The sequence below is a fragment of the Nonomuraea sp. NPDC003754 genome (genome assembly GCF_053605785.1).
On the sequence record NZ_JBSGJX010000007.1, the window covers coordinates 225,899 to 281,597 of the forward strand.

The 55,699-nt window shown below is 71.7% G+C and carries 56 protein-coding genes and 1 pseudogene (2 of these 57 cut by a window edge); 26 read left to right on the forward strand and 31 right to left on the reverse strand.

Annotated elements, in window-relative coordinates; all coding sequences use genetic code 11:
* Positions 1-404: the 5' portion of a hypothetical protein gene (locus tag ACWEVS_RS11900; protein WP_449916930.1), read on the reverse strand. The gene continues 619 nt to the left of window position 1, outside the view; 404 of the gene's 1,023 nt are visible here — the first part of the coding sequence; it begins with the start codon at positions 402-404; the stop codon falls past the left edge of the window.
* A gap of 55 nt (positions 405-459) precedes the next feature.
* Positions 460-1,359 (reverse strand): DMT family transporter, encoded by a 900-nt coding sequence (locus ACWEVS_RS11905; protein ID WP_354906712.1) that lies wholly within the window; start codon positions 1,357-1,359, stop codon positions 460-462.
* Between the two features lie 22 nt (positions 1,360-1,381).
* On the opposite strand from ACWEVS_RS11905, the gene ACWEVS_RS11910 reads away from it, so the two are divergent.
* The 6 genes from ACWEVS_RS11910 (at position 1,382) to ACWEVS_RS11935 (ending at position 8,578) form a co-directional block, all read left to right on the forward strand.
* Positions 1,382-2,779 carry an aminotransferase-like domain-containing protein gene (locus ACWEVS_RS11910; RefSeq protein WP_452551263.1) on the forward strand — a complete coding sequence of 466 codons (1,398 nt, stop codon included), beginning with the start codon at positions 1,382-1,384 and terminating at the stop codon, positions 2,777-2,779.
* A 153-nt stretch (positions 2,780-2,932) separates the two neighbouring features.
* Positions 2,933-3,541 carry a GNAT family N-acetyltransferase gene (locus ACWEVS_RS11915; RefSeq protein ID WP_354906714.1) on the forward strand — a complete coding sequence of 203 codons (609 nt, stop codon included), beginning with the start codon at positions 2,933-2,935 and terminating at the stop codon, positions 3,539-3,541.
* Positions 3,541-4,416 carry a 1,4-dihydroxy-2-naphthoate polyprenyltransferase gene (locus ACWEVS_RS11920; RefSeq protein ID WP_452551265.1) on the forward strand — a complete coding sequence of 292 codons (876 nt, stop codon included), beginning with the start codon at positions 3,541-3,543 and terminating at the stop codon, positions 4,414-4,416. The genes ACWEVS_RS11915 and ACWEVS_RS11920 overlap by 1 nt, the downstream gene beginning before the upstream one ends.
* Positions 4,417-4,522: 106 nt before the next feature.
* Positions 4,523-5,872 carry a purine-cytosine permease family protein gene (locus ACWEVS_RS11925; RefSeq protein ID WP_452551266.1) on the forward strand — a complete coding sequence of 450 codons (1,350 nt, stop codon included), beginning with the start codon at positions 4,523-4,525 and terminating at the stop codon, positions 5,870-5,872.
* Positions 5,865-7,589, forward strand: a complete 1,725-nt coding sequence (locus ACWEVS_RS11930) for an adenine deaminase (RefSeq protein WP_452551267.1) — start codon at positions 5,865-5,867, stop codon at positions 7,587-7,589. The genes ACWEVS_RS11925 and ACWEVS_RS11930 overlap by 8 nt, the downstream gene beginning before the upstream one ends.
* Positions 7,586-8,578, forward strand: a complete 993-nt coding sequence (locus ACWEVS_RS11935; RefSeq protein WP_452551269.1) for an adenosine deaminase — start codon at positions 7,586-7,588, stop codon at positions 8,576-8,578. The genes ACWEVS_RS11930 and ACWEVS_RS11935 overlap by 4 nt, the downstream gene beginning before the upstream one ends.
* A 118-nt stretch (positions 8,579-8,696) precedes the next feature.
* Here the strand turns inward: ACWEVS_RS11935 and ACWEVS_RS11940 are convergent, their stop codons facing one another.
* Entirely contained in the window at positions 8,697-9,791 is a 1,095-nt protein-coding gene (locus ACWEVS_RS11940) for a sensor histidine kinase (RefSeq protein WP_452551271.1), read from the reverse strand.
* Positions 9,792-9,828: 37 nt separating this feature from the next.
* On the opposite strand from ACWEVS_RS11940, the gene ACWEVS_RS11945 reads away from it, so the two are divergent.
* A complete protein-coding gene (locus ACWEVS_RS11945) occupies positions 9,829-10,482 on the forward strand; it encodes a response regulator (protein WP_452551273.1) in 654 nt (217 codons plus the stop codon).
* Positions 10,483-10,686: 204 nt separating this feature from the next.
* Positions 10,687-11,682, forward strand: coding sequence for a glycerophosphodiester phosphodiesterase family protein (locus ACWEVS_RS11950; protein ID WP_452551275.1), 996 nt, complete (start codon positions 10,687-10,689; stop codon positions 11,680-11,682).
* Between the two features lie 70 nt (positions 11,683-11,752).
* Here ACWEVS_RS11950 and ACWEVS_RS11955 read toward each other — a convergent pair whose 3' ends face one another.
* Positions 11,753-12,232 (reverse strand): GNAT family N-acetyltransferase, encoded by a 480-nt coding sequence (locus ACWEVS_RS11955; RefSeq protein WP_452412701.1) that lies wholly within the window; start codon positions 12,230-12,232, stop codon positions 11,753-11,755.
* 26 nt (positions 12,233-12,258) lie between these two features.
* On the opposite strand from ACWEVS_RS11955, the gene ACWEVS_RS11960 reads away from it, so the two are divergent.
* Positions 12,259-12,792 carry a CGNR zinc finger domain-containing protein gene (locus ACWEVS_RS11960; protein WP_452412700.1) on the forward strand — a complete coding sequence of 178 codons (534 nt, stop codon included), beginning with the start codon at positions 12,259-12,261 and terminating at the stop codon, positions 12,790-12,792.
* A 19-nt stretch (positions 12,793-12,811) separates the two neighbouring features.
* On the opposite strand, the gene ACWEVS_RS11965 is transcribed toward ACWEVS_RS11960, so the two are convergent.
* Entirely contained in the window at positions 12,812-13,675 is an 864-nt protein-coding gene (locus ACWEVS_RS11965) for a class I SAM-dependent methyltransferase (protein ID WP_452551276.1), read from the reverse strand.
* A 116-nt stretch (positions 13,676-13,791) separates the two neighbouring features.
* Here ACWEVS_RS11965 and ACWEVS_RS11970 point away from each other — a divergent pair, with 116 nt between their 5' ends.
* The 4 genes and pseudogenes from ACWEVS_RS11970 to ACWEVS_RS11985 form a co-directional block, all read left to right on the forward strand.
* Positions 13,792-15,558, forward strand: a complete 1,767-nt coding sequence (locus tag ACWEVS_RS11970) for a LuxR C-terminal-related transcriptional regulator (RefSeq protein ID WP_452551278.1) — start codon at positions 13,792-13,794, stop codon at positions 15,556-15,558.
* A gap of 61 nt (positions 15,559-15,619) precedes the next feature.
* The gene (locus tag ACWEVS_RS11975) at positions 15,620-15,991 is read left to right on the forward strand and encodes a winged helix-turn-helix transcriptional regulator (protein ID WP_452412697.1); all 372 of its coding nucleotides are present in this window, start codon (positions 15,620-15,622) and stop codon (positions 15,989-15,991) included.
* Positions 15,992-16,303: 312 nt separating this feature from the next.
* The gene (locus ACWEVS_RS11980) at positions 16,304-16,879 is read left to right on the forward strand and encodes a DivIVA domain-containing protein (RefSeq protein WP_452551280.1); all 576 of its coding nucleotides are present in this window, start codon (positions 16,304-16,306) and stop codon (positions 16,877-16,879) included.
* A gap of 818 nt (positions 16,880-17,697) precedes the next feature.
* Positions 17,698-17,748: pseudogene (locus ACWEVS_RS11985) on the forward strand (hypothetical protein); the annotation flags it as partial.
* Between the two features lie 376 nt (positions 17,749-18,124).
* Here ACWEVS_RS11985 and ACWEVS_RS11990 read toward each other — a convergent pair.
* The 10 genes from ACWEVS_RS11990 to ACWEVS_RS12035 all read right to left on the reverse strand — a co-directional run bounded on the left by ACWEVS_RS11990 (position 18,125) and on the right by ACWEVS_RS12035 (position 28,863).
* Positions 18,125-18,583, reverse strand: a complete 459-nt coding sequence (locus ACWEVS_RS11990) for a cupin domain-containing protein (RefSeq protein WP_452551282.1) — start codon at positions 18,581-18,583, stop codon at positions 18,125-18,127.
* 89 nt (positions 18,584-18,672) lie between these two features.
* Positions 18,673-20,178: a PucR family transcriptional regulator gene (locus ACWEVS_RS11995; protein WP_452551283.1), complete on the reverse strand. Its 1,506-nt coding sequence runs from the start codon at positions 20,176-20,178 to the stop codon at positions 18,673-18,675.
* On the reverse strand, positions 20,169-20,828 hold the full coding sequence (locus ACWEVS_RS12000) for a TenA family protein (protein ID WP_354906728.1): 660 nt from the start codon (positions 20,826-20,828) through the stop codon (positions 20,169-20,171). The genes ACWEVS_RS11995 and ACWEVS_RS12000 overlap by 10 nt, the downstream gene beginning before the upstream one ends.
* Entirely contained in the window at positions 20,825-21,292 is a 468-nt protein-coding gene (locus tag ACWEVS_RS12005; RefSeq protein ID WP_354906843.1) for a GNAT family N-acetyltransferase, read from the reverse strand. The genes ACWEVS_RS12000 and ACWEVS_RS12005 overlap by 4 nt, the downstream gene beginning before the upstream one ends.
* 230 nt (positions 21,293-21,522) lie before the next feature.
* Positions 21,523-22,260, reverse strand: a complete 738-nt coding sequence (gene dapB / locus ACWEVS_RS12010; protein ID WP_452551284.1) for a 4-hydroxy-tetrahydrodipicolinate reductase — start codon at positions 22,258-22,260, stop codon at positions 21,523-21,525.
* Positions 22,261-22,621: 361 nt separating this feature from the next.
* Entirely contained in the window at positions 22,622-23,932 is a 1,311-nt protein-coding gene (locus ACWEVS_RS12015) for a M16 family metallopeptidase (protein ID WP_354906729.1), read from the reverse strand.
* A 64-nt stretch (positions 23,933-23,996) separates the two neighbouring features.
* Positions 23,997-26,330: a polyribonucleotide nucleotidyltransferase gene (locus tag ACWEVS_RS12020; RefSeq protein ID WP_449916972.1), complete on the reverse strand. Its 2,334-nt coding sequence runs from the start codon at positions 26,328-26,330 to the stop codon at positions 23,997-23,999.
* Between the two features lie 263 nt (positions 26,331-26,593).
* Positions 26,594-26,863, reverse strand: a complete 270-nt coding sequence (rpsO, locus tag ACWEVS_RS12025; RefSeq protein WP_354906731.1) for a 30S ribosomal protein S15 — start codon at positions 26,861-26,863, stop codon at positions 26,594-26,596.
* A 207-nt stretch (positions 26,864-27,070) separates the two neighbouring features.
* Positions 27,071-27,883: a pentapeptide repeat-containing protein gene (locus ACWEVS_RS12030; RefSeq protein WP_452551286.1), complete on the reverse strand. Its 813-nt coding sequence runs from the start codon at positions 27,881-27,883 to the stop codon at positions 27,071-27,073.
* Positions 27,884-27,900: 17 nt separating this feature from the next.
* Positions 27,901-28,863, reverse strand: coding sequence for a bifunctional riboflavin kinase/FAD synthetase (locus tag ACWEVS_RS12035; RefSeq protein WP_354906845.1), 963 nt, complete (start codon positions 28,861-28,863; stop codon positions 27,901-27,903).
* Between the two features lie 113 nt (positions 28,864-28,976).
* Between ACWEVS_RS12035 and ACWEVS_RS12040 the strand changes: the two genes are divergently transcribed.
* Complete coding sequence (locus tag ACWEVS_RS12040) at positions 28,977-29,963, forward strand: TRM11 family SAM-dependent methyltransferase (RefSeq protein ID WP_449916979.1); 987 nt, start codon at positions 28,977-28,979, stop codon at positions 29,961-29,963.
* 17 nt (positions 29,964-29,980) lie between these two features.
* Here ACWEVS_RS12040 and truB read toward each other — a convergent pair whose 3' ends face one another.
* The 8 genes from truB to rimP form a co-directional block, all read right to left on the reverse strand.
* Positions 29,981-30,841: a tRNA pseudouridine(55) synthase TruB gene (gene truB / locus ACWEVS_RS12045; RefSeq protein ID WP_449916982.1), complete on the reverse strand. Its 861-nt coding sequence runs from the start codon at positions 30,839-30,841 to the stop codon at positions 29,981-29,983.
* A complete protein-coding gene (locus ACWEVS_RS12050) occupies positions 30,823-31,965 on the reverse strand; it encodes a DHH family phosphoesterase (protein WP_449916984.1) in 1,143 nt (380 codons plus the stop codon). The genes truB and ACWEVS_RS12050 overlap by 19 nt, the downstream gene beginning before the upstream one ends.
* Positions 31,962-32,438, reverse strand: coding sequence for a 30S ribosome-binding factor RbfA (gene rbfA / locus ACWEVS_RS12055; protein WP_354906736.1), 477 nt, complete (start codon positions 32,436-32,438; stop codon positions 31,962-31,964). Before rbfA ends, ACWEVS_RS12050 begins: the two co-directional genes overlap by 4 nt.
* Before the next feature lie 21 nt (positions 32,439-32,459).
* Positions 32,460-32,756, reverse strand: a complete 297-nt coding sequence (locus ACWEVS_RS12060; RefSeq protein ID WP_354906737.1) for a DUF503 domain-containing protein — start codon at positions 32,754-32,756, stop codon at positions 32,460-32,462.
* A 524-nt stretch (positions 32,757-33,280) separates the two neighbouring features.
* Positions 33,281-36,373 carry a translation initiation factor IF-2 gene (gene infB / locus ACWEVS_RS12065; protein WP_449916987.1) on the reverse strand — a complete coding sequence of 1,031 codons (3,093 nt, stop codon included), beginning with the start codon at positions 36,371-36,373 and terminating at the stop codon, positions 33,281-33,283.
* A gap of 125 nt (positions 36,374-36,498) precedes the next feature.
* Positions 36,499-36,795: a YlxR family protein gene (locus ACWEVS_RS12070; protein ID WP_354906739.1), complete on the reverse strand. Its 297-nt coding sequence runs from the start codon at positions 36,793-36,795 to the stop codon at positions 36,499-36,501.
* A complete protein-coding gene (gene nusA / locus ACWEVS_RS12075) occupies positions 36,779-37,783 on the reverse strand; it encodes a transcription termination factor NusA (protein ID WP_354906740.1) in 1,005 nt (334 codons plus the stop codon). Before nusA ends, ACWEVS_RS12070 begins: the two co-directional genes overlap by 17 nt.
* 11 nt (positions 37,784-37,794) lie before the next feature.
* Positions 37,795-38,298, reverse strand: a complete 504-nt coding sequence (gene rimP / locus ACWEVS_RS12080) for a ribosome maturation factor RimP (protein ID WP_449916993.1) — start codon at positions 38,296-38,298, stop codon at positions 37,795-37,797.
* A 310-nt stretch (positions 38,299-38,608) separates the two neighbouring features.
* Between rimP and ACWEVS_RS12085 the strand changes: the two genes are divergently transcribed.
* The 4 genes from ACWEVS_RS12085 (at position 38,609) to ACWEVS_RS12100 (ending at position 40,258) form a co-directional block, all read left to right on the forward strand.
* Entirely contained in the window at positions 38,609-39,043 is a 435-nt protein-coding gene (locus ACWEVS_RS12085) for a hypothetical protein (RefSeq protein ID WP_452551289.1), read from the forward strand.
* 178 nt (positions 39,044-39,221) lie between these two features.
* A complete protein-coding gene (locus ACWEVS_RS12090) occupies positions 39,222-39,680 on the forward strand; it encodes a ferritin-like domain-containing protein (protein ID WP_449916998.1) in 459 nt (152 codons plus the stop codon).
* A 98-nt stretch (positions 39,681-39,778) separates the two neighbouring features.
* Positions 39,779-39,985, forward strand: a complete 207-nt coding sequence (locus ACWEVS_RS12095; RefSeq protein ID WP_452412687.1) for a DUF4236 domain-containing protein — start codon at positions 39,779-39,781, stop codon at positions 39,983-39,985.
* Positions 39,986-40,051: 66 nt separating this feature from the next.
* Positions 40,052-40,258: a DUF4236 domain-containing protein gene (locus ACWEVS_RS12100; protein ID WP_354906745.1), complete on the forward strand. Its 207-nt coding sequence runs from the start codon at positions 40,052-40,054 to the stop codon at positions 40,256-40,258.
* Here the strand turns inward: ACWEVS_RS12100 and ACWEVS_RS12105 are convergent.
* The 3 genes from ACWEVS_RS12105 to ACWEVS_RS12115 all read right to left on the reverse strand — a co-directional run bounded on the left by ACWEVS_RS12105 (position 40,255) and on the right by ACWEVS_RS12115 (position 43,668).
* Positions 40,255-41,109, reverse strand: a complete 855-nt coding sequence (locus ACWEVS_RS12105; RefSeq protein ID WP_452551291.1) for an alpha/beta fold hydrolase — start codon at positions 41,107-41,109, stop codon at positions 40,255-40,257. The genes ACWEVS_RS12100 and ACWEVS_RS12105 overlap by 4 nt on opposite strands.
* A gap of 123 nt (positions 41,110-41,232) precedes the next feature.
* Positions 41,233-42,978: a proline--tRNA ligase gene (locus tag ACWEVS_RS12110; protein WP_354906747.1), complete on the reverse strand. Its 1,746-nt coding sequence runs from the start codon at positions 42,976-42,978 to the stop codon at positions 41,233-41,235.
* A 57-nt stretch (positions 42,979-43,035) separates the two neighbouring features.
* A complete protein-coding gene (locus tag ACWEVS_RS12115; RefSeq protein ID WP_452412685.1) occupies positions 43,036-43,668 on the reverse strand; it encodes a hypothetical protein in 633 nt (210 codons plus the stop codon).
* Between the two features lie 100 nt (positions 43,669-43,768).
* On the opposite strand from ACWEVS_RS12115, the gene ACWEVS_RS12120 reads away from it, so the two are divergent.
* A complete protein-coding gene (locus ACWEVS_RS12120; RefSeq protein WP_452551293.1) occupies positions 43,769-44,689 on the forward strand; it encodes an acyl-CoA dehydrogenase family protein in 921 nt (306 codons plus the stop codon).
* Here the strand turns inward: ACWEVS_RS12120 and ACWEVS_RS12125 are convergent.
* Entirely contained in the window at positions 44,686-45,171 is a 486-nt protein-coding gene (locus tag ACWEVS_RS12125) for a hypothetical protein (protein WP_452412683.1), read from the reverse strand. The two genes, ACWEVS_RS12120 and ACWEVS_RS12125, sit on opposite strands and share 4 nt — an antisense overlap.
* 160 nt (positions 45,172-45,331) lie before the next feature.
* Here ACWEVS_RS12125 and ACWEVS_RS12130 point away from each other — a divergent pair, with 160 nt between their 5' ends.
* The 6 genes from ACWEVS_RS12130 to ACWEVS_RS12155 are packed head-to-tail and all read left to right on the forward strand — an operon-like array spanning position 45,332 to position 52,567.
* The gene (locus ACWEVS_RS12130) at positions 45,332-46,378 is read left to right on the forward strand and encodes an LLM class flavin-dependent oxidoreductase (RefSeq protein WP_452551295.1); all 1,047 of its coding nucleotides are present in this window, start codon (positions 45,332-45,334) and stop codon (positions 46,376-46,378) included.
* Positions 46,375-47,367 (forward strand): hypothetical protein, encoded by a 993-nt coding sequence (locus ACWEVS_RS12135; protein WP_449917016.1) that lies wholly within the window; start codon positions 46,375-46,377, stop codon positions 47,365-47,367. Before ACWEVS_RS12130 ends, ACWEVS_RS12135 begins: the two co-directional genes overlap by 4 nt.
* A 51-nt stretch (positions 47,368-47,418) precedes the next feature.
* Positions 47,419-48,879 (forward strand): AMP-binding protein, encoded by a 1,461-nt coding sequence (locus ACWEVS_RS12140; protein WP_452551297.1) that lies wholly within the window; start codon positions 47,419-47,421, stop codon positions 48,877-48,879.
* 32 nt (positions 48,880-48,911) lie between these two features.
* Positions 48,912-50,057 (forward strand): class I adenylate-forming enzyme family protein, encoded by a 1,146-nt coding sequence (locus ACWEVS_RS12145; RefSeq protein ID WP_449917020.1) that lies wholly within the window; start codon positions 48,912-48,914, stop codon positions 50,055-50,057.
* A 21-nt stretch (positions 50,058-50,078) separates the two neighbouring features.
* Complete coding sequence (locus tag ACWEVS_RS12150; protein WP_449917023.1) at positions 50,079-51,389, forward strand: FAD-dependent oxidoreductase; 1,311 nt, start codon at positions 50,079-50,081, stop codon at positions 51,387-51,389.
* A gap of 32 nt (positions 51,390-51,421) precedes the next feature.
* Positions 51,422-52,567 carry a DUF6986 family protein gene (locus tag ACWEVS_RS12155; protein ID WP_452551299.1) on the forward strand — a complete coding sequence of 382 codons (1,146 nt, stop codon included), beginning with the start codon at positions 51,422-51,424 and terminating at the stop codon, positions 52,565-52,567.
* 48 nt (positions 52,568-52,615) lie between these two features.
* On the opposite strand, the gene ACWEVS_RS12160 is transcribed toward ACWEVS_RS12155, so the two are convergent.
* The 3 genes from ACWEVS_RS12160 to ACWEVS_RS12170 form a co-directional block, all read right to left on the reverse strand.
* On the reverse strand, positions 52,616-53,293 hold the full coding sequence (locus ACWEVS_RS12160; RefSeq protein WP_354906757.1) for a copper homeostasis protein CutC: 678 nt from the start codon (positions 53,291-53,293) through the stop codon (positions 52,616-52,618).
* A 74-nt stretch (positions 53,294-53,367) separates the two neighbouring features.
* Complete coding sequence (locus ACWEVS_RS12165; RefSeq protein WP_452551301.1) at positions 53,368-53,946, reverse strand: GNAT family N-acetyltransferase; 579 nt, start codon at positions 53,944-53,946, stop codon at positions 53,368-53,370.
* 187 nt (positions 53,947-54,133) lie between these two features.
* Positions 54,134-54,856 (reverse strand): GntR family transcriptional regulator, encoded by a 723-nt coding sequence (locus ACWEVS_RS12170; RefSeq protein ID WP_354906759.1) that lies wholly within the window; start codon positions 54,854-54,856, stop codon positions 54,134-54,136.
* Positions 54,857-55,147: 291 nt separating this feature from the next.
* On the opposite strand from ACWEVS_RS12170, the gene ACWEVS_RS12175 reads away from it, so the two are divergent.
* Entirely contained in the window at positions 55,148-55,345 is a 198-nt protein-coding gene (locus ACWEVS_RS12175) for a hypothetical protein (protein WP_449917036.1), read from the forward strand.
* 162 nt (positions 55,346-55,507) lie between these two features.
* On the opposite strand, the gene ACWEVS_RS12180 is transcribed toward ACWEVS_RS12175, so the two are convergent.
* Positions 55,508-55,699: the 3' portion of a Zn-ribbon domain-containing OB-fold protein gene (locus tag ACWEVS_RS12180; RefSeq protein ID WP_452551303.1), read on the reverse strand. 159 nt of this gene lie beyond the right edge of the window; only the last 192 of its 351 coding nucleotides appear in the window; the start codon falls outside the window, past its right edge; its stop codon occupies positions 55,508-55,510.

Genomic DNA, 55,699 nt, shown 5'->3' on the forward strand with positions numbered 1-55,699 from the left:
TCGAGGGGTCCGCCGGGCCAGAGCCTGGCGATGGTGCGCTGGCAGCACTCCTCGTGGTTCATCTCGTCCCTGGTGATCGAGAAGAAGCACTTGCGGACGGGGTCCTCCTCGTGCTTCTCGAACGCCTGGATGGTCGCGCGGGCGAACACCGCGGGCCCTGAGGCGTCGAAGTTGGCGAGGACGGCGAACCAGTACATGATCCCCAGCCGCTGCTCGACGGTGAAGTCGTCGGGGGAGAGCCCGTCCCAGGGCAGGTCGGCGGGGTTCCAGACCATGCGCTTGGACTTCTCGTAGATCGCCGCCAGCTTCTCGGTCTCGACCCGCCACTCCATCGGATAGATGTTCGGCTGGGGGATCTCGGGCGCTGGCCAGAATCCGCCTTCGGGGATCGTGAGGTCGGCCATGATTTGTGACACCTCCTGCGCTCATCCTGCGCTGAGTTGTCACATCTTTCAAGGACTACGTACGGCTGCGCTGCGTCACCGCCACGCAGACCAGGACGGCCAGCGCTCCGAGCACCGTGGCCATGCCGTACCGCTCGCCCAGGAACAGCCACGCCCACACCAGGGTGAGCAGCGGCTGGGTGAGCTGGGTCTGCCCGGCGCGGGCGATGCCGCCCTGGGCCAGGCCCGCGTACCAGGGGACGAAGCCGAGGAACATCGAGATGAGCCCGACGTAGAGGAACCCGCTCACGGACGCCACCGAGAACGACACCGGCGTGGTCAGCGCCAGCGCGGCGGTCACGGGCAGCGTCACGGGGATGGACACCACCAGGGCGTAGGAGATGACCTGCCAGCCGGGCGTGGTGCGGGCGAGGCGGCCGCCCTCGGTGTAGCCGAGCGCGGCCGACAGGAGGGCGGCGACCAGCAGGAGGTCGGCGAGGGAGACGCTGCCGCCGCCCTGGGAGACGGTGAAGACGGTGATCGCGACGGCTCCGGCCGCGCAGGCGACCCAGAACAGCGGCCGGGGGCGTTCGCCCGCGCGCCAGACGGCGAAGGCGGCCGTGGCGGCCGGCAGCAGGCCGATCACGACGGCGGAGTGGGCGGTGCCGGCGCCCAGGTGCAGGGCGAGGCCGCTGAAGACGGGGAAGCCGAAGACCACGCCCAGGGAGATGAACGCGTAGGGGCGCCACTGGGCGCGCGGCGGCACCAGCGGCAGCCGGGCGGCCTTGAGGCAGGCCAGCGCGACGAGGCCGGCCAGCAGTGCCCGCCCGATCGCCACCAGCCACGGGTCGAAGCCGCGCATCGCGAACACGGTGGCCGGAAAGGAGCCGGAGAAGGCCAGCACGCCGAGGAAGGCGAGGAGGGTGCCACGCCTGGCGTGATCGGCCCGTACGGGAACCGTTACTCCACCGGACACGATAGCGCTATTGTTACTTCTCATGAAAGACGATAGCAGTATCGCCCAGATCGCCGCGATGCTGCGCGAGGAGATCGGGACGAAGCAGCCGGGCGACCGGTTGCCGTCCAGCCGCGAGCTGATGCGGCGCCACGGGGTCAGCCCGGTGACCGTCTCGAGGGCGATCGGGCAGCTCGCCGCCGAGGGCAGGGTGGTCACCAGGCCCGGCGTCGGCGCCTTCGTGGCCCCTCGCCCCGCGCGGCTCACGGAGATCTCCGACATGTCGTGGCAGACGGTCGCGCTCGGCGACCGGGTGATCGACGACTCGGGCGTCACGGCGCTGCTCACGACGCCGCCCGAAGACGTGATCCCGCTGACCGGCGGCTACCTGAACGCGGCCATGCGGCCCGACCGCCAACTGTCGGCGGCCGCCTCACGGGCGGTCAAGCGCCTGAACGCCTGGGCCACTCCCCCGCTGACCGGCGTCCCCGAGCTGCGGGGGTGGTTCGCCCGGCAGGCGGGCGGCGAGCTGACCGCCGGTGACGCGCTGGTCGTCAGCGGCGGTCAGGCCGCGCTCAGCCACGCCTTCCGCGCCCTGGCCGCCCCTGGCACGACCGTGCTGATGGAGACGCCCACCTACCCCGGCGCCATGGCCGCGGCCAGGGCGGCGGGCCTGCGGACGGCCGCGGTGCCGATGGACGCCGACGGCGTGCTGCCCGACCTGCTGGCCGAGGCGTTCGCGGTGACGGGCGCGCGGGTCTTCTACTCGCAGCCGACGCTGCACAACCCCACCGGCGCGACGCTCACCGACGTGCGAAGGGAGCAGGTGCTCCAGGTGGCCAGGGCGCACAACGCGTTCGTGGTGGAGGACGACTACGCCCGCTACCTGACCGAGCACGCGCCCACCCCGATGATCGCCCTCGACCGCTACGGCACCGTCGTCCACATCAGCTCGCTCACCAAGATCCTCGCCCCCAGCCTGCGCCTGGCCGCGGTGATCGCCCGGGGCCCGGCCGCCCACCGGTTGCGGGCCGGCCAGCTCGTGGAGTCGTTCTTCGTGGCCAGGCCGCTGCAGGAGACGGCGCTGGAGTTCGTGAGCTCACCCGCCTGGCCCCGTCACCTGACCGCCGTCCACGCCGAGCTGGCAACACGCCGTGCGACGCTCGCCGCCGCCCTCGCCGCCGCGCTGCCGGAGGCCGAGCCGCACCTGGTCCCCCACGGCGGACTGCACCTGTGGGTACGGCTGCCGCCGCACGTCGACGAGGCCGCGCTGGTCGAGGAGGCCCGCAGGAACGGGGTTCAGGTGAGCCCGGGCCGCATCTACTACCCCACCGAACCGCCGGGGCCGCGCCTACGCCTGACGCACAGCGCCGCCGTCCATGTGGCCGAGCTGACCGACGGGGTGCGGCGGCTCGCCTCCGCGTACGCGCGCCTGAGCTGATCAAGCCCTTACGATGGGATGTCGTAACCGGACGAACACCCGCGTTTATCGAGTCAGGCGTCATCGCGAGCCCCGAATCACCGATACGGTGTAACACGTGCCCTCGAGATCCTCCGGTCGCGGGCACAACGGCAGGCGAAGGAGCGGGCCGAGATGGCAGACGTAGGCGTCCGGGCGGCCCGGCGCGGAGATGTGCTCCAGGTGGCGAACACTCAGATCCGCGCCTGGCGCTACGGTTATCGGGAGTTCCTCCCCGAAGGGCCGCTCGAGCAGATGACGGGCCCCGCAGCGGAGAAGATGTGGCTGCGCCAGTGGGACGAGGCGATCGCCTCGCCGCCCACGCGCATGCATCGCGTGCTCGTGGCCGTGGAGACCATCCTCGACACCGAGGGCTTTCCCGCGCTCGGCCTGGGCGGCGCCAACGCGCCCGCCACGCCGCGCGGCGGCGAGCGCGTGGTCGGCCTGGTCTCCCACGCGCCCGCCGAAGACCCCGACCTCGACCCGACGGTGACGGCCGAGATGCTGACGCTGCTGGTCGACCCCGACTTCGTCCGGCGCGGCCACGGCAGCAGGCTGCTCAACGCGACCGTCGACTACATGCGCGAGGACGGCTTCCGGCAGATCGTCACCTGGGTGTTCGCGGAGAACTACGCGATGCTCGGCTTCCTCGAGTCCGCCGGATGGGGCGAGGACATGGCCGAACGCGTGCTCGACATGGGCCGTCCGATCCGGATGGTCAGGCTCACGACGGACATCAGCTGATGGCCACGCTCAGCCAGTGGGTGCAGGGCGCCCGCCCGCGCACCCTTCCCAACGCGGTCGTACCCGTCGTCGTCGGCACCGGCCTGGCGGTCGGCGAGGGCGGCCCGATCTGGTGGCGTGCCGTGGTGGCCCTGCTGGTGGCGTTGTTACTGCAGATCGGCGTCAACTACGCCAACGACTACAGCGACGGCATCAGAGGCACCGACGACCGGCGCGTGGGCCCGATGCGCCTGGTGGGCTCGGGTGTGGCCGCCCCTCGCGAGGTGCTGGCCGCCGCGCTCGGCTGCTTCGCCGCCGCCGCCGTCGCCGGCCTGACGCTGGTGGTGGCCACGCAGGCCTGGTGGATCCTGCTGGTCGGCGCCGCCGCGATCGCGGCCGCGTGGTTCTACACCGGCGGCAAGCGCCCCTACGGCTACCGCGCGCTCGGCGAGGCGGCGGTCTTCGTCTTCTTCGGCCCCGTCCCCGTGATGGGCACCGCCTTCGTCCAGACGGGCCACCTGTCGTGGGTAGCGCTGGCCGCCTCCGTCCCGATCGGCCTGCTGTCGTGCTCGATGCTCGTCATCAACAACCTGCGCGACGTCGTCACCGACGGCCCGGCGGGCAAGCGCACGCTGGCCGTGGTGCTGGGCGCCGAGCGCACGCGGGTGATGTACACGGTGTGCCTGGTCGCCCCGCTGGTGATCCCGCTGCTGCTGATCCCGTTCACGCCGTTCGCCGCGCTGCCGGTGCTCGCGGCGCCGCTGGCGATCGGCCCGGTGAAGACCGTCCTGTCGGGCGCCACCGGCCCCGCGCTCATCGGCGTGCTGCAGGCCACGGGCAAGCTGCAGATGGCCTACGGCCTGCTCTTCGCCGTCGGCCTGGCGATCACCTTGTAGGCGGCTACAAACCGGCGGGCCGATCTCGTAGCCGCCGATAACCGTCCTGGTCAGACCCTCCTGGTTCACTGAATCCGGTATTCAGCGACTCCGGAAGGAACCGTCCATGGAGCAACGCGGGATCGAGCTGGTTCCTGCGGCCGAGCGGTACGGCCGCCCTCGCGACCTGCTCTTCCTCTGGGCAGGCACGACGACGACCGTCTTCACCGTGGTCTACGGCACCATCGTCGTCGCGATGGGGCTGAGCTTCTGGCAGGCCGTGGCGGCCATCGTCATCGGCAACCTGCTCGCCTTCCCCCTGGTGGGGTTCAGCAGCATCCAGGGGATGCAGCAGGGCACCTCGACGATGGCGATCTCCCGCGCCGCCTACGGCAACAAGGGCGCCCGCGTGCTCGGCTTCTTCGGCTGGCTCAACATGGTCGGCTTCGAGGCCGGCGGCATGGTGATGATCACCCTGGCCGGGCTCACGCTGCTGGAGCAGGCCGGCGTCTCGAGCGACGGTCTCGGGCTGAAGGTGGCGATCGTGCTGGTCGCCGCGGTCATCCAGCTCATCCTGCCGCTGATCGGGCACTCCGCGGTCATGAAGGCGCAGAAGTACCTCACCTGGGTGTTCCTGGCGATGTTCGTGATCATGGCGATCCTGGTCGCGCCCAAGGCGAACCTGTCGGCGGCGGGATCGGCGGACTTCTCCACCTTCACGCTGGCGGTCATGCTGGTGATGTCGGGCGGCGGCCTGTCGTGGGCGCCGCTGGGCGGTGACTACTCGCGCTACCTGCCGGTCGACTCCTCCAGGAAGGCCGTGTTCGGTTACGCCTTCCTGGGCGGCTTCGTGCCGTACCTGCTGCTGATGGTCCTCGGCGCGGCCGTCGCCACCGTGGTGACCAACGCCAGCGACCCGATCTCCGGGCTGCCCGGTGCGTTGCCGTCCTGGTTCGTCGTGCCGTACCTGCTGCTGACCGTGGTCACGCTCTTCGCCGCCAACACCACCGACCTGTACTCCTCGGGCCTGAACCTGCAGGCGGCGGGCATCAACGTCAAGCGGTGGCTGGCGGTCGTCCTCGACCTGATCCTCTGCGTGATCATCACCTTCGTCGCGATCACCTCCGACTCGTTCAACACGATGCTGAACGCCTTCCTCGGCCTGCTGGTGATCTGGCTGGCGCCGTGGGCGGGCGTGTACGTCACCGACTGGCTGCGCCGCAGGGGCCGCTACGACGCCGCCGCGCTGTTCGACGACCACGCCCCCGACCAGGTCCGCTGGCCGGGCCTCATCGCCCAGGCCGCCGGCATGGTGGCCGCCGCGCTCTGGCTGAACTCCAGCGTGTTCGTCGGCTGGATCTCCGGCGCGACCGGCGGCTCCGACTTCAGCATCTTCGCCGGCTTCGTCGTCGCCGGAATCGTCTACGCCGCCCTGGACCGCCGACCGGTCCCCGTCAAGGAGCTCGCCCATGCATGACCTGCTCGATGTCGCCTACGGCCGCCGGCCCGCGGACACGATCATCACCAACGGCACGCTCGTCAACGTGCTGACCGGCGAGCTGTACCCGGCCGAGATCGGCATCAGCGGCGACCGGATCGCGGCCGTCGGCCCCGCCCTCGACCGCGGCCCGGACACCGAGATCATCGACGCGCGCGGCGGCTTCCTGGTGCCCGGACTCATCGACGGCCACCTGCACATCGAGTGCAGCAAGCTGTCGGTGACCAGCTTCGCCAACCTGGTCGTCCCCTTCGGCACCACCAGCGTGGTCTCCGGCCTCGACCAGATCCTCGTGGCGCAGGGCCTCGACGGCGTACGGCAGGCGCTCAACGAGGCGGCCGCCACCAGCATGCGGATCTGGTGGGGCGCCCCCGCCAAGGCCCCCTACACCGTGCCGCAGTCGACCGTCGGGCACACCTTCGGCCCCGCCGAGCACCGCGTCGCGCACGAGTGGCCCGAGTGCGTCGGCGTCTGGGAGACCGTCCAGGAGATGGTCGAGCACGGCGACCCCGCCGTGATGGCGGCGCTCGAGCTCGCCCACCAGCGGCGGCTGCCGATCTTCGGGTGCGCGCCCCTGTCGGACGCCCGCCGCATCGCCGGCCTGGCCGCCGCGGGCATCAGGCTCGACCACGAGTCCTACTCCCACGAGGAGATGCTCGAGAAGCTGCGCCAGGGCATCTACGCGATCGTCCGCGAGTCGTCCGTCGCGCACTTCCTCGAGGAGAACATCCAGGTCGTCGCCAAGGTGGGCGCGCGGCGCGTCGCGTTCTGCACCGACGACGTGCACGCCGCCGACGTGCTGGCCGGCGGGCACATGGACAAGCTCGTCAGGATGGCGATCAAGGCCGGCGTCGACCCGGTCACCGCGATCCAGATGGCGACCGTCAACTGCGCGGAGATGTACCGCATCGACGACCTGGTCGGCAGCATCGCGCCCGGGCGCTTCGCCGACGTGCTGATCGTCGACTCGCTGGAGGAGTTCAAGGTCAGGGAGGTCGTCGCCGGAGGCCGTCTGGTGGCCAGGGACGGGGCCATGGTCGTGCCCGCCGTACCGCCGGCCAGGGGCGAGGTGCGGCCCTTCCCCGTGCGCCAGGTGACCGCCGACGACCTGGCCCTGCGCTCGGCGGCCGACGAGGTCACGGTGCTCACCCTGAACTTCACCGAGCAGGTCTTCGTGCGCAGGCGGCGCGACGTCACCCTGCCCGTCGTCGACGGCGTCGTCGAGCCGTCGGTCGAGCACGACGCGCTCCTGGTCACCGTCGTCGAGCGGTACGGCAAGACGGGCAACATGCCCGTCGCCGTGGTCAGCGGCATGGGCCTGCGCAAGGGCGCCATCGCCACCAGCGCCGCCCCCGACGACAACAACATCATCTGCGTGGGCGCCTCCCGCGCCGACATGGCGCTCGCCGTCAACACCGTCTCGGCGATGGGCGGCGGCCAGGTCATCGTGGTCGACGGCACGGTCGTCGAGTCGCTGCCGCTGCCCGTCGCGGGCATCGTGTCCGACATCCCCGCCGCCGAGATGGCGGTGCTCGAACAGCGGCTCGACGACGTGGCACGCTCGTTGGGGTGCGGCCTGCCCGCGCCGCTGATGTACCTGTTCTTCCTGTCCATCACCGCCATCCCTGATTACGCGGTCACCGACCTCGGCCTGGTCGACTGCGTCAACCTCGAGATCGTGGAGGTCATCCAATGAACGACTTCATCGCCGGGCTGCCCAAGTGCGAGCTCCACCTGCACATCGAGGGCACGCTCGAGCCGGAGCTCAAGTTCGAGCTGGCCCAGCGCAACGGCATCGCCCTGCCGTACGCGTCGGTGGAGGAGATGCGGGCCGCCTACTCCTTCGACGACCTGCCGTCGTTCCTGGCCGTCTACTACGAGGGCATGGGCGTGCTGCGCACCGAGCCCGACTTCTACGACCTGGCCATGGCCTACCTGCGCAAGGCCGCCTCGCAGAACGTCCGCTACGCCGAGATCTTCTTCGACCCGCAGGCGCACACCTCCCGCGGCGTCCCCTTCGACGTGATCATCCGCGGGCTGCGCCGCGCGCTCATGGACGCCGACGCCCGGCTCGGCATCCGCGCCCAGCTCATCATGTGCTTCCTGCGCGACTTCCAGGCCGAGTACGCCATGGCGACGCTGCTGGAGTCGCTGCCGTACAAGCAGTGGATCGTCGGCGTCGGCCTCGACTCCGACGAGAAGGGCAACCCGCCGGCCAAGTTCGCCGCCGTCTACGAGCGGGCCAGGCAGGAGGGCTACCTGCTGACCATGCACTGCGACGTCGACCAGGAGAACTCCGTCGAGCACATCCGCCAGTGCCTGGACGACATCCAGGTCGACCGGATCGACCACGGCGTCAACATCCTCGAGGACCCCGCGCTGGTGCAGCGGGTCCTCGACAGGGGGATCGGGCTGACCTGCTGCCCGATCTCCAACTCCATCGTCACCGACTCGATGAAGGCCGAGGGGATCAGGAAGCTGCTCGACCTGGGCGTGCGGGTGACGATCAACTCCGACGACCCGGCGTACTTCCCCGGATACGTGCAGGAGAACCTGGCGGCGCTGGAGCTGTCCAGGGAGGAACTGCTGCAGGTGCAGCGCAACGCCTTCGAGATCGCGTGGCTGCCGCGGCAGGTGAAGGACGGGTACCTGGCCGAGCTGGAGGCGTACGCGGCCGGGGCCTGAAAGCACGGTCCCAGCCGAGCATCGCCGACGCGGGTCCGGCCGGGCGTCATCCTGCGGTGGGCTCCCGCCGTACACGTGAGGATTCCGTCGTGTGTTCCGCGTACTCCCCGGGGGCGCATCACCTCAGGGGGACGTGGGGGAACGTCGCGGCCACCACCCAGGTGCCGTCCTCCCTCGGGCCGTACGCCAGGGTGCCGCCGTAGGTCTCGACGTCGGCGGTGAGGCTGCGCAGCCCGTAGCCCGTCCCCTCCGCCCCGCGTGTGGCGTGGCGGGGCGGGTGGCTGGTGGCGGTGATCGTGACGCCGTCCCCGTCCCGGTCCGCGGCGAGGTCCAGGCGCGTGCCGGGCCCGCCGTACCTGAGCGCGTTGGTGGCCGCCTCGCCGACGAGCCGGTGCGCCACCGCGCGCACGGCGGCGGGCAGCTCGGCCACGAGCTGGGGCGGCGCCGCCGGAACGTCGAGACCCGCGGCGCGCAGCTGGTCCAGCCGCTCGGTGAGGTCGTCGGCCGCGGTCGCCACCTCCAGGGCGTCGAGGTCCCTGATGGCGTCGCGGACCTCGGCCAGCGCCTCCCGTCCCGCGCCGAGCACCCGGTCGACGCGCTCGCCGTCCGCGGGCGTCAACCGTGCGGCGGAGCGCAGCGCCTCCGTCTGGACCAGCATGACGGTGATCGTGCGGGCCAGGGTGTCGTGCAGACGCCGGGCCAGCAGCTCCCGGCCCTCGGCGGCGGCCAGCTGCTCCTCCACGACGCGGCGCTCCAGCCGCAGCCGGGCGCTCTCCGCCGCGAACGCGCTGCGCTCCCGCACGTTCCGGCGGCGTTCGACGCCCAGCATCCAGGCGGCGGCGAAGATGGCCACGACCTCCCCCAGGCCGCGCTGCGTGCTCGCGGCGACGGCCGCGGCGGTCACGCCGCACACGCCCCACCGGACCAGACGCGCCTCGCTGGTCGCCGCCGTGTACATCGCCACCAACGCCGGCAGGTAGCCCAGCGCGCGCGTCATCCCCGCCGCCATGTGCGCGGCCGTGAACACACCGACCACGCACAGCACGGCCCCGGGCGCGCGGCGGCGCCACGCCAGCGGCAGGATCTGGCCCACCGACAGCGGCACCGAGGCCGGTCCCCCGGCCGCGAACAGCGCGGCGGCCACGGCCGTGAGCGCGACGTCCACCACGACCTGCCACCTGACGCGCAACCGGCCGGCGAGCACCTGCCTCACACCGCCTCGCTTCCCCCGAGCCCCTACCATCGGGCACATGATCCGGCTTGTCATAGTCGACGACCAGGCACTGGTACGGGAAGGCCTCGCCCTCATCCTGGGCGCCCAGCCGGACGTGGACGTGGTCGGCGAGCTGGCGGACGGCCAGGCGCTGCTCGACCTCTTCGCCGCCGATCAGGACCCCGCGGACGTCGTGCTGCTCGACCTGTACCTGCCCGGCATGGACGGCGTGCGGGCGCTGTCCCTGCTGCGCGGCGCGCACCCGGAGACACGCGCACGCGTCCTGATGCTCACCGCCGTCGGGCGCGCCGCCGACATCCAGCGCGCCCTCGCCGCCGGTGCCGACGGCTTCGTGCTCAAGGACGCCAGCGGCGGCGAGCTGGCCGCCGCCGTACGCGCCGCGCATGGCGGGGTGACGGCGCTCAGCTCGTCAGCGGTCGACATGCTGTGGCCCAAGCAGCGCCCGGCGGCCGTTCCACCCGCGGGAGCCGGGGTCAGCACGCTGACCAGGCGGGAACGCGAGATCCTCGGCCTGATCGCGCAGGGGATGGCCAACCAGGACATCGCCGGCGCGCTGACGCTGGCGGAGCGCACGGTGAAGACGCACGTCAGCAACATCCTGGCGAAGCTGCAGGTGAGCAGCCGCACCCAGGCCGCGCTGCTCGCGCGCGACCTGCTGCGCCAGTCCTGAAAGCCGCACGGCCGCGACCAGCCGAGCCCTGAAAGCCGCACGGCCACGACCGGCCGAGCCCTGAAAGCCGCACGGCCACGAACCGCCGAGGGAGTCCTACGAGGCAGTCCTAAAGGCATAGTGCGGCTACGTCCTTCGCCGGTTCTCCTCGGCTGCCGCGGCGGCGATCCTGGTGCCGCCGTCTACCTCCAGGAGCCTGCCACCATGCGTTTCCGACGCCGCACCGTCGTGCTCGTCGCCCTGCTCGCACTCGCCGCCTTCGTGTACGTGAACAACGCCTCGTGGCGGGCCGCCGACGGAGGCCCACCCCTGCTGCTGGCCCACCGCGGGCTCGCCCAGACCTTCCGCTTCGACGGCATCACCAACGACACCTGTACGGCGGAGCGCATCCACCAGCCGGAGCACCCGTATCTGGAGAACACCCTCGACTCGATGCGCGCCGGCTTCGCGGCGGGCGCCGACATGGTGGAGTTCGACGTCCAGGTGACCAGGGACGACCGCATCGCCGTCTTCCACGACGCCACGCTCGACTGCCGCACCGACGGCACGGGCGCCGTGCGGGACCACACGCTCGCCGAGCTGAAGAGGCTCGACATCGGCCACGGCTACACCGCCGACGACGGCGCCACCCACCCGTTCCGCGGCAAGGGCGTGGGCGGGATGCCGGTCATCGAGGAGGTCATGGCCGCCTTCCCTGGCCGGGAACTGCTCATCCACGTCAAGAGCGACGAACCCGCCGACGGCGAGCGGCTCGCCGGCTACCTCGCCACGCTGCCCGCCGACCGGCTGCGCACGCTCGCCGTCTACGGGGGCGACCTGCCGGTGGCGGCGCTGAGGAAGAGGCTGCCCGGCATGCGCGTCATGTCGCGGCAGACGATGAAGGACTGCCTGCTGCGCTACGCCGCCGTCGGCTGGACGGGATACGTGCCGGACTCGTGCGAGAACACGCAGCTGCACCTTCCCGAGCAGTACGCCCGATGGATGTGGGGCTGGCCGCACACCTTCGTCGCCCGGATGCGCGAGCACGGCACCCGGGTGATCGTCGTGGCGGGATCGGGGGACTTCTCCGAAGGCTTCGACACCCCCGCCGATGTCGCCAGGATCCCCGAGGGGTACTCCGGCGGCGTCTGGACCAACCGCATCGACCGCGTGGCCTCCCTGCTGCGCCACCGGCCGAGCCTGCGCCACCGGCCGAGCTGACGGTCTCCGCCGGGCACCGGCGGCTCAGCGCTCGCGCCCGCACCGGTACCGGCCCCGGTGCGGGCGGCCGTCACGGGCGCCAGTACAGTGCGGGGTCGGGGTGCTCGACGAAGCCGAGCGACCGGTAGAGCGGTTCACCGTCGCGGGAGGCGTGCAGGTCGACGCGGGCGACGTCCTGTTCACGGAACCAGTCGAGCAGCCCGTGCATGATCGCGCGGCTGTGGCCGCGGCGCCGGTAGGCGGGGTCGGTGACCACGCCGATCACGTGTCCGACCCGGCCGTTGTGCGAGTGCGGGCCGGGGAACCACTGCTCGATGGTGCCGATGCCGCAGGCGGCGAGACCGTTGTCGCCGTCCACGACCAGGATGCACGCGTCGTCGGCGGTCAGCTTGTCCTTCAGAACCGTGGTGAGCGCGTGCCGCCACTCGTCGCCCGCTGAGGAGGGGTTGAAGAAGTCGCCGCCGAGGGTCGCGAACAGCAACGCCCGCAGGCGCACGAGTTCCGCGACGTCATCCTCGACTGCCTGCCGTACATCGCTGTGGTACCTCATACCCAACAGCCTGATGTAATGAGCTTATGCATCTCAACCCTTACGGCGAGGGCGCCGTGAAGCTGGCCGCGAGCCTGGCCAACCGGCGCCCGGCGACCGCGGACGAGCTCGCGGACCGCTGCCGCGCCGCCGGGCTGGTGCTGGAGCGCCCGGTCACGCCGCAGGACCTCGGCCACACCCTGGACACGCTGGACGCGTGGGAGAAGATCGTCGACGCCACCGACGAGCACGAGCGCGCCGCACTGCTCAACCGCATGCTGGCGGCGGCCGCGGCCTACCCGCGGCTGACCGACCACTCCGGATCCGGCTGGCACCTGCACTACCGCGACGACCGGCAGCCGCTCGGCCCCGTGCTGTTCGCGCTGATCTCCGTCGGCACCGCGCTGCACCTGGCGGGGCGGGGGATGCACCGGCTGCAGCGGTGCGCCGTGGACGGGTGCACCCTGGTCTTCGCCGACACCTCCCGCACCGGACGGCAGCGCTACTGCTCCCACCGGTGCGCCAACCGCGATGCGGTTCGCCGCCACCGCGCCCGAGTCACACCCATGACCTCGCCATGAGCCCTTTCCAGCAGGCCCCTCAGCCCGGCGGAGCGGCGCGCCGCAGCCGGACGGCCGGGAGCAGGCCGCCCGCCGTGCCCGGGGCGCCGGGAACCGCCGTGACCAGCAGCCCCTCGATCGGGACGGCGATGCCGGTGCCCGTGCGAAACCGGCCCAGTTCCTCCCGGGCGTCCGCGATGATCCTGCCGTACACCTCGTCGCTGATCCGTTCGCGGAGCGGCGTGCTCTCGACCTCGATCCGCACCAGCTCGTCGACGGAGCCGAGCCGTACCGTCCCGGTGCGGGCGGTGATGGCGGTGACCCGCAGCCCGGCGGCGGCGAACAGCCCCGCCAGCGCGTCGGTGTCGCCCAGCTTCCAGTAGGCGCTCAGCAGGCTGACCGCTTCGGGCCCCGCGTGGCGGGCGGCCACCTGGACGAGCGGGCCGTAACCCGGCTGCCGCTCCAGCCGCGCCCACACCTGGACGGCCACGCGGCCGTCCGTGGCCACGACGCGCGCCATCTCGCGCAGGGCGCGGACGGGGTCGGGGAAGAACATCAGCGCCGACTGGCACAGCACGGCGTCGAACGACCCGTCGGCGAACGGCAGATCCGCCGCGTCGCCCTGCCGCCATTCGAGGTCGGGGCGCAGCCGCCGGGCGACGGCCAGCATGGCCGCGTTGAGGTCGAGGCCGGTCACCCGTCCCCGCTCCCCGGCGCGCCGGGCGGCGGCGCGGGCGACGACACCCGTGCCGCAGGCGACGTCGAGGACCCGCTGGCCGGCCGCGACGCCGGCCGCCTCGACCAGCCGCGGCGCCCATTCGCCGAAGATCGCGGGAACCAAACTCGACTCGTAGCTCTCCGCCTGGTCGACCGAGAGCTGGAACGTCTCCATCGGGCTGCTCATCGCGCACGCTCCGTGTCAGGTGGCCGGGTTCCCGGCCAGCATGCGCCGCGACCAGGCACGGGAGCATGGGGCGACTGCCCTATTCGCGGGCGCGTTCGCGGCGGGATAATCGTGACGTGGGGGTCGATGAGGCCGTTGCCGCCGGGAGGGCCGCCCTCGCGGCAGGTCACTGGAAGGACGCCCGCGCCGCCTTCGAGACCGCCCTCGCGCGGGAGGAGACTCCTGAGGCGCTCGACGGGCTGGGGCAGGCGCTGTGCTGGCTGGGCGAGTACGGCACGGCGGTCGCACTACGCGAGCGGGCCTTCGCAGGCTTCCGCGCCAGAGGTGAGACGCGGTATCCGGCGGTGATCGCGGCCTACTGGCTGGCGTTCGAGTACGTCGCGCTGTACGGGAACTACGCGGTCGCCAGCGGATGGCTGGAACGCGGGAAGCACCTCGCCGAGGCGGCGGGCGACTGCCCCGAGCGGGGCTGGGTCGAGCTGGCCTGCGCGATGGCGAGTGACGACCAGGCCGTCAGGCTGCGGCACATCGAGGCCGCGCGGCGCCTCGCCGTCCGTTTCGGCGACACGGACCTGGAGTTCGACGCCCTGGCCTACAGCGGCGTGTGCCTGGTGGAGCGGGGCCGTACCGATGAGGGCATGCGCCGGCTCGACGAGGCCGCGGCGGCCGCTGTGGGCGGCGAGGTGCGGAACGTGGCGGTGGTCGGCGAGATCTACTGCAAGATGCTGCTGGCCTGCGAGATGGTTCTCGACGTACGGCGGGCCGAGCAGTGGACGGCCGTGGTCGAGGCGTTCGTGCGGCGCACCGACGTCGTGTGGGCCGCGGCCATCTGCCGGATGTACTACGGCGGGATCCTCACCGCCGCGGGCCGGTGGGCCGAGGCCGAGCACGAGCTGACCACGTCCGTCCGCCTGTACGACGCCAGCTACCGGGCCCTCCGTTCCGGCTCGGTGGCACGCCTGGCCGACCTGCGCGTACGGCAGGGCCGGCTGGAGGAGGCGGAGCGGCTCCTCGACGGCCACGAGCACGACGGGTACGCCGTACGGCCGCTGGCCGGTCTGCACCTGGCTCGTGGCGAGGCGGAACGCGCCGCGACGGTACTCCGCCGCGGGCTGGCGGTGGACGGCCGGAGCGCCGAGAACCAGGGAGACCACGAGGACGGGGACCAAGGGGACCAGGGGGACCAGGAGGGCACAGACCAGGACGCGGACCAGGGGGACCACGAGGACGGCGGCCCCGAGGGCGAGACGTTGCGGGCGCCGCTGCTGGCGCTGCTGGTGGAGGCCGAGGCGGCGGCCGGGCACCTGGCGGCCGCCCGGCTGGTGTGCGCCCGGCTGCGCGCCCTGCCGGAAGCCGCCCGCACCCCGCTGACCAGGGCATTCACCGAGTATGCCGCCGCGCTCGCCGGCGAGGGCGAGGTCCGCGGCCATCTCGAGGCGGCTCTGGCGGGCTTCGTCGCGGCCGGCCTCCCGCTGGAGGAGGCCCGAGCCAGGCGGGCGCTGGCCGAGGCCCTGCGCCCGTCCGCGCCCGAGGTGGCGATCGCCGAGGCCCGGACGGCGCTGGCCGTCTCCGAACGGCTCGGCGCCCGCGCCGACGCCGACGCGGCGGCCGCGCTGCTGCGCTCGCTGGGGGTGCGCGGCAGGACCGGGCCCAAGCAGGTCGGCGTCCTGTCGAAGCGGGAGCGGGAGGTGCTCCACCTGATGGGCCTCGGGCTGTCCAATCCCGAGATCGCCGAGCGGCTGTTCATCAGCCGCAAGACCGCCTCCCACCATGTCAGCAACGTGCTGACCAAGCTGGGCCTGCGCAACCGCGCCGAGGCCGCCGCCTACGCGACGGCCCGGGCGCGGGGCGAGGATCTCGACAGACCCACTTCAGGTAAGTAGCTTCTTCTCAGTAAGGGCGCCGCCCTCGCGTCCGGAGGGCACACTCCACCGGGAGACGACCATGAACCACAGCCCCGCGGCGTGCCGGGCCCGCGAGATCCTCGACCGCGTGGGCGGGAAGTGGTCGCTGTCGGTGATCCATCAGCTCGGCTCGGGCACCAAGCGCTTCACCGAGCTCAACCGCGGCATCGACGGCATCAGCCACCGCATGCTGGCCGTCACGCTGCGGGAGCTGGAGCGCGACGGCATCGTCTCCCGCACCGTCCGCGCGGTCATGCCGCCGCATGTCGAGTACACGCTCACCGCCATGGGCCGCGCCCTGCTCGACACCATGGGCGGCCTGGTCGTGTGGGCGGAGGACCACCTCGGCGAGATCGACGCCGCCCGCGCCGCCTTCGACGCCCGGACGGCGACCGGGGGTGACCGTCCCTGAGCCAGGGGCCGGGGGACGCCGTCCACGAAGGTGATCCCGTTCGGTGCGTTCGTCGAGGTGGCGGATGGGGTCGAGGGGCTGGTCCGTGCCTCGGAGTTCCCTCCCGACGTAATGACATCAGAACAAGAAGGATCTTGCGGAGAGAACTGCGCTACTGCGCGACGCTCAGGCACGCCGGCCTGTCCGCCTCCTGGAAAGGGCAGCCGACACATTGTCGATCAACAGGAGCCCTCAATACACTGCTGGTCATTTGGGGCTGCGGCCGAGAGAAGGCGGAGCCTGGGCGGACCCACCCTGGTCGTTGGAGGGGCGTTGAAGCTGGGCTATTGGATGCTGGGCATCGGGGCAGTGGTGCTACTGGTCTGGCTTGTGGTGTCGAAGGACGCGCAGGAGCCCAGGTGCGGCGGCGAGAGGATGAGCAGCGGCGATTATTGCTCGAGCCGCCGGACGGGGCCCGACAGCTATGAGGAGAAGAAGGAGGATGCCGCGGCGGTCGCCTTCGGGATGGGGCTGATCGGCGGGACCCTCGTGGTGGGTGGCGCGCTCCTGGTGGTCGGCGAACGCGCGACGCGTAGCTTCCGAGACGGCAGCAGACAATGGGCCAGGATCCAAAGGCGGCGGGCTCAACTGGTGTTGGACATTCGCGCCACTGAACTCCCGCTCGTATCGGGGCGGGGCTACAACCAGCGAGAAGTCGATGCCTACATCGAACGGATCATTGCGGGCCTCGAAGGAAGGGAGCCCGCCGTTCGCAGGGAGAAGAACCATCCGAGCGGGATCTCGATCCTCCATGGCTTCTCGATGGCCTCACCCGGATACGACATACGTCACGTCGACGCCTTTCTAGACCATCTCTACGGCCTGCTGGACCGGGTTGACGGCAATTGACCTGGGCCAGCCAACCCCTCGCGTTCGAGGAACGTCGTCACGGCCGCGACCTAGTTGTCGTTGACGACAGCAACAGCCAACCCCCTCCCCTGGGCACGCTCCATGACGTCAGCCGCGCCGTACCGGGCCCCTTCGTCTCCATCTCGACGAGCGTGCTCAGGGCAAGCCGCCGTACGTCCGCCCTCCTGTGCCACGAGGTGCAGGAAGTCTGCCGCCCGCACGTCGACCAGCTGGACCGAGCCCCGCCCACCGCGCCGGCCGCCGGCGTGGCACGCCGCCTCCGGCCGCGCACCGAACCGGGTCCCCATCCCGCCCATATCACTCCGCTAGCCAGGAAGAGCAGTGAGCGATCGCGACCACGGGTACCGGGGGAGCACAGCCGACCGGGAACCGGCGGAAGACAGGCCCCAGGCCCTCAGACTGCCCGACGACGTGGATGACGACGCCGGGCCAAGGGCGATGGCTGAGGGCGGCGGCCGAGATCAGGGCGTACGGCGGGAAAGGGCTACGGCCAGGGCGCCGATGAGGCAGCAGAGGGCGGCTGTCAGGTAGGCCAGGTGGTAGCCGTGCAGGCGATCGTGTTGCCCGCCGGTGGCGGTCGCGACCATGACGAGGACGGCGACGCCGACGCTTACATACGGCTCGAACAAGGGCAGAGCAGGAACGCCTCCGACGGCGTGCTCGACGCGCTCGCCCGCGCGCTGCGGCTGGACGAGACCGCGCGCCTCTACAGCCTGGCGAGGCCGACCAAGGCGCGGCGCAAGAAGATCCGCCCCGAGCGGCTCCGCGGTCTCGCGGTCATGATCGAGTCGTTCGGGATGGTGCCGGCGTACGTCATCGGGCGCAGGAGCGATGTGCTCGGCTGGAACCGGATGGCGCACGCCCTCCTCGCGGGGCATCTCGACTTCGACGCGCCGCGGCTCGCGGAGGACAGGCCGAACATCCCCGCCGACGCGGGCCGGCGGCTGGTCGTGATCAATGCGAGGCCGGGCTCCTCTTCGGCCGCCGCCCTTCGTCTGCTGGCCGACCTGCACCCCCCTACCTCCGGAACGCTCTTCCTGGTCTCCGAAGCCCGGCATGCCCCGGTCTGCTCCGGACGAAGCCTCGGGGAGAACCCCGCCCGGGGTAGACGGCCGCCGCCTGCCCCGGGGTCGAGGAACGCAGGAACAGCCATGAGCGGTGAGAAAGATCTTGCAAGTCAACGACGAAGGGCGTCGCTTCCGCGGAGGACGCCCTTGAGGCGGGTCAGGTGCCGTACATGTAGGCGCGGAAGTCGAGGATGGACAGCGGTGGCACCGGCTCGTCCTCCGTGCCCGGCGCGGGGCTGCGTTCCAGCAGCTGAGTGCCGACCACAGAGCCGCCGAACACCGCGTGCAGCCGTACCGTGCCGCCCGACAGGTTACGGAAACCGTGGGACACGCCGGGCGGCACGAGGATGACCGACCCGGGCCCCACCGGCTGCCATTCCCCGTCGTAGAACGCCTCCGCCTCGCCGTCGTCGATGATGAGGACCTCCTCGCTGGTGTGGAAGTGCACGGGGATGATCTCGTCCGGCGCGAGCTTCTCGAAGTTCAGCACCAGGTTCTTCACGTAACGACCGTCAGGACGGGCCGGGTCGAGCACCAGGGAGTGGCGCGAGTTCGGCTTGTGGTTGTGCGGGTCCGGAGGAAAGGGCTGGTAGTCCATGCGAGTCACGATGCTCATGGCAGCAGTCTGGTTCCGCGTGCCCGGCGCAGGAAGATCGCACTTTTCGGGAACCCGGTGACCCCGACGTAACCGCCGAGCCCGCGCGGCTATCGCATCCGCAACGCGAGCAGGAAGTCCACCCGCTGGTCCCAGGAGTTCAGCGACCGCCCGGTCAGCTCCTCGATCCGCTTCAACCGGTAGCGCAGCGTGTTGACGTGCACGTGCAGCCGGTCCGCCGTCGCCGACCACGACCCCGACTCCTCCAGGAACGTCTCCAGCGTCTCCAGCAGGTCCGTCTGGTTCGTGGCGTCGTAGGACTCCAGCCGTCCCAGGAGGCGCGCCCTGAACGAGCGCCGCAGCGGGTCGGGGATCGCCGCCAGCAGCGTCCGGTGCGAGCTGACGTCGTCGCCGGTCACCACGCTGACCCGCTCGGCGCCGAGGGAGGCGAGCGAGCGGGCGTGCCTGGCCTCCTCGATCAGCCCGCTCAACCCGGCGGGCCCGGTGGTCACGCTGCTGACGCCGAGCGCGATCCGCTCGTCGCCCAGCCCCGCCTCGAGGATGCGGGCGCCCTTCACCAGATGGTCGGTCAGCTCAGCCGCGCTGTTGCCCGCCAGCGGGACCAGCGCGATGGCCTCCTCCCCCGCCGCGGTCACGATGCCGGGCGCGAGCGGGCGCAGCAGCTCGTCGAGGACGGCGACGCCGACCTCGGGCCCCGCGGCCGTCAGGGCGACGACCAGCAGACCGTGCTCGGTCTCCACGTGGAGGGTGTGCAGGCGGGAGACGAGCCCCGGCAGGGACGCGTCGCCCGACTCCAGCAGGCGCAGCAACTGGTCGAGGACGCGGCGTTCGATGCGCTGGGCGGCCTCCAGGCGCGAGCGTTCGAGCGCGACGAGAGCGGCCAGCTCGACCAGGACGTCCTCGCTGTCGCCCTGAGCGCCCTCCCCCTGGTAGGCGAGGAACCAGTTGGCGATCCGGTGCGGGGCGCCCTTGCTGATCGGGAAGACCGACAGGCGGTCGACCATGCCGGGCAGGAAGCGCGCGGTGAGGAAGGTGTGGGCGAGGCGCGCCCTGGAGTCCTCGTCGAGCGGTTGCGAGCCGACGATCACCCGTCCGGTCGCCGACATCACCCAGCACGGCACGTCGAGCTCGCCCGCGACCGTGTCGACCAGCTTGGTGAGGCTGCCGCCGTCCACCAGGGTGCTGGCCAGGCGCCGGCGTCCGCCGGGCGACCGGCGGGGCGCGGCGCCCAGCTCGGCGATCAGCGCCCGCAGCACCTGCTCGGTGACCTGGCTGAACGGCACGTCCACCGGCAGCGTGAGCAGCGGCAGCCCCGCGGCGGCGCAGGCGTCGATGAGGTCGGACGGCGGGACCTTGAGCGCGGTGCCGCACACGAGCGCCGCCACGTCGCCCAGGCCGCGCACGAAGGCGGTCGCGGACTCGGCGCCGGTGTGCCAGGTCAGCTCGGTCAGCACCAGCTCGCCCGGCTTGACGAAACGGGACGGGTCCGGCAGGTCGGTGGTGGCGACGCCGCGCACCCTGCGGTCGAGCAGGTCGTGGCCGGTCAGCACCTTCAGCGCGAGGTGGTCGTCGTGGACGAGGTCCCTCAGCCGCATGGCCAGCTCTCCTGGCGCCAGGCCGCGTCCCAGTACATCCACTCGAACCGGGCGGTGGTGATCGCCCGCTCCACCAGCCGCTCCCGCTCGTCGGCGGTCAGCGTCAGGCCGTCGAGCAGGTCGAGCACGCCCGCGACGGTGTCCTGGTAGTCCTCGCCGCCGTAGGTCTCGATCCACCACGCGTAGAGCGGGTCGGGCGACGACTCGGCCAGCAGCTTCTCCCCGACGCGGGCGTAGATCCAGTAGCAGGGCACGATCGCGCCCAGCGCCTCCGGGAAGGTGCCCAGCGAGCAGGTCCGCACCAGGTACGACGCGTAACCCACTGTGGTCGGTCCGGCGGGCGACTTCAGCGCCTCCGCCTCGTCGAGCCCGAACGCCGCCAGCAGCTCCAGGACGAGGCTGTGCTCGACCTCGACGGTCCTGGCGGCGTCGGCGGCGAACCTGTGCACGGCTGACGGCTGCGGCGACCTGGCGGCGCAGGCGGCCAGCGCCCTGGCGTAGTCGGGCAGGAAGTGCGCCTCCTGCATGACGTAGTGGCGGAAGGCCTCGCGCGGGAGCGAGCCGTCGGTGAGCCCTTCGAGGAAGGGATGCCGCAGGATCTGGCGATAGACACCGTCCATCGCCCGCCACAGTTCGTCGCGAAACCTCACACTACGGGACGGTACATCACTATCCGTGGCGCGAGTTCGATGCCGAGCTCCCGCTCGTGCCGGACGATGGCGCGCAGCTCCGGCCCCGGGTCGTCCATGACGGCGAAACCGTGCCGCTCGTACCACGGCCCGTTCCACGGCACGTCGCGGAACGTGGTCAAGGTCACCCCCGGCGCGCCCACGGCCAGCGCGTGGTCGGCCACGGCCGCCACGAGCCTGCCGCCGATGCCCTGCCGCATGCTGTCAGGATGGACGGCCAGCTGGTCGAGATGGACGTTGCCGTCGACCATGCTGATCATGGCGAAGCCCCTGCCCTCCACCAGCACCCTGCCCGGGTCGTCACACTCCTCGACCATCGTGGTGCCCGGCGGGAAAACGATTCCGACCTGCGCGAACAGGCCATCGGCCGCACGCTCGACATCAGCCAGCCCCGCCAGCTCGTCCTTGTCCGCCCAACGCACCATCGACACGCACGCACCTTTCCCTGGATGGTGTGCACTGGCATTAGTGTGATGATCGTGTGCCGGCTGTGCGGAGCCGGAACCCCTCCACAGAATGTGCCCATGCTTCGGCATGGGCACATTCATTTTCACGGGTGGAGCCGGGTCGAGCCGGTTGGCGCCGGTGGTTCGAGCCGGTCACGCCGACGGGTCGCGCCGGCGGTTCGCCGGTTGGCGCCGGTGGCTCGGGCCGGCTACAGGTCGAGCAGGGCCTCCAGGCCCACCGTGAGCCCCGGCAGCTCGCCCACCCTGCGCACGCCGAGCAGCACGCCCGGCGTGAACGAGGCGCGGTTCATCGTGTCGTGCCTGATCGTCAGGATCTCGCCGGCGCCGCCGAGCAGCACCTCCTGGTGGGCGATCAGCCCGGCCAGCCGTACGGAGTGGACATGGACGCCGCCGACGTCGGCGCCGCGCGCCCCGTCGAGCGCTGAGCTGGTCGCGTCGGGCATCGCCGCCATGCCCGCCTTGGCCCGCGCCTCCGCCACCAGCTCCGCCGTCCGGCGGGCGGTGCCCGAAGGGGCGTCGGCCTTGTTCGGGTGGTGCAGCTCCACGATCTCGACCGAGTCGAAGTATCGGGCGGCCTGCTGGGCGAAGTGCATCATCAGCACCGCGCCGATGCCGAAGTTCGGGGCGATCAGGCAGTTGGTGCCGGGAAAGCGCTCCAGCCAGCCACGCACCGTGGCCAGCCGCTCCTCGTCGAACCCCGTGGTGCCCACCACCGGGTGGATCCCGTGGGAGATGGCCCACTCGAGGTTGCCCATGACCACGTCGGGATGGGTGAAGTCGACGACCACCTGCGCGCCCTCGAGCGACTCGATCGGATCGTCCTTGTCGACGGCCGCCACGAGCTCCATGTCGGTCGCCGCCTCGACGGCCCTGCACACCTCGACGCCGACCTTGCCGCGCGCCCCGAGCACACCCACTCTCATCACGCCCCCACCCTATCGGGCCGCCTCCGCCCGTACGGCCCCGGCGCGTCCTTCTCCCCGTACGGCAAGCGGGCCCACGCCCACCCCAGGCACGGGGCCGGTCCCTGTCCAGGGTGACGCCACTCCAGCGCACGGGGCCGGCCGCCGTTACGCGACACCCCCGACCGACCCACGGGGCCGGAGTCATGGGCCTCACGGGCCCCGAGGGTCCGCCGTCACACCATCCACGGGCCCCGCAGCCACGGCCAGGGCCCCACGCGCCCCACAGCCACGGCGGCGCGGCGGGCAGTGCCGGCCCGCTGGAGTGGCCAGGCAAGCGAAAAGGCCACCGAGTGACCCCGGTGGCCTTGACCCCGCTGTGCCGTCAGGAGATCGCCGAGGAGAAGTCCTTGTCCGCGTACGGGCCGATGACCGCCAGGGTCAGCGGGCGGTTCAGCACGTCCTTGGCGACCGCCGCGATCTCCTCGGGGGTGACCGCGTCGATACGTCCCAGCACTTCGTCCACCGACATCAACTCGTCGTAGACCAGCTCGTTCTTGCCGATCCGCGACATCCGCGAGCCGGTGTCCTCCAGCCCCAGCACCAGCCCGCCGCGCATCTGGCCCTTGCCGCGCAGGATCTCCTCCTCGGTGATCCCGTCGGAGACCACCCTGGCCACCTCGTCGCGGCAGATCCGCAGCACGTCGTCGATCTTCGAGGGCAGGCAGCCCACGTAGATCCCGAACTGCCCCGTGTCGGCGTAGGCGGAGGTGTAGCTGTAGGCGGAGTAGGCCAGGCCGCGCTTCTCCCTGATCTCCTGGAACAACCGGGACGACATGCCGCCGCCCAGCGCCGCGTTGAGCACGCCGAGGGCGAAGCGCCGGTCGTCGGTGCGCGACATGCCGGTGGTGCCCAGCACGAGGTTGGCCTGCTCGGTGGGCCGGTCGAGCACCCTGACCTCCGACCGGCTCGGCGCACCGGGACCGCTGGTGCGCGGCGGCGCGCACTCGCGGGGTCCCTCCAGCGCGCCCGCCCGCTCGTAGGCCCGCGCCACCAGCTCCACCACGTGCTCGTGCTGGATGTTGCCGGCGACGGAGACGACGGTGCGCGGCGGCCGGTAGTAGGTGCGGTAGTACTCGACGATCCGGTCACGCCCGAGGGCGTTGATGGACTCGACCGTGCCGAGGATCGGCCGCCCGATCGGCGAGTCGCCGTACAGGGCGGCCGAGAACTGCTCGTGCACCACGTCGGAGGGGTCGTCGTCGTGCATGGCGATCTCTTCGAGGATCACGCCACGCTCGGACTCGACGTCCTCCTCGGTGACGAGCGAGGAGGTGACGACGTCGGCCAGCACGTCGACGGCCAGCGGCAGGTCCTCGTCGAGCACCCGCGCGTAGTAGCAGGTGTACTCCTTGGCGGTGAAGGCGTTGATCTCGCCGCCGATGCCCTCGATGGACGCGGAGATCTGCATGGCGTCACGCGTCGGCGTGCCCTTGAACAGCAGGTGCTCGAGGAAGTGCGTGGCCCCCATGTGCTCGGGGGCCTCGTCACGCGAGCCGATGCCGACCCACATGCCGACCGCGACGGAGCGCACGGTCGGCATGGTCTCGGTCACCACACGCAGCCCACCGGGAAGGACGGTGCGCCTGACCACCCCGGCACCGTCCCTGCCAGGGTGCAGCGTGACCGTGGTCACGAGGCCTCCTTCGTCGGCCCCGTGACCACGGCGCTGTGTCTACTGGTGCCCTCGCTTCGCTCGGTCACGAGTTCCGGTCTTCTCCGTCGGTCGCGGCGGGCTTGCGGACCCTGGTGCGGGTACGGCGGGGCTTGTCCTCGCGCGGCTTGTCCTCGGCGGGGGCGGCGGCGGCCGGAGCGGCCTCCTCCTCCGGCGCGGCGGCAGCGGTGGCCTCCTTGGCGGCGGCCTCCTTCTCGATGACCTCGACCGGCACCAGCGACAGCTTGCCCCGCGAGTCGATCTCGGCGATCTCCACCTGGATCTTCTCGCCGACGCCCATGACGTCCTCGACGTTCTCGATGCGCTTGCCGCCGTGCAGCTTGCGGATCTGCGAGACGTGGAGCAGGCCGTCCTTGCCCGGCATCAGCGAGATGAAGGCGCCGAAGGCGGCGATCTTCACGACCGTGCCCAGGTAGCGCTCGCCCACCTCGGGCATGTGCGGGTTGGCGATGGCGTTGATCGCGCTGCGGGCGGCCTCGGCCGAGGGGCCGTCGGTCGCGCCGATGTAGATCGTGCCGTCGTCCTCGATGGTGATCTCGGCGCCCGAGTCGTCCTGGATCTGGTTGATCATCTTGCCCTTGGGGCCGATGACCTCGCCGATCTTGTCGACCGGGACCTTGATGGTGATGATGCGCGGCGCGGTCGGGTTCATCTCCGCCGGGGAGTCGATCGCCTCCTGCATCACGTCGAGGATCGCCAGGCGGGCGCCCTTGGCCTGCTTCAGCGCGGCGGCCAGCACGGAGGCCGGGATGCCGTCGAGCTTGGTGTCGAGCTGGAGGGCCGTGATGAGGTCCTTGGTGCCGGCGACCTTGAAGTCCATGTCGCCCATGGCGTCCTCGGCGCCCAGGATGTCGGTCAGGGTGACGTAGGTGTCGCCCTCGCCGATCAGGCCCATGGCGATGCCCGCGACCATCTCCTTGAGCGGGACACCGGCGTCCAGCAGCGCCATCGTGCTGGCGCAGACCGAACCCATCGAGGTGGAGCCGTTGGAGCCGAGCGCCTCGGAGACCTGGCGGATGGCGTAGGGGAACTCCTCACGCGACGGCAGGACCGGGATCAGCGCCCGCTCGGCCAGCGCGCCGTGGCCGATCTCGCGGCGCTTGGGCGAGCCGACGCGGCCCGTCTCACCCGTGCTGTAGGGCGGGAAGTTGTAGTTGTGCATGTAGCGCTTGGTCCGCTCGGGGTTGAGCGTGTCGACGACCTGCTCCATGCGCAGCATGTTCAGCGTGGTGATGCCCAGGATCTGGGTCTCGCCGCGCTCGAACAGCGCCGAGCCGTGCACCCGCGGGACCACGTGGACCTCGGCGTTGAGCGCGCGGATGTCCTTCGGACCACGCCCGTCGATGCGGACGCCCTCCTTGATGACCCGCTCGCGCATGAGCTTCTTGGTCAGGCTGCGGAAGGCGGCGCTCAGCTCCTTCTCGCGACCCTCGAAGTCGGGCAGCAGCTTCTCGGCCACCAGACCCTTGACCCTGTCGAGCTCGGCCTCACGCTCCTGCTTGCCGGCGATCGTCAGCGCCGCGGCGAGCTCGGACTTGACCGCGCCCTCGACGGCCTCGAGCGCGTCGTCCTGGTAGTCGAGGAAGACGGGGAACTCGGCCGTCTCCTTGGCCGCGACCTTGGCGACCTTGGACTGCGCCTCGCACAGCACCTTGATGAACGGCTTGGCCGCCTCGAGGCCCTGCGCGACGCTCTCCTCGGTCGGGGCGGCGGCGCCCTCGCCGACCAGCTTGAGCGTGTGGTTGGTCGACTCGGCCTCGACCATCATGATCGCGACGTCGCCGTCGTCGAGGACGCGACCGGCCACGACCATGTCGAAGGTCGCGCGCTCCAGCTCGGGGTGGGTCGGGAAGGCGACCCACTGGCCGTCGATCAGCGCGACGCGGACGCCGCCGATCGGGCCGGAGAAGGGCAGCCCCGCCAGCTGGGTCGACAGCGAGGCGGCGTTGATCGCGATCACGTCGTAGAGGTGGTCGGGGTGCAGCGCCATGACGGTCGCCACGACCTGGACCTCGTTGCGCAGGCCCTTGACGAAGGACGGGCGCAGCGGCCGGTCGATCAGGCGGCAGGTGAGGATGGCGTCCTCGGAGGGACGGCCCTCACGGCGGAAGAACGAGCCGGGGATGCGGCCCGCGGCGTACATGCGCTCCTCGACGTCGACCGTCAGCGGGAAGAAGTCGAGGTTGTCCTTGGGACTCTTGGACGCGGTGGTGGCGGACAGGACCATCGTCTCGCCGTCGAGGTAGGCGACGGCGGAGCCGGCCGCCTGCCGGGCGAGCCGGCCGGTCTCGAACCTGATCGTGCGCGTGCCGAACGAGCCGTTGTCTATGACGGCTTCGGCGGTGTGGACACCCTCCACGGGGGACCTCCTTGATGGTTGGTCACCCGCGCCCTCTTTCACCGGCACCCTTCGTAAGGTGCAGCGCCGGTCTTCGATCGAAGCGCCCGGTCACGATGACCGGAAGCCACTACCGAGGACCGGCCCGCAGGCGTCGCGGGTCGCATGGTGCTGTAGCGGACGCGGGGGCTTTCAGTGCGTCTCGGATATTCAGTTGTCCGACACTAGGCGCGCCGGATGCCATATGCGAAGGGAGCGGCGCCGGGCGCCGCTCCCTTCCTACTTTATCGGCGCAGGCCCAGCCGCTCGATGAGCGAACGGTAACGCGCGATGTCGTTGTTCTGCAGGTACTTCAGCAGGCGACGCCGGCGACCGACGAGCAGCAGCAGGCCACGACGGCTGTGGTGGTCGTGCTTGTGCGTCTTGAGGTGCTCGGTGAGCTCACTGATGCGCTTGCTGAGCAGCGCGATCTGCACCTCGGGCGACCCGGTGTCGCCCTCGGCCGTCGCGTACTCGGCGATGATTGCCTTCTTGGCAGCGGTGTCGAGGGACACGGCTCTCCTTCGATCTACGGACACGCGTCGATGAGATGAGATTGCGAGCGACCGTGCGTGCCTACAGTCGCCGCGAGAAGGCACTTCAGGGCAGCGCACAGCGCCACCGTTACAGAGCCGACATGCAAGGTTACCATTGCGGTCCGCTCCCTGACACATCGTTCTTGCCGGGCCGCGGCCGAACCGTCCGTACGCCGCCCGTGGCGGTCACCCCCGTCGCCAGTGTCCCGGGCGGCTGAGCGACGGCGGGATGCGCGTGGCCGCGTCTCCCCTGGCGGCGTCGAGCTGCGACTGGGTGAGGAACAGGCAGCCGCGCAGGTCGGCGCCGCTCAGGTCGGCGTTCCTGAAGTCGGCGCCGATCACGTCGGCTCCGCGCAGGTCCGCGCCCCGCAGGTCGGCGCCGATCAGGTAGCCGCCCCGCAGGCTCACGCGGCGCAGGTCGGCCCCCTTGAGCCTGGCGCCCATGAGATCCGGCTTCATCGTGCGCCCGAGCCGCTGCCCGCCGTGGCCGCGCACCAGCTCGCCGGCCTGCCGCAGCAGGGGCGCGACCGCCGCGCGCAGCGCGCCCGTGTCGGCCTTCACCAGGACGTCGGCGTCACCGCCGATGAGCTCCTCGATCTCGTCGGCGGCCCGGCCCAGCTCCCCGTGGACGGCCTCGGCCGCCGGCCAGCCCAGCGCCTCGGTGACGTAGTAGAGCAGCTCGTGCAGGTCGCGCATGACGGGGAAGACCTCGCCGGCCCGGCCCGCCAGACCCGCCTGGGTGACCTGCTGGCCGGCGCCGAAGCAGTCGTAGACGGTGCAGCCGGGGAAGCCCTTGTCCCGCAGCTGGGCGTGGATGCCGCAGCGGTGGTCGGCGCGCAGGTTCGGGCACGCCGTTCCGGCCGGCTTGTCGATCGCGAAGTCGGCCGAGGCCGCGAACGCCGGCACGACGCAGCACAGGCCGGCGCAGCTCGCGCAGTCGGCACGCAACGACGCCAGGGCCCGGCGGCCGCCGGCTCCCTCGTCCACATGGTGTCCCACAGATGTTCCTCAGGTGCTCAGGCGGGGTGCGGCCGTCCGCCGGTCAGGCGGCGGACCTCGGCCACGTCGGCATGGATCTGGTCGATGAGCGCCTCGATGGAGTCGAACCTGGTGTTGCCGCGCAGGCGCGCGCCGAAGTCGACGGCCACGTGCATGCCGTACAGGTCGAGGTCGTCCCGGTCGAGCGCGTAGGCCTCCACCGTCCGCGGCACGCCCTCGAAGGTGGGGTTGGTGCCGACCGAGATGGCGGCGGGCCAGACGCAGCCGTCGTAGCCGGCCGGCAGGTTGCCGACCGCGACGCACCGCAGCCAGCCCGCGTAGACGCCGTCGGCGGGGATGGCGGTGTTGGGCGCGGTCTCGACGTTGGCCGTGGGGAAGCCGAGCTGGCGGCCGCGCTGGTAGCCGCGCACGACGACACCCTCCACCCGGTGGGGGCGGCCCAGCGCCTCGGCCGCGGACTCGACGTCGCCCGCGGCGACGAGCTCGCGGACCAGAGTGGATGAAACACCGGACACCAGGGGGATCTCCTCGACCGTGAAGTCGTACTTGTCGCCCAGCTCGCGCAGGGTCGCGGGGTCGCCGGCGGCCTTGTGGCCGAAGGCGAAGTTCGCGCCGACCACGACCGCCGCCGCGCGCAACCGTTCGGCGAGCACGCTCTGGGCGAAGTCGGCGGGGCTGAGGCGCGACAGCTCCATCGTGAACGGCACCACAAGCACCTCGTCGACGCCCAGCGCGGCCAGCAGCTCGGCCCGCTGCCGCGCGGTGGTCAGCCGGGGCGGCTGGGTGCCGGGCCTGACGACCTCGGCGGGATGCGGCTCGAACGTCAGCGCCACGCACGGCAGGCCGAGCGAGCGGGCGACGGCCACGGCGCGCTCGACCACCCGCCGGTGACCGAGATGCACGCCGTCGAACACGCCGACAGTGACGACGGATCTTCCCGACTCCTGCACGCCCGCGCCCCATTCGCTCTCGTGGCGGATCAACCACCCTCAAGCGTGCCATGCCGCGCGGGGTGTTTCGCAACGGGGTGACGGCGGGTGCCGGTGTTCCGACCGGGAGCAGGCGAAACAGCCCAGGCGGTACCATCCGCTGCATGTCCCGATACGCCTTGCTGATCCTGCCCGCCTTCAACCGGGTCTACGGCGAGAGTGCCGTCCGCCTGACACGCAGCGAGCTGGAGGTCTTCGCGGCCGTCTCCGACGTGGAGGAGACGCGGATCGGCGGCGTGCCGTACGTGACGTTCGAGGCCGACGAGCCCGACCTCGGGCTGCTGTCGAACCTGTCGTCCGTCTACGCGATCTTCGGTATCGAGGGCGACCTGCTGCGGCCCCTGCAGATGCGCCCGCTCGACCGGCTCTCCAGCGACCTCATCACCATCCAGAAGTACGCGGGCAAGACCAACGAGCACTTCACCAAGCTGCTGCTCAACGTCACCGTGCTGGCCTCCGACTTCCCGCTGGACGGCCATCTGTCGGTGTTCGACCCGATGTGCGGCCGTGGCACCACGCTCAACCAGGCCCTCATGTACGGCTACGACGCCTACGGCATCGACGTCGACGGCAAGGACTTCGACGCCTACAGCGGCTTCCTCAAGACGTGGCTGAAGAACAAGCGGCTCAAGCACACCGCCGAGACCGTGCCGGTCAGGCGGGAGCGGGCGCTGATCGGCCGGCGGCTCAACGTGTCGTTCGGGCTGTCGAAGGAGGCGTTCAAGGCGGGCGAGACGCAGCAGGTGGCCGTGGTCAACGCCGACACCCTGCGCGGCCGCGAGTTCTTCAGGCCGCGCTCGTTCGACGTCGTCGTGACCGACGCGCCGTACGGCGTGCAGCACGGCAGCAAGGGCGCGACGGGCCTGTCCCGCAGCCCGCTCCAGCTGATCGCCAAGGCGGTGCCGGTGTGGGCAGAGCTGCTACGGCCGGGCGGCGCGATCGGCATCGCCTGGAACACCTACGGCGGGTCGCGCGACGACCTCGCCGCCATCCTGGCCGCGCACGGGCTCGAGGTGTGCGACTACCCCGACTTCGCCCACTGGGTGGACCAGGCGATCGTCCGCGACATCATGGTCGCCCGCAAGCCGTAGCCCCGCCGGGGAGCCGGTCAGCCGGCGAAGACCGCCAGGGGGCGAGCGGTGCGCCCCTGCTCCTCCACCAGCGCCAGCAGCTCCCCGTCCGGCCCGAACACCCCGATCGGCCCCTTGCCGAGCCCGGCCGACGGCAGCCGCCCGCCGTGCGAGATCACCCGCGCCTCCTCGGCGGTCACGTCCCGCCGGGGGAAGGCCGCCGACACGGCCGCGCCGATCGGCAGCACCACGCATTCACCGGCCAGCTCCTCGATCGTCCTGGCGAGGGACAGGTCGTACGGCCCCACCCTGGTGCGCCGCAGCGACGTCAGGTGACCGCCGACCCCGAGCGCCGCCCCCAGGTCCCTGGCCAGGGCCCTGATGTAGGTCCCGCTGGAACACCTGATCGTCGCCCTGATGTCGGGCCCGTCGATGGACTCGACGGCGAAGTCGTACACGGTGACCGGCCGGGCGGCCAGCTCGACCTCCTCGCCGGCCCGCGCCCGCTTGTAGGCGCGCTCGCCGTTCACCTTGATCGCCGACACCTGCGGAGGCACCTGCATGATCCGTCCGGTCAGCGCCTCGATGCCCTTGCGCACGGCCTCGGCCGTCACACCGTCCGTCGCCGCGGTGGCGATGACCTCGCCCTCGGCGTCGTCGGTGTTGGTGGTGACGCCCAGCCTGATCGTCGCCTCGTAGACCTTCTCGGTCAGCGCGAGGTGTCCCAGCAGCCGGGTCGCCTTCTCCACGCCGATCACCAGCACGCCGGTGGCCATCGGGTCGAGCGTGCCGGCGTGCCCGACCCGCCGGGTGCCCGCGATGCGCCGCATCTTGCCGACCACGTCGTGGGAGGTCCAGTCGGCGGGCTTGTCCACGATGATCAGACCGCTCTCGGCCATCTACTCTTCCTCAGCAGTTCTCGAAACCGGTCCATCGTCACGTCAACGCCGTCGTGGGAGGTGAATCCCGCCGCGTACCGGTGGCCGCCGCCGCCGAGCGCCGTGCAGATCGCGCCGACGTCGACCCCGCCCTTGGAACGGGTGGACACCTGCCACACGCCGTCGTCGTCCTGTTTCAGCACCACCGCGACGTCGGCCTCGTCGGTGCGGCGGATCACGTCGATGATCGCCTCCACCTCGGAGTACGGCAGGCCGTAGGCGGCCCTGTCGGTGTGGGTGACGTACGTCCACACCAGGTCGTCGTCCAGCACCACGCGGTCGAGGGCCGCGCCGAGCACCTTCAGGTACCCGAACGGGGAACGGTCCCACAGCTCGCGGGCGATCTCGTCGGTGCGCAGCCCGGCCGCCACGAGCCTGGCCGCCATCAGGTGCGCGGCAGGCGTCGTCGAGGAGTGGCGGAACGAGCCGGTGTCGGTCACCAGCCCGACGTACAGCAGCGTCGCCATGTCGCGGTCGAGCGGCTGCCCGAGGCGCCGGATCAGCTCCTCGGTGAGGACGGCCGTCGCCGCCACACCGGGATCGATGAGGCTCACGGTGCCGAAGCCGTGGTTGGAGGCGTGGTGGTCGACGACGATCACCTCCCGTGCCTTGCCCGCGTTGGCCGCCAGCAGCCCGAGCCGGTCGAGCGTCGAGGAGTCGAAGGTGATCATCACCTCGGGCTCGGCGGGGAAGGCGGAGGGGACCGTGAGCAGATCCTGCGCGGGCAGGAACCGCAGCAGCCTGGGAACCGCGAACCTGCGCTCGCCGAAGGAGGCGACCACCCGCTTGCCCATCGCGACCAGTGCCTTGGCCGCGGCCAGCATCGAGCCGAGCGCGTCGCCGTCGGGCGAGATGTGGCAGGCCAGCGCCACCTCGTCGGCGTCGCGGATCAGCTCGAGCGCCCGGTCCCACACCGCTTCGGGGATCGCCTGCGGTGCTCCCGCGACCGGACCGCCCGCCTGCGTGCTCAGGCCCGCACGTTCGGGGGCGCCGGCGGACGCGGGGCGCGCCGAACCGCCGCCCGCCGTACCCGGAGGAGGTCCGGCGGACCGGCGGCGGGTCTCGTCACGCACGTCCGGCGTCACGTCGCGGAGTATCCCGCGCGATCGGAGACTTCGTCCTCGTCCTCGTCCTCGTCGAGCTCCGGCTTCTTGTACGGGTCGGCCTCACCCGCGTAGGCGGCGCCCTCGGCCCGCCTGGCCACCTCCGCGTCACGCTCCTTCGCCGCCGCGAACAGCTCGTCCATCTGGCGGGCGCTGTCGGGCAGCGGGTCGTGCTTGAACGTCAGCGTCGGAGTGAAGCGGACGCCGGTCTGCCTGCCCACCTCCGAGCGGATGATCCCCTTCGCGCTCTCCAGCGCCGCGGCGCTGTCGGCGCGCTCGGCCTCGGAGCCGAACACCGTGTAGAAGACCGTCGCCTCCCGCAGGTCAGCGGTGATACGTGTGTCGGTCACGGTCACGAAGCCCAGGCGCGGGTCCTTGATCCGGCGCTCCAGCATCTCGGCGACGACCTGCTGGATGCGGTCGGCGAGCTTGCGTGCCCGTGCGGCGTCCACCATCTTGATCCCCCTAGTGTTCGGTCAGTCTTCGTCGTTGTAGAGCCGCTGCCTGGCCGACAGCAACTCGATATCGGGGCGGTAGGCCACCAGCCGCTCGCAGGCGTCCATCACCTCGCCGCAGTTGCCCGCGGTGGCGGAGACGACGGCGATGCCGATCTCCGCCCTGCGGTGCAGGTCGAGATGGCCGGTCTCGGCGACGGCGACGCTGGGGAAGCGCCGCTGCACCTCGGCGACGATGGGACGCACCACGGATCGCTTCTGCTTCAGCGAGTGCACGTCGCCGAGCAGGATGTCCAGGGTCAGGGCACCGACATACATCGTTGGCAACCACCGCAGGTCCGATGTCCGGTCGCGGGCGAGGCCGTCCGGGCGGGCCGCGGTGGAGAGCCCTGTCCGGTTCCTCGCACGCTCCGCGCGCCCGGGCCGTCCCCTGGCGTGCGGCGGTGCCGTCCGTGCGGACACGATCGGCACCAGTATCGACAACGTACCCGTACGAGCGGTTAGTCCGGTTCGTAGGGGTGAGACTGCACACCTCGCCGGCTCGTCCGGCTTCCGCCCTCGGGCGACGCCCGCCGCGGAGCGCGGCGGCCGCGTCGGGTCCGCCTGCGGCCCGGCGGCACCGGGCACGGCGGCCCGGACCCGGGCCGCACCCTGCCGGCGGGCAAGCCCCGCGGCCGGCCCCGGAGGGGACCGCCGCGCGGCCCCGGGACACGCTCGTCCACGACGGCCGCTCAGGGCCGTGGCGCCCGGGAACAGGTCCCGGGGCCAGGGTGGGAGAGCCGCAAGAACGCCGACGTGCGAGGGGCGCCCGGCGAAGGCCTCGCCGGGCGCCCTACCGTGCGTCACACGCGCGGCTTCTCCCGCATCTCGTACGTCTCGATGACGTCGTCGAGCTTGATGTCGTTGTACCCGACACCGATACCGCACTCGAAGCCCTCGCGGACCTCGGTCGCGTCGTCCTTGAAGCGACGCAGCGACGACACGGTGAGGTTGTCGGCGATGACGACACCGTCCCGGATGAGCCGGGCCTTGCTGTTGCGCACGATCGTGCCCGTGCGGACCAGCGAACCGGCGACGTTGCCGATCTTCGGCACCTTGAAGACCTCGCGGACTTCGGCGGTGCCCATCTGGACCTCTTCGAACTCGGGCTTGAGCATGCCCTTGAGCGCCGCTTCGATCTCCTCGATCGCCTGGTAGATGACCGAGTAGTAGCGGATGTCGACGCCCTCGCGCTCGGCCAGGTCGCGGGCCCGGGGCTCGGGCCTGACGTTGAAGCCGATGATGACCGCGTTGTCGTCGGCGACGGCCAGGTTGACGTCGTACTCGGTGATCGCACCGACGGCGCGGTGCAGGACACGGAGCCTGACCTCGTCGCCGACGTCGATCTTGAGCAGGGCGTCTTCCAGGGCCTCGACCGAACCGGACACGTCACCCTTGATGATGAGCTTGAGCTCGTCGACGCGGCCCTTCTCGAGGTCGCTGAACAGCTCCTCGAGGGTGCGGCGACGGCTCGACTTCGCCATGTCGGCGCTGCGCTTGCGCGCCGCGCGCTGCTGGGCGATCTGCCTGGCCATCCGGTCGTCGGAGACGACGATGAAGTTGTCTCCGGCGCTCGGCACGGCCGTCAGACCCATCACCAGGACGGGGAAGGACGGCGTGGCCTCGTCCACCGGGTCGCCGTTGTCGTCGAGCATCGCCCGGACGCGGCCGAAGGCCTCGCCACAGACGATCGAGTCGCCGACGCGCAGCGTGCCGCGCTGGACCAGGACGGTCGCGACGGGGCCGCGGCCCTTGTCCAGGCGCGCCTCGATGGTGATGCCCTGGGCGTCCATCGACGGGTTGGCCCGCAGGTCGAGCTCGGCGTCCGCGGTGAGCAGGATGGCCTCGAGCAGGTTCTCGATGCCGGTCCCGTTCTTGGCGGAGATGTCGACGAACAGGGTTGAGCCGCCGTACTCCTCGGCCACCAGGCCGTACTCGGTGAGCTGGGCCCTGACCTTGTTGGGGTCGGCGCCCTCCTTGTCGACCTTGTTGACCGCGACCACGACGGGCACGTCGGCCGCCTGGGCGTGGTTGAGCGCCTCGATGGTCTGCGGCTTCACACCGTCGTCGGCCGCGACCACCAGGACAGCGATGTCGGTGGCCTTGGCACCACGGGCACGCATGGCGGTGAACGCCTCGTGACCGGGGGTGTCGATGAAGGTGATGCGCCGGTCTTCGCCCTCGTGCTCGGTGGCGACCTGGTAGGCACCGATGTGCTGGGTGATGCCACCGGCCTCGCGCGCCACCACGTTGGTGTTGCGGATGGCGTCGAGCAGCTTGGTCTTACCGTGGTCGACGTGACCCATGACGGTCACCACCGGCGGACGCGCCGCGAGGTCGCCCTCGTCGCCCTCGTCCTCGCCGAACTCGATGTCGAAGGCCTCGAGAAGCTCGCGGTCCTCCTCCTCCGGGCTGACGACCTGGATGTTGTAGTCGAGCTCGGCGCCCAGAAGCTGCAGGGTCTCCTCGTTGACCGACTGCGTGGCGGTCACCATCTCGCCGAGGTGCAGCATGATCTGCACCAGCGACGCGGGGTTGGCGCCGATGCGGTCGGCGAAGTCGGACAGCGACGCACCACGCGGAAGCCTGATCGTCGCGCCGTTGCCGCGCGGAACCTGCACGCCGCCGATCGACGGCGCCGACATGTTGTCGAACTCCTGGCGCCTCTGGCGCTTGGACTTGCGACCACGCGCCGGACGGCCGCCGGGACGGCCGAACGCGCCTGCGGTACCGCCGCCGCGACCGCGACCGCCACCACCGGGACGGCCGGCGAAACCACCGCCGCCACCGCCACCACCGGTGCCGGTGCGCGGGCCGGCGCCGCCGCCGCCACCGGGACGACCGGCGAAACCGCCGCCGCCACCGCCACCGGGACGACCACCGCCGCCACCGGGACGGCCGGCGAAGCCGCCGCCACCACCGGGACGCCCGCCACCGCCGCCGGGACGGCCCGCGCCGCCACCGGGAGCGGCAGGACGGCCCTGCGGCATCATCATCGGGTTGGGACGCGGACCACCGGGACGGGGACCACCCGCACCGGGACCGGGACGCGGACCACCGGCACCAGGACCGGGACGCGGTCCGCCGGCGCCGGGAGCGCCCTGGCCACGACCGGCGGGCGGACGCGGCATCGCGCCGTCGCGCGGACCGCCGTCACGCGGGCCACCGGGACGCGGGCCGCCCTCGCGGGGACCGCCGTCACGCGGGCCACCCGGACGCGGCGGGCGCTGGCCCATGCCGGTCGCGTTGGACGAGAACGGGTTGTTGCCGGGACGGGGGCCGGGACGCGGACCGGGCTTGGGACCGGGACGCGGGCCACCGTCACGCTGGCCGCCGGGACCGGACTGACCGCCCGGACGCGGCGCGCCCTGCTGCTGGCCACCAGGACCGGCGGGACGGCCGCCCTGCTGGCCGGGACGCGGACCGGGACGCGCGGCGGGGCCGGGACGAGGACCGGGCGTGGGGCGCGGACCCTCGAAGCGAGGCGCCTGCGGGGCCTCGCGCGGCTGCTCGGTGCGCGCGGCCTCCGGCTGCGTCTGGTGAGGCATCGGAACCGGCGGACGCGGGGTGCCGCCGGCGGGACCGGGGCGCGGCCCCGGCTTCGGAATCGGGCCCGGACGCGGGCTCGACGAGACAGGCGCCTCAGGGGCGCCACTGCCGGCCTGGGCGTCGCCCGGCCGGGGGGCAGCCCTCGGCGGCTGCGGCTTGGACGGCGAACCGCCGCCCTTCGTGGGCTTGGATACGCCCAAAGCTTCGGTGAGCCTGCGGACTACCGGCGCTTCTATGGTCGAGGACGCCGAACGGACGAACTCTCCCATCTCCTGGAGCTTGGCCATCACGACCTTGCTCTCGACGCCGAACTCCTTAGCGAGCTCGTATACCCGGACCTTCGCCACTGCACTCCCTTACTCGGCCCGGGAGGCTGGCAGTGCCGTCCGGACCGTCGTTACCTTGACGTCTTCATCGCCGCGTGCTCATCAGGCGCTCATAGCAATCTGACTCCGCCCATCAACTCGGCGTCCTACATGACATGTGGTTCTCCCTCCAGGTGCGCTCGCAGTCGCGAGACGTCAAGCGGCCCCGGCACGCGAAAAGCGCGCGGAAACGCTCGGCGACGCTCGGCGAGCTCCAGACAGCTCAGGTCAGGATGCAGCGATGCACCCCGGCCAGGGAGCTGTCCGCGCAGGTCAGGGACCACATGGTCCTTGACCAGCACCAGACGGAGCAGCTCGGACTTAGCCGTGCGAACCCTGCAGCCCACGCACGTTCTCAGCGGGGCCGCCTGGCCACCATATTCCAGCTTACCGCTTGGACGCATCTACGGAACCGGCGGGATCATCCGCCTGGGTGTCCGGACGGATGTCGATCCGCCATCCCGTCAGCCGTGCGGCGAGCCGGGCGTTCTGCCCTTCCTTGCCGATGGCCAGGGAGAGCTGGTAGTCGGGCACGGTGACCCGCGCCACCCTGCCGTCCAGGTCGAGAACCTCGACATGAGAAACGCGCGCCGGCGACAGGGCATTCCCGACGAAGTCCGCGGGGTCCTCCGACCAGTCGATGATGTCGATCTTCTCGCCGTGCAGCTCGGTCATCACGTTGCGCACGCGTGAGCCCATCGGACCGATGCACGCGCCCTTGGCGTTGACGCCCGACTTGCGGGAACGCACCGCGATCTTGGTGCGGTGTCCCGCCTCGCGGGCGACCGCCGCGATCTCGACGGTGCCGTCGGCGATCTCGGGCACCTCCAGCGCGAAGAGCTTCTTCACCAGGCCGGGGTGGGTGCGCGACAGCGTCACCGAGGGGCCCTTGTGGCCCTTCTTCACCTGCACCACGTAGGCGCGGATGCGCTCGCCGTGGACGTAGTCCTCCCCTGGCACCTGCTCGTTGTGGGGCAGCACGGCCTCGATCTTGCCGAGGTCGACGAGCACCACGCGCGGGTCCTGGCCCTGCTGGATCACGCCGGAGACCAGCTCGCCCTCGCGGCTGGCGAACTCGCCGAAGTTGATCTCGTCTTCGGCGTCGCGCAGCTGCTGCAGGATGACCTGCTTGGCGGTGGTGGCCGCGATGCGGCTGAAGTTGCCGGGGGTGTCGTCGTACTCCCTGACGATGTCGCCGTCGTCGTCGAGCTCGGCGGCGTAGATCGTGACGTGCCCGGTGGCACGGTCGAGCTCGGCCCTGGCCTTCGCCGCGGCGCCCTCCGTGCGGAAGTAGGCGATCAGCAGCGCGTCCTCGATCGCCTTCACGACCAGGTCGAAGGAGATGTCCTTCTCCCGCTCAAGGCTGCGCAGGACGCTCATGTCGATGTCCACGAGGCTCCCCCTTAGCCCTCGTCGCCGTCGTCGTCGAGGTCGTCTTCCTCGTCCTCGAACCGGCGGAATTCCACCTGCACCCGTCCTCGGGCCAGGTCCTGATAGTCGATCCTGCGCAGCGCGCCCGCGACGTCGATCTCCACACCGTCGTCGTCGGCGCCGAGGACGCGGCCCTCGACCAGGCCGCCGTCACGCAGCTCCGCCTTGACCAGGCGTTTGGCCGCGCGGCGCCAGTGGCGCGGCTCGGTGAGCGGGCGGTCGACGCCCGGCGAGGAGACCTCGAGCGTGTAGGGCGCCTGGCCCATCGTGTCGTCGCCGTCGAGCGTGTCGGACACGGCCTGGCTGACCTCGGCGATGTCGTCGAGCGTCACCCCGCCGTCCTTGTCGACGACCACGCGCAGCACGCTTCGCCTGCCCGCGCGGGTGACCGTCACGTCCTCCAGGTCGAGACCTGCGGTGGCGACGACGGGCTCCAGGAGCTTCATCAGGTGGTCGCGGGATGATGCGCTGCCCATATCGACCTCCCTATTGTGTTGCGATCCATGACCGCCCGTGGTGGCGGCCGCTCAGTCGACGACTGCTCATACCCTATCCGCACCAGGGCACGGAAAGAGCGCCACTCGACACGCTCGAGCGGCGCGGGCTCACGAGAGCGAGACCCTACCGCACCTCGGCATCACACCTCGGCATCGCATCACGGCACGACAGGCGGAACGCGCCAACGGCCCGCCCCACCCCTTACGATGCACTGTGCCTTCCTCATCCGACCGGAGGTCGTCCTCACCTCCCCTGTCCCGGCGCGCCGTGCTCGCCGGGAGCGCGGCGATGGCGGCGCTCTCCGGCTGTACGGCCGGCACCCCCGAGCCGGCCGCCCCGAAGGCGCCCGACCCTGAGCATCTCCTGCTGCGCGAGCTGATCGCCGGCAAGGAGCGCACGATCGATCTCTACACCGTCCTGGTGAAGGCCGGCGAGACGAAGCTGGCGCCGTTCCTGGCCCGGCACGAGGAGCACCTGGCCGAGTTGCGCCGGCGGCTGCCCGCCGAGCCGGCGCCCGCCGTCTCGGCCACCCCTTCGGCGCCGCCGTCGCCGTCGAAGAAACCGGCCAGGGTGTCGCTGAGCAGGCTGCGCGAGGCCGAGCGGAAGGCGGCCGCCACGCGCGCCCGCCAGCTCGGCACCGCCTCCCCCGCCCTGGCCCAGCTGATCGCCAGCATCGGCGCCTGCGAGGCGCTGCACGCGCAGGCGCTGCCGAGGTCGCTGTGAGCGCCGCAGGATCCCCCGGAGTCCCCGCCCCCGGCACGACGCGGCGCATGCGGGCTCCGCAGGCGGGGCGCACGGGGCCTTTTCCGGCTAGGCACACGAGGGCTCCGCAGGCGAGGCGCACGGAGGCTCTTCAGGTGGGGCTCATGGAGACGGCAGGCGAGGCCGGAGGGAGTCCGCGGTGACAGACGTGCAGGCCGTGAACAAGGCGCTGGCCGCCGAGCACGCGGCCGTCTACGCCTATGGCCTGATGGGCGCGCGCACGACGGGCGACCTGCGTGACAAGGTGACGGCCGCCTTCGACGCCCACCGGGCCAGGCGCGACCAGTTGCGCGCGCTCGTCTCGGCCGCGGGTGGCAAGCCCGCCGAGCCGGAGGCGGCCTACACGCTGCCCTCCGTGCCCGGCTCCGCGGCGGCGGCCGTCCGGCTGGCCGTCCAGGTGGAGGCGGGGATCACGGCGGCCTACCTGGAGCTGGCCGCCGCGAGCGAGCCGGCGACGCGCCGCCTGGCGGCGCTGGCCATGCAGGAGTCGGCCGTCAGGTCGTACGGCTTCCGCCCCGCGGTCAGCACGGCCTTCCCCGGCATGCCCCCGCGCGCCGGTGCGCCGCAGGCGACCCCGGCGCCGGCGCCGAGCCGCTGACACCCCGCTCGCCCCGGGCGGGCGGGTGGCCCCTCTCACCCTCGGGACAGGTTGGAAACGATCGTCATGGGTAGCCGGGGCGGGTCACATTCCCCCCGATGGAGGCATTCATGGGCTGGAGCTTCAAGAAGTCCATCAACATAGGCCCGTTCCGACTCAACCTGTCCCGTGGCGGGGTCGGCCACAGCTGGGGCACCAGGGCCTTCCGCCTGACGAGGACCGCCGACGGGCGGCGGACCTTGTCGGTGAACCTGCCGGGCGGCTTCCACTGGCGCAAGACCCTGGGGCGCAGTGGTCACCGCTGACCTGGGAACTCTGCCGTGGTGCCGGTCGTTTTCCCGGCACCACGGACTTTTCCCCTAGGAGGATCGATGGGCTGGCACTACCGCAAGTCGATCAAGGTGGGACCGTTCAGGATCCACCTGTCTCGGCACGGGGTCGGGCACAGCTTCGGCAACCACAGGTTCCACGTGAGCACCACTCCTGACGGCCGCCGCCACCTCACGCTCCGGCTGCCGGGCGGCTTCCACCTCAGCAAGTCCCTCGGCGGTCGCCGGCACCGCCACTACCGCTACTAGCGCGGCAGGCGGGCCAGGAAGTCGCGGGAGAGGGCGACGATCTCCGTCAGGTTCGTCTCCAGCGCCCAGTGCCCGCCTTCCAGCAGGTGCAGCTCGGCGTCGGGCAGGTCGCGCAGGTAGGCGCGGGCCGCGCCCTCGGGCATGTAGCCGTCCTGCGGCCCCCAGACGATCAGCGTCGGGGGCCGGTGCTCCCCGAGATAGGCCTGGTAGCGGGGGAACCATTCGAGGTTCTCCTTCAGCCCCTCCATGAGCCCCACGGCGATCTCGCGCCGTGTGGGCGTGTCCATCAGCGGCCACGACAGCCGCCACAGGTCGGGGCTGATCCGCTCGACCAGGTGGTCGGCCACCTCACCGACGAACTCGTCCATGAACCCCTCCTGGCTGACCGCCTGGCTGAGGCGGGCGCGGCCGGCTGGGGTGGGGTTGGCCCAGTGGTCCTGGAGCGGCTTGTACTTGGGGCCGAACTCGTCCTCGTAGATGTCGCCGTTCTGGATGATCAGACCGGTGACGCGCTCGGGCGCCGTCATGGCCAGCCTCAGGCCGATCTGCGAGCCGTAGTCGTGCAGGTAGAGGGCGTAGCGCCGGAGGTCCAGGAGGGTGGCGAACCGGTCGAGGAACGTCGTGTAGCCGTCGAAGGTGTACGGGAAGTCCGCGGGCGTGGCGCTGTAGCCGAAGCCGGGATAGTCGGGCGCGACCAGCCGCCACCGGTCGGCCAGCGCGGGCATGAAGTGCCGGTACTGGAACGAGGACGACGGGTAGCCGTGCGGGAGGAGCACGACAGGGGCGTCCTCGGGGCCGTCCTCGCGGTAGAAGGTCCGCACCCCGTCCACGTCGATGTGTCGATGCCTCACGGGGACACAGCTACCGGAGGCGGTGATGTAACGGCGGGACGCCGAACCCGCGCCGGGACGGGCGAGCCGGACAGGCGGCCACCGGTACGGCGGGCGGCCGCCCGCCGTACCGTCAGGGGCGGCTCAGCCGCGGCAGGCGGCGAGCACGCGCTCGGCGGCCTCGGCCAGCGGGATCTCCTCCTTGGTCCCCGACGCGCGGTCGCGCAGCTCGACGACGCCCTGGGACAGGCCGCGGCCGATGACCAGGATGGTGGGCAGGCCGAGCAGTTCGGCGTCCTTGAACTTGACGCCGGGCGAGACCGAGGGCCGGTCGTCGACCAGGACGCGCAGCCCCCGCGACTCGAGCTCCTCGGCGAGCTGGACGGCCACCTCGACCTGGTTCTCCTTGCCCGTGCCGACGATGTGGACGTCGGCGGGGGCCACCTCGCGCGGCCAGACCAGGCCGAGCTCGTCGTACTTCTGCTCGGCGATCACGGCCACGGCGCGCGAGACGCCGATGCCGTAGGAGCCCATCGTGATCCTGATCGGCTTGCCGTCGGGGCCGAGGGCGTCGAGCCCGGCGGCGTCGGCGTACTTGCGGCCCAGCTGGAAGATGTGGCCGATCTCGATGCCGCGGTCGATGGACAGCTCGTTGCCGCAGCGGGGGCAGGCGTCGCCCGCGCGGACCTCGGCGGCCTCGATGGTGCCGTCGGGGAAGAAGTCACGGCCGGCCACGACGTTGGCGGCGTGCCTGCCCTGCTCGTTGGCGCCGGTCACCCAGGAGGTGCCGGTGACCACGCGCGGGTCGACGAGGTAGCGGATGCCGAGGTCCTTGAGCACCTGCGGGCCGATGTAGCCGCGCACCAGGCCGGGGTGCCTGGCGAAGTCGTCGGCCTCGAAGATGGCGGGCTCGCCGGGGGCCAGGGCGGCCTCCAGGCGCTTGAAGTCGACCTCACGGTCGCCGGGCACGCCGATGATCAGCGTCTCGGCCTTGTCGGAGCCGGGGGTGGTGACCTTGACGACGACGTTCTTGAGGGTGTCGGCCGCGGTGATGCCGAGGCCGTGCTCGGCGTTGACGAACGACACCAGCGTCTCGATGGTCGGGGTGTCGGGGGTGTCGAGCACCTGCAGCGCGGGCTGTCCCTCGAGCGGCCTGACGGCGGGCGCGGGCGTGACGACGGCCTCGGCGTTGGCCGCGTAGCCGCAGTGGTGGCAGTTGACGAAGGTGTCCTCGCCGGTGGGCGTGGGCGCCAGGAACTCCTCCGACGCCGAGCCGCCCATCGCACCCGAGGTGGCGAAGCAGATCTTGTAGTCGATGCCGAGGCGGTCGAAGGTGCGGATGTAGGTCTCGCGGTGCTGCTCGTAGGAGCGCTTGAGGCCGTCGTCGTCGAGGTCGAAGGAGTAGGAGTCCTTCATGAGGAACTCGCGGCCGCGCAGGATGCCCGCCCTGGGCCTGGCCTCGTCGCGGTACTTCGTCTGGATCTGGTAGAGCGTGACGGGGTAGTCCTTGTAGGAGGAGTACTCGCCCTTCACCATGTCGGTGAACAGCTCCTCGTGGGTGGGGCCGAGCAGGTAGTCGCCGCCCTTGCGGTCCTTGAGGCGGAAGAGCGTGTCGCCGTACTCGGTCCAGCGGCCCGTCGACTCGTAGAACTCGCGGGGCAGCAGGGCGGGGAAGAGCACCTCCTGGCCGCCCATGCGGTTCATCTCCTCGCGGACGACGCGGGTGACGTTCTCCAGGACGATCTTGCCCAGCGGGAGCCAGGAGTAGATCCCGGGCGCCACGCGGCGGACGTAGCCGGCACGGACGAGGAGCTTGTGGCTCGGGACCTCCGCGTCTGCCGGGTCGTCCCGCAGGGTGCGAAGCAACAACGACGACATGCGCAGCAACACGGCTACTCCTCGTTAGGGACTGGAGGTGAAGACCTACAGGCTACCGACTTTCCCCCGCTACAGGGCCAGGAGCGCGCCCGCCAAGGCTCCCGTGACCACGCAGGCGACCACGGCGGCGCGCAGCCTGCCGGCAGTGGTGCGCCGGAGCGCGATGAGGCTGAGGAGGGCGAGGCCGGCGAGGCCGAGGGCGGGAGCGGGCCAGAAGCCGGCGTGCCAGTCGAGCCCGCCGGGGGTGGCGCGGTCGATGATGTCGCCGAGCAGCAGTCCCGAGATGATGCCGGTGGCCAGGTCGCCCCACAGGTCGCGCCTGCGGGTGACGTAGGCGAGCAGGCCGAGCACCACCAGGTGGGCGACCAGGATGTTGAGCCCCACGGCGGTGTCGCCGATGGCGTCGAAGCCCAGGTCGCCGCGCAGCGCGCTGCCTCCCATGGCCGCCACCAGGGTGGTGACGACGGCGAGGAAGGTGGCCAGCAGAGCCCACCCGAACCCGCTCGCGGTCGCGCCCACCAGGATGGGCAGCGCGAAGTAGACGTAGGGGTCGTAGATCCCCGGGTCGATGGGCGCGACGAGCGCGCCGATGAAGCCGACCACCACTCCCCCGAGGAAGGCGGCCAGCACGTGGCGCTGAATGGCGCGCTGTCGCCGGTCATATTCGGCGAAATCAGCGTAATCAAGAACAAACTTCTCCATAGTGCACTAATCAGACTATGCGGACTTACAGCCAAAGTAAATTTCGGTCAACCAGAGGTCACTGGCATAGCAAGCAATTGCTTGGTTAGCATCGGCTTTCGTGAGCCTTTCCGAGCTGCGGGCGACCGTCCGGTCCTTTCTCGCCGCCCATCCGCACGCGCCGTGGGCGCGTTTCGCGGGCGAACTCGGGACAGCGGGGCTCGCCGTCCCCGAGGCGTACGGCGGAGCGGGATGCGGCATCCGCGAGCTGGCCGTCGTGGCCGAGGAGATCGGCAGAGCGCTGTCGCCGCACCCCTTCCTCCAGACGGCCGTCATGGCCGCCGCCGCAACCGACGATCCGGCGCTGCTCGGGGCGATCGCGGAGGGGACGCGCACGGCCACCGTCGTGCTGCCCGGCGAGCACTCCTGCGTCCTTGAGGGCGAGCGGCTCACCGGCCGGGCGCCCTACGTGCTCGACGCCGAGACCGTGCTCGTCTACGCGGGAGGGCGGCTGGTCGAGGCCGAGCCGTCGGAGCGCGTGCCGTACGCGACGATGGACGAGAGCCGCCCGCTCACCGCGCTGTCCTTCGACCACGTCCCCGTACGGCGGGCAGGCGACGGCGCGACCTGGGAGCGGGTCCGCGACCTGGGGGTCGTCGCGCTGGCCGCCGAGCAGGTGGGCGGAGCGAGCAGGTGCCTGGAGGAGGCCACCGCCTACGCCAAGCTGCGCCACCAGTTCGGCCGCCCCATCGGCTCCTTCCAGGCGATCAAGCACCGGCTGGCCGACCTGCTGCTGGTGGTGGAGTCGGCGCGGTCGGCGGCGTGGGCGGCGGCGCGGGAGCCGACGAGGGAGAACGCGGCGATCGCGGGCTCCTACTGTTCAGAGGCCTACCTGAAGGCGGCCGGCGACAGCATCCAGATCCACGGCGGGATCGGCATCACGTGGGAGCACGCGGCCCACCGCTACTTCAAGCGCGCCACCTCCGACGCCCAGCTGTTCGGCCCGCCCCGCGCGCACCGGGCGCGCCTGGAGATCGGCTAGCCGCCGAGCAGTTCCTCCCACGGCCGCCTGGCGTTGCCGCTGCGGGTGGTGTCGAGCGCCTCGGCCAGCCGCCAGAACTGCGGCCGCGCACCGGCCCTCGACCTGCCGAGCGGATCGACGGCGCGCAGCTCGAAGCGCACCCCCATCACCTCGAGCACGGCCGAGGAGCGGGCGCCGGTACCGGCCGGGCCGACCAGGTCTCCGGCGCGGCCGTAGGCACCCAGATGCTCGGCCACGTCCTCGCCCACGTCCTCACCCACATGCTCGGCCAGGAGCGCGGCGACCTCGCCGGCGTAGGGGCCGTCGCGCCAGGAGATGTGCCAGCTGTGGTCGGCGCCGCGCCACCAGGTGAGGTCGCGGCACGACTCGATGAACTCCGCCTCGCTCGCCAGCGCCGCCATCACCCTGCCGAACGCCTCGAACCTGCGGGCCTCGACGAAGGCCGGCTCGTCGGAAGCCTCTCGGGCGCGACGCGTTCTCATCTCCGGGTGCGTGCCGTCCTTCGACCGCCTCAGCCCCTGCTTTCGCCGCTTCTCCGCGCTCACGGACACTCACTCTGATCTCCCCGCGCCCTTCCCGCAAGTCCGGGTCGGCTGCTACGCTCAACCAAGCGAGCGCTTGGTTATCAATCGGGAGGCGTGGATGCGGATCAGCCTGGGATACGAGCTGGAGGTCCGCGGGCGGACCCGCGAGGTCGAACAGCAGGCGTTCGAGAACGTGATCGAGCAGGTCGTCCTGGGCGACCGCCTGGGCTTCGACACCGCGTGGTTCGTCGAGCACCACTTCACCCGCGGCTTCTCCCACTCCTCGGCGCCCGACCTGGTCCTGGCGGCGATCTCCCAGCGCACCACCCGCATCCATCTGGGGCTCGGCGTGGTGCTGCTGCCGTTCCAGTCGCCGATCAGGACGGCCGAGCGCGTGGCCACCCTCGACGTGCTGAGCGGCGGCAGGGTGGAGTTCGGCACCGGACGCGGGGCCTCGCCGCTGGAGTACCAGGCCTTCCAGCGGCCGTTCGAGAAGTCGCGCCAGATCTGGGAGGACAGCCTGGCCGCGACACTGGACATCTGGCGGGCCGACGGCGAGCCGATCAGCAGGTCGAACGAGTACTTCGAGATCCCCGACGTGGCGGTCTACCCGCGCCCCGCCCAGGTGCCGCACCCGCCGGTGTGGGTGGCGTCCACCTCGCTCGACGGCTATCTGGCCGCGGCCAGGCACGGCTACAACCTGCTCGGCATGACCATGCTCAAGGGCGTCGACGACGTGGCCGCCGACATCGCCCGCTACAAGGAGTGCCTGGCCGACAACGGCTTCGACCCCGCCACGCGGCGCGTGGCGCTGATGATCCCGTGGTACGTCGGCACCGCGCGCGAGGAGGCCGCCGACGCGGTCCTGTGGTACATCCGCCGGCAGGTCAACCTGGTCACCCCGCCCGACTACTACGACGCCCGGCACGCCACCCACCGCGTGCTCGGCCAGCTGGCGGCCGGGATGCCACCCGAGGAGGCCATGGCGACGCTGCGCGAGCACCTGATGGTCGTGGTCGACGACGTGGAGGGCTCACGCAAGGCCGTGGCCCGCATCGCCGAGGCGGGCGCGACCGACCTGATCCTGCAGTGCCAGGCGGGCGGGCTGGCCCACGAGCTGGTCTGCGACTCGATGAACGTCTTCATGACCGAGGTGATGCAGTGACCCGGTGGCTGACCCGCGACGACCTGGCGCCGCGGAGCGCCACAGGGCTGCTCCACCTCGCGCCCGACGCCTCCTTCGCCTTCCCGCTGCGGCCCGAGCTGACCGCGCAGGCGCTCAGGGCGGCGGGCGTGGGAGAGCGCGACAGGGTGGTGGTGGCGCTGGCCGAGCCCGCGGGCGGGCTGTGGGCCGCGGCCGCCGCCGGCGTGGCCGAGGCCGCCGCCTCGGTGGGGCCGCGCGGCAGGATGCGGCTGCACCACGCGCTGCAGGCGCTCGGGGCCACGGCGCTGGTGGCCACCCCCACGGGCGCGATGGACTTCCTGGCCAGGCTGCACCTGGAGTTCCTGCTGGACCCGCTCGACCTGGGCCTGCGGACCATCGTCCTGACCGGCGAGATCGCCGGCCGCCGGACGCTCGGCCACCTGGCCGCCGAGTTCGCCGCCGAGGTGAGCGAGGTCTACTCCAGCCCCTTCTCCGGCGGCGCGCTGGCCTGGCGGGCCGGCGAGGCCGAGCCGCTGGTCCCGCTCGCCGACGGCGTGCTGGCGTTCGGCGCGCTGGACAAGGACGCCACGGTGACCGACGGCCGTGCCGAACTGGTCGTCCCGTACGGCGAGACCGCGGTCCGCACCGGGCACGTCACCGTCGAGGGACGGCTCGCCCACACCGTCGGCGACCACGTGCTGGTGCGCGGCGTCTGGGTCTCGCTGCCGCGCGTCGAGAAGGCGCTGTCGAAGGTCGACGGGGTGTCGGGCTGGGAGCTGGCCGTCAGCAGGCAGGGCACGCTCGACTCCGCCACGCTCACCGTGACCTTCGCGCGGCAGAGCCTCGTCGCCAACCCGATGTGGCGCGCCCGCATCCAGCAGGCCCTGGCGGCGCTCACCCCCGTCTCCATCGCCGTCGAGGTCTCGCCCGAGGCGGTGGAGACCGCGACGCCCGGGATCCTCACCGACCACCGCGGCCACCACCTCGGCAGGGACCGCGCCCTCGTCTAGCAGCACTCGTGTAGCAGGACTCGTGTAGCAGGACCCGTGTAGGAGCACGTCATGCAGTGGGAAACCATCCCCCGGATGCTGCGCGAGCGGGCGAGGGAGCGTCCCGACGCGCCCGTCACCCTCGAGTTCGGCATGGCCGCGCTGCGCGAGCGCGCCCGGACGGTGGCCCGCGCGCTCATCGCCCAGGGCGTGCGGGCAGGCGACAGGGTGGCCGTCTGGGGGCCGAACGACCTGTCGTGGGCGGTCCACGCCTTCGGCGTGTGGGACGCCGGGGCAGTCCTGGTGCCGATCTCGGCCCGCGCGAAACGGCTGGAGGCGGCCGAGCTGGCCCGCAGGACCGGGGTGTCGATGCTGATCGGCGAGGACCGTCTGCCCGGTGTGCGGTCCTTCGAGGGTGTCCGGGGCGCGCTGGCGAGCGTGGCGGAGGCGGAGGCCAGGGCGCTGGCCGTCCGGGGGGACGACCTGTGCGAGATCATGTCCACGTCGGGCACGACGGGAACCCCCAAGGGCGTCATGCTCGACCACGCCCAGGTCCTGCGCGGCTACTGGGACTGGTCGGAGATCGTCACGCTGCGCGAAGGCGACCGCTACCCGGTGATCGCCCCCTTCGCCCACGGCTTCGGTCTCAACGCGGGGCTGCTGGCGTGCGTGATGCGCGGGGCGACGATGATGCCCGTCGCGGCCTTCAGCCCCGACGCCCTGACGACGCTCGTCGAGAGTGGCGGTATCACCATCCTGGCGGGGCCGCCGACGCTCTTCGCCCGCCTCCTGGAGGAGCTCGACCGGCGGCCGTGCGACGTGAAGTCGCTGCGGGTGGCCATCTGCGGGGCGGCGGCCGTGCCCGCCTCGCTCGTCACCCGGCTGGTCGAGCGCGTCGGTCTCGAACGCATGATCAACGCCTACGGCCTCATGGAGGGCACCGTCGTCTCGATGACCAGGCACGACGACCCCGTCGAGGTGATCGCGGGCTCGGCGGGACGGCCGGTGCCCGGCATCGAGGTGAAGATCGTGGACGCCATGGGCAAGGAGGTGCCGCAGGGCGAGCGCGGCGAGATCCTGCAGCGGGGCTACGGCGTGATGCGCGGCTACTGGGGCGAGCCCGACAAGACCGCCGAGGTGATCGACGCCGGAGGATGGCTGCACACCGGCGACATCGGGGTGCTCGACGCGGCGGGCAACCTGACGATCGTGGACAGGAAGAAGGAGCTCTACATCGTCAACGGGTTCAACGTCTCGCCCGCGGAGGTCGAGTCGCTGCTGCTGCACGAGGGGTCGCTGGCCCAGGCCGCGGTGATCGGCGTGCCGGACGACAGGTCGGGCGAGGCGGGGTGGGCCTACGTGGTGCCGAGGGCGGGCGCCGAGGTGAGCGAGGAGCGGTTACGCGCGTGGGCCAAGGCCAACATGGCCGACTACAAGGTGCCCCGCCGCGTGTTCGTCCTCGACGAGCTGCCGGTGAACGCCACCGGCAAGCTGGACAAGATCGCCCTGCGTGAGGCGGCACGGGGCGGGTAGGAATCTCGTGCGCCTTTTCGTCAGGAGTCGCCATGTTGCGCCTGCTGGCCGGGGAGGCCGCGCGCAGGTTCGGGGGGCGTGTGGCGGTCGACTCCGGCATCTCCCGACTGTCCTTCTCCGATCTCGACCGCCTCTCCGACCAGGTGGCCGCGGGCCTGGCCCACCGCGGGACACGCATCGGCGACGTGGTCGCCCTCGTGCTGCCCGACGGTCCCGAGTACGTCGTCTGTTACGTGGCCGCCGTCAAGATCGGCGCGGTCGCCGCGGGCGTCGACCCGCACCATCCCCTGAGGGTGCGCCTGCTCGCCCGGCTCGATCCGCTGATCGTCGTCACCGTTCCCGGCCTGCTGCCGGCCCTGCCGGGGCTCGACGTCGTGACGCTGGCCGGCACCGGGTTCGGCGGGCTGGCCAGGGACGAGGCGCCGCCGCCCCCGCTGCCGCCCGACCCCGGGCGCCCCGTCGTGATCACCCACACCTCGGGCAGGACCGGCCCGCCCAAGGCGGCGGTCTTCGGGGAGCGGCAACTGGAGGCGATCAGAGCCCACGGGGCGGGTGCCCGCTGGGGCCAGGGCGACTCCCGCCTGCTGTGGCACCCGATGGGCCACATGGCCTTCGCCACCCGGCTGCCGGCGTTCCTGCAGACCGGCAGGACGACGCACGTGCTGCCGCGCTGGGACCCCGAGGCGGCGCTGCGCCTGATGTGCGAGCGGCGGCTGCGGGTGCTGCACGGCACGCCCGAGCAGCTGGCCGCCATCCTGGAGGTGCCGGGCGAGCCGCCCTCGCTCGACCTGGTCCTGTCCAGCGGGGGACCCGCCGAGCCCGAGCTGATCAGGCGGTTGCGGACGCGCTTCGGCGTGCCCGTCTGCAACCGCTACCTGTGCACGGAGGCGGGGCTCGGGCTCGGCACCCGCCCCGACGACCCGCCGCAGGACGCCGAGCTGACCGTCGGCAGGCCGCGCCCCGGCGTGGACGTGTCCGTCCGCGACCCCGCGGGCCACCCGCTTCCCGCCGGGGAGAAGGGCGAGGTGCTGCTGCGGTCGCAGGCGGTCATGAGCGGGTACGTCGGAGACGGGGACGCGAGGGTGTTCGCCAAGGACGGGTTCGTCAGGACGGGCGATACGGGATTCCTGGACGAGCTTGGCCGCCTGCGTCTGGTCGGTACACAATCACGAACATAGCGTCGCCACCGAGGAGGCAGCGTGTCGTTGCGCGTGGCAGTCGTCGGATCGGGCCCCGCCGGCATCTACACGGCGGAGGCGCTGGTGAAGCAGTCGAGGGAACCGGTCGAGGTCGACGTGCTCGAGCGGCTGCCCACGCCGTTCGGGTTGGTGAGATACGGCGTCGCGCCCGACCACACCTCGATCAAGTCGATCGCCAACTACCTCAGGCGGGTCCTCGAGGACCCGCGTATCCGGTTTCTCGGCGGGCTGACGCTCGGCGCCGAGGTCTCCGTCGAGGACCTGCTGGCCTGCTACGACGCCGTCGTCTACTGCACGGGCGCGATGGTCGACAGGAAGATGGGCATCCCGGGCGAGCACCTGCGCGGCAGCGTCGCCGCCACCGACTTCGTGAACTGGTACTGCGGCCATCCCGACGTCTCGCCCGACATGTTCGAGCTCGACAGCCCCGAGGTCGCCGTGATCGGCGTGGGCAACGTGGCCGTGGACGTGGTGCGTGTCCTGGCCAAGACGGCCGACGAGCTCAGCAGTACCGACGTGCCCGACGAGGTGCTGGCCCGGCTGGCCGACAGCCAGGTCAAGGCGATCCACATGATCGGACGGCGCGGGCCCGAGCACGCCAAGTTCACCCTGAAGGAGCTGCGGGAGCTGGGCGAGGTCGGCAACGCCGACGTGTGCGTGCGGCCGGACGAGGCGGTGGTGCTGGGCGCCGACTTCCCTCGCCAGATCAGGGGCAACATCGAGGTGCTGCGGTCGTGGTCGGAGCGCCCGCCGGTGGGCCGCCCCCGCAGGCTGGACGTGCGCTTCTGGCTGCGTCCCGTCGAGATCCTGGGCACCAGCCGGGTGGAGGGCCTGCGCCTGGAGCGCACGCGCCTGTCCGAGGAGGGCAGAGTGGTGGGCACGGGCGAGTTCGAGACGCTGCCGGTCGGGATGGTGCTGCGCTCGGTCGGCTACCAGAGCGTGCCGCTGCCGGGCGTGCCGTTCTCCACCGAGACGATGACCGTGCCGAACGTCGCCGGCCGGGTGCACGAGCGCGAGTACGTGGCGGGCTGGCTCAAGCGCGGGCCGACCGGCGTCATCGGCACCAACAAGTCCGACGCCGCCGAGACCGTCCGTACGCTGCTGGCCGACGCCCCGTCGGGCGCGGTCGCCCGCATCGACGACCTGCTGGCCGAGCGCGGCGTCAGGCCCGTCACCTACGAGGACTGGCTGGCCATCGAGGCGGCCGAGGTCGCCCTCGCCAGGACGCTCGGCAGGGGGGAACGGGTCAAGCTGGTCGGCCTGGAGGCGATGCTGGCCGCCTGCGGCCGGTCGGCCCCCGTACCGCCGTGACCATGACGCTCGGCGCTCGGTAGCGTGTGACGATGCGCATCACCGTCGCCGGTTTCGCGGACGTCCACCGGGTCCAGCAGGCCCGCTATCCCGCGCCGAAGCCGGGCTGGCAGCCCGTGCACACGGTCTACGTCCCCGCCGACCTGTTCTCCTCCTCGACGCCCTCCTCGTGGGGCGGCCAGGCGCTCGACCTGATGAAGGACCACCTGCCCGACGCCGCCGCCATGGCCGAGGTGTTCGGGCTGCCCCCGGCGCTGGCGGCCGACGTGCACGCGCGGGTGGCCGCCAAGCTGGCCGCCGAGCCCGTCGAGGACCTGCGCGTCGACTTCGAGGACGGCTACGGCGTGCGGCCGGGGGCCGAGGACGGCGACGCGGTCGCGGCCGCGGCGGCGCTGGCCCGCCTGCACGCCGAGGGCGGCCTGCCGCGCCGGTGGGGGCTGCGGGTCAAGTCGTTCGCCGACGGCGACCCCGACCGCTCGATCCGCACGCTGGAGCTGTTCCTCGCCGAGCTGCTCGACCGGGCCGGCGAGCTGCCGCCCGGCTTCACGGTCACCTTCCCCAAGGTGCTGATGGAGGAGTACCTGCGGCAGTTCGCGCAGGTGCTGGCCGCTCTGGAGGGCGAGCTCGGCCTCGCCGCCCCCCTGCGCTTCGAGATCCAGGTGGAGGCCCCGCAGACCGTGCTGTTCCTGCGCTCCGACCTGGCCGAGTCGCTCGGCGGACGGCTCGCGGCGGCCCACTTCGGCGTCTTCGACTACACCGCCGCGCTCGGTCTGCCGCCGCACGAGCAGCGCCTGGACCATCCCGCCTGCGACCACGCCCGCCACGTCATGCAGACCGCGTTCGCGGGGACGGGGGTCGAGCTGTCGGACGGCTCGCTGGCCGCCTCGCCCGCCTCGGCCGCGACGGCGGACGTGCACGCGCTGTGGCGCAGGCACGCGGCCCTGGTCAGGCACTCGCTGGCGCACGGCTACTACCAGGGGTGGGACATGCACCCCTCGCACCTGGTGTCCCGGTTCGCCACCGTCCATGCCTTCCACCTGGCGCACTACGACGCGTACGCCGCCCGGGTGCGGGCCTGGGAGGAGCGCAGCGCGGCCGGGGGCGGCGTGATGGACGAGCCGGCCACGATCAAGACCCTGGTGGCCGCCCTGCACCGGGCGGACTCGGCGCTCGGCTGACCGGCGCCGCCGTCAGCGGTCCCTGTCGAGTCAGCGGGTCCTGTGGGTTCAGAGGTCCCTGTCGATGTGGGAGCGCCACTGGGCGACGCGGCGGGCCTCGACGGGTGCGGTCCACGAGGGGCGCACCGCGCTGCCCACGTGGAAGGCGCGCACGCCGTAGTCGAGCAGCGTGGGGATGTGGGGCAGCTTGAGCCCGCCGCCGGCGAGGATCAGTCCGGCGTCGCCGGCCTCCGCGCGCGCCTTGAGCACGGGCAGCCCCTCGGCGACGCCGGCGGGCACGCCCGAGGTCAGCACGGTCGCCAGGTTCGGCAGCAGCCGTACGGCCCGCCAGGCGGCCTGCACGTCGGCGGCGTGGTCGACGGCCCGGTGGAAGGTCCACGGCAGCGGTGAGACCGCGTGGATGAGCGCCTCGGTCGCCTCCAGGTCCACGGCGCCCTTGGCGGTCAGGAAGCCGAAGACGAACCCGGCCGCGCCCGCTTCGGCCAGTTCCTTCACCTTGGGGACGAGCTTGTCGAGCGACTCGGAGGTGAAGTTCGGGTCGGTGCGCAGCATGACCATCTGGGGCAGCGAGCACGCTCTGGCGATCGCCGCGACCGTCTCCGTCGCGGGGGTGAGACCGTCGGCCGCCATGTCGGCGACGACCTCGACACGGTCGGCGCCACCTTCTTCCGCGGCCACGGCGTCGCGCGCGTCGAGCGCGATCACCTCGAGCAAGGATCCGGTCATGAAAGAGAGGTTATCGCCTAATCTGCCCTCCTCTTGGCACAGAGGAGGGCAGCGATCATATCTGACAAACCACGTCAGGCATCGACAAGATCCAGGGTCCGGAACAGGTCGTCGGCGACGCTGGTGCGCATGCCGGCGGGACGCTGGAACAGCGCGCCCGATGCCCGGTGCGGCAGGTCCACCGTGCGGAGGTGGCGGAAGCCGCGCCGCAGGTAGTACTGCTGGAGCCGCGGGTTGCCCTTCGCGCAGTCGAGCCTCAGCCAGTGCCGCCCCGACGCCGCGACGGCGCTTCCCGCCCAGTCGAGGAGCGCGTCGCCGAGACCCGTTCCCGCGGCGGCGCGGGAGACGGCGAGCTTGTGGACGTAGAGGGCCGAGCCGGGATCGTCGGCCGGGGTCCAGAACTCCTCGTCCGCGTGACCGTCGAGGGCGATGGTCGCGACGGTTTCCCCGAAGTGGCCTTCTAGCAGGTAGAGGACCTCTTCCTCGATCAGCGGCACGATCCGCTCGGGGCCGAAGCCGCCGCGCGGCCACTGCCGTACGCCCTGCGCGTGGAGCCACTCGGCGGTGTCGGCGAGGAGGGAGAGGACGCCGGGAAGGTCGTCGGGTACGGCACGCCGGAGGGTCAGCGGGGGAAGCAGGGTGTTGGAGTGCATGTTTCTGCCCTTCGTTCCGATGGGTGACGGAGTGAACACGGAGCGTGTTCAACCGGTGGCGCACGGCTTTCATGGCGATATTTCAGGGAAAAATGCAATTTGGGGGAGTATGCACAACTCCACCGTGCCCAGCGCGGAACGACGACCCGCGCCGCACGGACGGGATCACCCCCAAGCGAGCGTGGTCCTAGCGGAGGCCCAGCTCGTAGCGAATCAGGTGCTTGTCGGCCGGGAGCACCGAGACGGCCACGCGCACCGGCGTGTCGGCGCTGTCGTAGCCGACCCTGATGTAGACGACGACCGGGGTCCCCAGCTCCAGCTGGAGGCGCTCGGCCTCCTCCTGGTTCGGCATCCGCGCCATGATGTCGTCGACCACCCGCACCTGCTTGTGGCCGAGCTCCTCGAGCACCCTGTTGGCCCCGCGGGCGATGTCTCCCGGCCTGGCGATCTCGGAGTCCTGCACCAGCGTCCGCGGGAAGTAGGAGTCGTTGGTGTTGTACGGCTGGCCGTCGACGAAGCGCAGCCGGCGCCTGACGACCGCCAGGTCGCGGTCGCCCAGCTGCAGCCGGCTGGCGATCTCCTCGACCGGGCTCACGATCTGCACCTCGATCGTCTGGCTCGGCTCGCGGCCCTCCTGGGAGACGGCGTAGGCGAAGGCCTCGCGCACCTCGCCGCGCGGCTGCGCGGCGAGCTCCCGCTGCGGATACATCAGCAGCGGACGGCGGTCGCGGACGATCGTGCCGCGCCGGGGCGCGCGCGTGACGAGGCCCTCGTTCACCAGCTCGCCGAGGGCCAGCCTGACTGTGTTGCGGCTTACGCCGTACTGGTCCTGAAGGTGGGCTTCTGTGGGCAATTGCGCCCCGGGGCCGAGGTCGCCGGAGTAGATGGCCCTTCGCAGATCCGAAGCCACCTGCTGATACAGCGACGACCGAGCCACTTTCACCCCTTTTGTTCCAACAATTTAGACGATCTGGTTCTATCTAGCTACAACCCCTTGACCGGACGGCATTGACAGCCGCATCATCCATTCGTTGGTACAAATCCATCGAAAGGTCGGGCGAGGGGGTGACGGCCGGTGCTGCCGGTCCGCGCGGGTACGCCGTACCTGCCCTGGCACGACCCCCGCGAGGCAACACGTTTACTGCGTTACGCGTTGCACCGCCAGGGGTTCACCCACACCTACCAGAGCAATGGGAATGGCATGTCCGTGCTGTCCGTACTGACCGAGTTGACCGTGTGGTGCAGGGACGGCTCGTTCGAATGGCACGAGGAGGGATCGACCGTCACGCACCCCATCGACGACCCGGTAGGCGCGGCACTCCGCATCGCCGAGCGCTACCGGCACCCCACGACAGACGGTCACTCCCCCACCGGCTCCGTGCGCGAGCACTCGGCGTAGGACCCCATCCCTCGCCGGGGTCCTGGGTCGACGCGCACGGTACGGAGGCGCGTCCTGGCGGGTCCCCCACGCCCGCCAGGGCGCGCTCTCTTGGTAAGAGCGCGCTCTCGTCGTCAGGCGGGGTCCGCCTCCCCCCACGCCGCCCACGCGGTCGGCGTCCCCTCAGGCGGTCCACTCGATCAGCGGCCCGTCCGCGAACAGCGCCCGCACCCGCTGTCCCCGCCGCGGCTCTCCCTCGCCCCGCCAGGTCCCGTACAGCACGCACCGCGGCGCCTCGGCCAGCCGTACGCGCACGACCGTGAAGGGCGCCGCGGCCCGCCAGTGGCTCACGATCCAGCTCTCCACCAGCCCCTC

Bases quoted from the DNA above. Each gene is read 5' to 3' on its own strand.
- ACWEVS_RS11995 (WP_452551283.1), bottom strand. From the start codon at position 20,178: ATGCGGCTGAGGGACCTCGTCCACGACGACCACCTCGCGCTGAAGGTG.
- ACWEVS_RS11920 (WP_452551265.1), top strand. From the start codon at position 3,541: ATGGCCACGCTCAGCCAGTGGGTGCAGGGCGCCCGCCCGCGCACCCTT.
- rbfA (WP_354906736.1), bottom strand. From the start codon at position 32,438: ATGGTGGACGCCGCACGGGCACGCAAGCTCGCCGACCGCATCCAGCAG.
- ACWEVS_RS11935 (WP_452551269.1), top strand. From the start codon at position 7,586: ATGAACGACTTCATCGCCGGGCTGCCCAAGTGCGAGCTCCACCTGCAC.
- ACWEVS_RS12085 (WP_452551289.1), top strand. From the start codon at position 38,609: ATGGCGGCGCTCTCCGGCTGTACGGCCGGCACCCCCGAGCCGGCCGCC.
- ACWEVS_RS12115 (WP_452412685.1), bottom strand. From the start codon at position 43,668: ATGGAGAAGTTTGTTCTTGATTACGCTGATTTCGCCGAATATGACCGG.
- ACWEVS_RS12160 (WP_354906757.1), bottom strand. From the start codon at position 53,293: ATGACCGGATCCTTGCTCGAGGTGATCGCGCTCGACGCGCGCGACGCC.
- ACWEVS_RS11915 (WP_354906714.1), top strand. From the start codon at position 2,933: ATGGCAGACGTAGGCGTCCGGGCGGCCCGGCGCGGAGATGTGCTCCAG.
- ACWEVS_RS11965 (WP_452551276.1), bottom strand. From the start codon at position 13,675: ATGAGCAGCCCGATGGAGACGTTCCAGCTCTCGGTCGACCAGGCGGAG.
- ACWEVS_RS11975 (WP_452412697.1), top strand. From the start codon at position 15,620: ATGAACCACAGCCCCGCGGCGTGCCGGGCCCGCGAGATCCTCGACCGC.
- ACWEVS_RS12070 (WP_354906739.1), bottom strand. From the start codon at position 36,795: ATGCGTCCAAGCGGTAAGCTGGAATATGGTGGCCAGGCGGCCCCGCTG.
- ACWEVS_RS12155 (WP_452551299.1), top strand. From the start codon at position 51,422: ATGCGCATCACCGTCGCCGGTTTCGCGGACGTCCACCGGGTCCAGCAG.
- ACWEVS_RS12125 (WP_452412683.1), bottom strand. From the start codon at position 45,171: ATGAGAACGCGTCGCGCCCGAGAGGCTTCCGACGAGCCGGCCTTCGTC.
- ACWEVS_RS12145 (WP_449917020.1), top strand. From the start codon at position 48,912: ATGTTGCGCCTGCTGGCCGGGGAGGCCGCGCGCAGGTTCGGGGGGCGT.
- ACWEVS_RS11990 (WP_452551282.1), bottom strand. From the start codon at position 18,583: ATGAGCATCGTGACTCGCATGGACTACCAGCCCTTTCCTCCGGACCCG.
- ACWEVS_RS11910 (WP_452551263.1), top strand. From the start codon at position 1,382: ATGAAAGACGATAGCAGTATCGCCCAGATCGCCGCGATGCTGCGCGAG.
- ACWEVS_RS12060 (WP_354906737.1), bottom strand. From the start codon at position 32,756: ATGTATGTCGGTGCCCTGACCCTGGACATCCTGCTCGGCGACGTGCAC.
- ACWEVS_RS12040 (WP_449916979.1), top strand. From the start codon at position 28,977: ATGTCCCGATACGCCTTGCTGATCCTGCCCGCCTTCAACCGGGTCTAC.
- ACWEVS_RS11930 (WP_452551267.1), top strand. From the start codon at position 5,865: ATGCATGACCTGCTCGATGTCGCCTACGGCCGCCGGCCCGCGGACACG.
- ACWEVS_RS11945 (WP_452551273.1), top strand. From the start codon at position 9,829: ATGATCCGGCTTGTCATAGTCGACGACCAGGCACTGGTACGGGAAGGC.
- ACWEVS_RS12165 (WP_452551301.1), bottom strand. From the start codon at position 53,946: ATGCACTCCAACACCCTGCTTCCCCCGCTGACCCTCCGGCGTGCCGTA.
- ACWEVS_RS12100 (WP_354906745.1), top strand. From the start codon at position 40,052: ATGGGCTGGCACTACCGCAAGTCGATCAAGGTGGGACCGTTCAGGATC.
- ACWEVS_RS11950 (WP_452551275.1), top strand. From the start codon at position 10,687: ATGCGTTTCCGACGCCGCACCGTCGTGCTCGTCGCCCTGCTCGCACTC.
- truB (WP_449916982.1), bottom strand. From the start codon at position 30,841: ATGGCCGAGAGCGGTCTGATCATCGTGGACAAGCCCGCCGACTGGACC.
- rimP (WP_449916993.1), bottom strand. From the start codon at position 38,298: ATGGGCAGCGCATCATCCCGCGACCACCTGATGAAGCTCCTGGAGCCC.
- ACWEVS_RS12130 (WP_452551295.1), top strand. From the start codon at position 45,332: ATGCGGATCAGCCTGGGATACGAGCTGGAGGTCCGCGGGCGGACCCGC.
- ACWEVS_RS12095 (WP_452412687.1), top strand. From the start codon at position 39,779: ATGGAGGCATTCATGGGCTGGAGCTTCAAGAAGTCCATCAACATAGGC.
- ACWEVS_RS12005 (WP_354906843.1), bottom strand. From the start codon at position 21,292: ATGGTGCGTTGGGCGGACAAGGACGAGCTGGCGGGGCTGGCTGATGTC.
- ACWEVS_RS12140 (WP_452551297.1), top strand. From the start codon at position 47,419: ATGCAGTGGGAAACCATCCCCCGGATGCTGCGCGAGCGGGCGAGGGAG.
- ACWEVS_RS11955 (WP_452412701.1), bottom strand. From the start codon at position 12,232: ATGAGGTACCACAGCGATGTACGGCAGGCAGTCGAGGATGACGTCGCG.
- ACWEVS_RS11960 (WP_452412700.1), top strand. From the start codon at position 12,259: ATGCATCTCAACCCTTACGGCGAGGGCGCCGTGAAGCTGGCCGCGAGC.
- ACWEVS_RS12175 (WP_449917036.1), top strand. From the start codon at position 55,148: ATGTCCGTGCTGTCCGTACTGACCGAGTTGACCGTGTGGTGCAGGGAC.
- ACWEVS_RS11925 (WP_452551266.1), top strand. From the start codon at position 4,523: ATGGAGCAACGCGGGATCGAGCTGGTTCCTGCGGCCGAGCGGTACGGC.